Below are 55,296 nucleotides of genomic sequence, written 5' to 3'. Positions count from 1 at the left end.
CGGGCACCCCGCGCCTCCGGCGCGACCCACATCGAGATCAGCTCGGTGACGTCGGCCTCCAGTTCGTCGCGCACGGCACCGACCATCCCGGCGGGTTTCCCGTCGACGAAGGCCGCGAAGACCGTGACGGCCTCGATCCAGGAGCGCCACTCCTCGTCGGTGCGCGTGACCGTGCCCTCGTACGTCGACAGGAAGGCCGTCGGCGCGTCCTTGAGCGCGGTGAGCCGGAGCGTCCTGGCGACGTCGAGGTCGGCGGTGGTCAGACGGCGAACGGTGATCGGCATGCGGCAAAGCTAGTCCGCGGACCGCACGGCCGTCGCCATGATTTCGGCCAGCCCGCGCATGCGCTCGACCAGTTCGGGCGGCCCGAGGACGGTGAACGGGATCCCGAACATGGGCACGTGGAGGGCCAGTTCGTCGAGGTTGTTGGCACCCGCCCGCAGCAGACACGACTCCCCGTCGACGGCTTCGAGGGTCCCGACGGTCGGCGGGATTTCGGCGGTGGCGGTCGCGACGGGCACGTGCAGCAGGAACTCGCCGTGGTGGCGGTAGACGTCGGTGGAGATGCCGCGCGAGACGTGGAAGGCGGGGTCGTCGGGCAGGTCGCGCGGCGCGAACCTCGGGCCCGCCGGGATCACCGGGGTCATCCGGTCGACGCGGAAGTTGCGCCAGTCGTCACGGTCGAGGTCCCAGGCGAGCAGGTACCAGTGGCGGCCGGAGTGGACGAGCCGGTGGGGTTCGGTGCGCCGTCGGGCGGCCGCGCCGTCGCGGCCGGTGTAGTCGAAGCGTAGCTGCTCGTGGGCGTGCGCGGCAGCCGCGACGGTGGTGAGCACGTCGGGGTCGACGGCGGCGCTGCCGGGCATCGCGACGGTGACCGCGTTGAGCCCGGCGACGCGATGCCGCAGCCGCGACGGCAGCAGCTGCTCCAGTTTCCGCAACGCCCGCAAAGACGCCTCCTCGATGCCCGCGACGCCGCCACCGGCGGCGGTCCGCAGCCCGACGGTGACCGCGACGGCCTCCTCGTCGTCGAGGAGCAGCGGCGGCATCTTCACCCCGGCACCGAGCCGGTAACCGGGCAGGCCGGGCGTGGCGTGGACGGGATAGCCGAGGGCGCGCAGCTTGTCGATGTCGCGGCGGACGGTGCGCCCGTCGACGCCGAGCCGGTCGGCGAGTTCGGGGCCCGACCAGTCGCGCGGGGTCTGGAGGAGGGAGAGGAGGCGGAGGAGTCGTGCGGAGGTGTCCCACATGAGTTCCATTCTGCCCCTCACCTAGGACAAAATATGTCCTAGCAGGTCCTTAGGCTGGACACATGACGAACACCGAGATCCGCCCCTTCCGCGTCGACGTTCCCCAGGCCCGGCTCGACGAGCTGAACGCCAAGCTCGACGCCGCCACCTGGCCCGCGCCCCTCCCCGGCGACGACTGGGATACCGGCGTTCCGGTGGCGTGGCTGCGCGGCCTCGCCGAGTACCTTCGGCACTCCTACGACTGGCGCGCCGCCGAGGCCGAGCTCAACGCGCACCCGCAGTTCACCACCGAGATCGACGGGCAGAACATCCACTTCCTGCACGTCCGCTCGACCCGCGCCGACGCCACGCCGCTGCTGCTCACGCACGGCTGGCCCGGTTCGGTCGTCGAGTTCCTCGACGTCATCCCGCTGCTGCGCGACGACTTCCACCTCGTCATCCCGTCGCTGCCCGGGTTCGCGTTCTCCGGCCCGGTCGGCGAGGCGGGCTGGACCCCCGACCGCATCGCCCGCGCCTGGATCACGCTCATGGAGCGGCTCGGGTACGAGCGCTTCGGCGTGCAGGGCGGCGACATCGGCGGGGCGGTCTCGCCGGAGGTCGCGCGGATCGCGCCCGGCCGCGTCATCGGCGTCCACACCAACGGCGGACCCGGCCCGATGCCGCCCCTGCCGATGCCCGAGGACGAGCTCGCCTCCCTCACCGACGTCGAACGCGACCGCGTCGCGCGCATCGAGGCCTTCATGCAGGAGGAGTTCGGGTACATCGCGATCCAGTCGACGCGCCCGCAGGCGCTCGCCTACGGGCTGGTGGACTCGCCGATCGGGCTGCTGGCGTGGCTGATGGACAAGTTCCGGGAGTGGACGCACCCGCGCGCGACCGTGCCCGACGAGATCCTCGGCCGCGACCGGCTGCTGACGAACTGGATGCTGTACTGGGCGACCGGCACCGCCGGGTCGGCCGCCTTCGTCGGCTACGCGCAGAACGGGCCCTGGGGACCCCCGAAGATGAACTCCGGCGTCCCCACGGCGGCGCTCGTCCTCGCCCACGACGTCGCCATCCGGCGCTACGCCGAGACGGAGAACACGATCGTCCGCTGGACCGACGTCGACCGCGGCGGCCACTTCGCCGCCTTGGAGGAGCCGGAGCTGCTGGCGGGGGACGTGCGGGAGTTCTTCGCGGGGCTCAAGTAGGGGACTACCGCCCCTTCTGTCCCCCGACCCCCACCACACTCGCCCCGACGACCACCAGCAGCAAAGCCACCGCCGTCAGCGCGAACGACGTCCCCGCAGGCCCGAGGTCGAGGCCGAGCGCGGCGAGGATCCGGTGCGCGCTGTACACGGTCCCCACGGCGCTCCCCACCGCGAGCAGCAACAGCCCGGTACGCGAAGCCGCACGCGTCTCGCGCCCCCGCCGGCGGAGGCAGAGCCGCGCGACCTCGGCCAGGCACGACCCGAGCACCGCCGCATACGCGACCAGGTACGCGGCCACACCCGCCGTCCCGGCGTGGGGCGGCGCGAGCAGGTTCAGCCAGTCGGCGCCCGCGTCGACGGACCCCACCGCGACCGCCGCCGCGGCCCCCATGACCGCCAGCGCGACCCCGAGCAGGCCACCGTGCAGCACGACGGACCGCCTGGCGCGGGCCGGGGTCGCGGTGGCGTAGGCGGTGAACGCGGTCGCCGCCGTCGCCGCCGCCAGCGCGGCGGCGTGCTGCCCGACCCGCAGGGCGACGAGGCCGGCCCCGTCCCCGGCCACGGCGTTCATCAGCGGCGGCCAGCCGACGGTGAACGCCACGGCGATCGCGACGAGGGCCGCGGTGAGCCACCGCGACGACACCGTGGCCTTCCCACCGCGCAGGTGCCCGGCGACGCGGACCGCGACGGCGGCCCACGCCACGAAGGTAACGGCGAGCTGGACCAGGTCGGACGGTGACATGTGGGGTGGCTCCGATCTGCGGATCGGCCCAGTCTCCCCACCTCGCGCAAGCCCTTCCCCACGCCGTCACCCCTGTCAGTGCGGCGGCGTGCCGCCCGACCCGCAGGGCGACGAGGCCGGGGCAGCGGGTTCGAAACGCGGGCCCGGGCACGGCGGCGGTGTGGCGGGGCGTTGATCCCACACCACTGCGCGGCCGCCGCGCGGCGCCACGGTCGAGCGTAGGGAGGAGGCCGGGAGGCCACCGGCGGCGTTCATGTCTCCCGAAGGCCCGCCCCAAGCCCCACGCCCACCTCGCGCAAGCCCGCCCCTACGCCGTCACCCCCGCGTCCACCGCGATCGTCGCGCCCGTGATCATCCGCCCGCCTTCCCCTGCCAGGTGCGCGACGGTCGCCGCGATGTCCTCCGGTGAGCAGTACGCGCCGAGGGCGGTGAACGCACGTTCACCTTCGGCGTCGGGCCCGTCGGCGGGGTTCATCTCGGTGTCGGTCGAGCCGGGGGCGACGAGGTTGACGGTGATCCCGCGCGGCCCGAGGTCGCGCGCGAGGCCCTTGGTGAGCCCGACGAGCGCCGACTTGCTCATCGCGTACAGCGACCAGCCCGGGTAGGGCACGCGTTCGGCGAGGCTGCTCCCGATGAACACGATCCGCCCGCCGTCGGGCATGTGCGGCGCGGCGGCCTGCGCGAGCAGGAAGGATGCGCGGGCGTGGATCGCGAGGGTGCGGTCGACCTCGTCGAGGGTCACGTCGGCGAGCGGGCCGAACGGCGCGATGCCGGCGTTGCCGACGAGGACGTCGACGCGCGAACTCGGCGACCGTGCGGTCGACGACCGCGCGCAGGTCACCGGCGTCGGCGGCTTCGGCGCGCAGGGCGAGGGCGCGGGCGCCGCCGTCGCGGAGGGACGCGGCGAGGGCCTCGGCGCGGTCTTTCGCGGCGGCGTAGGTGATGACGACGTCGGCGCCGTCGTGGGCGAGTCGGCGGGCGATGGCGGCGCCGATGCCGCGGCTTCCACCGGTGATGAGGGCGACCATGGGACTCCAATCGGAACGGATTCCGCTTCAGCTTAAGCGGAACGCGTTCCGGAAACTAGCCCTCGGCGTATCCTGAGCGCGTGAACGCCGTCACTCAGCGAGAACAGCGGCCCGAACGCCCCGACGCCGCCCGCAACCGCGCCAAGATCCTCGCCGCCGCCGGGGAGATCGTCCGCGCCCGCGGTGTCGACGGCCTCGCCATGGCCGACGTCGCCGCCGCCGCCGGAGTCGGCGTCGGCACCCTCTACCGCCGCTTCGGCGACCGCTCCGGCCTCGCCTACGCCCTCATCGACGGCCGTGAACGCCACTTCCAGGCAGCCTTCCTCGAAGGCCCGCCGCCCCTGGGCCCCGGCGCCCCCGCCCGCGACCGCGTCCGCGCGTTCCTGCACGCCCTCGTCGACCGCACCGCCGAACAACTCGACCTGCTCCTCATGGCCGAGACGGCGACCCCCTCCGCGCGCTTCGGCGGCGCCTACGCCGCCTACCACGCCCACCTGTCCATGCTCATCACCGAAGCCGCACCGGGCGCCGACGCGGGTTTCCTCGCCGACGCCCTCCTCGCCCCGACGGCCGCGCCGCTCTTCGCGCACCGGACACGCGAAGGCGGCTGGACCACCGAGCGGGTCACATCCGGCTTCGACGAACTCCTCGACGGCCTGCGCTAGGAGTCCATCAACTCCCGCGCCTTCACGATCAGCCGCTCCAGCCGCTGCACGTCGGCGTCCTTCGTCGCCGCGAACATCGCCCCGGCCTCCTCCTCAAGCGACGGCAGCCACGCCCGGTCGCCGTCACCCCGCAGCACCCGCGCGAAGGCCCCCGCCAGGAGGGAAACCCGCAGCTTCGGCGCCGCCGCGAGCCACTCCCGGTCGAGATCGGCGACCGCGACGGTCCGCACCGCCTCCTCCGACCCGAGGTCGGCCGGCGCCAGCCACCGCACGTTCGCCGTCGCCACCGAACCCGACGCGCCCTCCTTCAGCACGACCTCGTACAGCGCCGTCACCGTGTGCCCCGGACCCATCTCACCGCCGTCGACGGAGTCGTCGCGGAAGTCCTCGTCGGCGATCTCCCGGTTCTCGAAACCGAGCAGCCGGTACGACACCACGTTCTCGGTATCGAAGCTGACCTGTACCTTCGCGTCGCGCGCCCGCACCGTCAACGTCGCCGGCAGCCGCGACACGAACAGCTCCTTCGCCTGCTCCTCCTTCGACACGTACACCGCGAACCCGTCACCGTTGTCGGCCAGTTGCTCCATCAGCGCGTCCCCGTACTCGGCGCCCACCCCAACGCACAACAACGCGATCCCCTCGGCGGCCTTCTCGGCGACACTGCCCAAAATCGCGTCCGCGGTCGTCGAACCGGTGTTGGCCAGCCCGTCCGACAGCAGGATCACCCGGTTCGTCGACCCCGCCCGGAAACCCTTGCCCGCGACCTCATAGCCGCTGACGAGGCCCTCCTCCAGATCCGTCGCGCTCTCCGTCGACAACGCGTCGACCGCGGCGTGCAGCGCCTCCCGGTCCGACACCGGCGTCATCTCCCGCAGCACCTCCGCCGTCTCCGAATAGGCCACGATCGCGACCGCGTCGGACTCCGCCAGTTGATCGATCAGGTGATGCAGCGCGGCCTTGACCAGGTCGAGTTTCCCCGGATCGGCCATCGAACCCGACACGTCGATCACGAAGGTCAGCGCCGCCGGCGGGCGCTCGCCCTCGGGCTCGGGCTTGGTGCTCAGCCCGATGCGCATGAGCCGCGCGCCGGCGGCGCCGTCGTACCAGACCGGCGGGCGCGTGCCGTCGGCGACGACGCCGATGCCGTCGCCGGGCGGTTCGGGATAGTCCTGCGTGAAGGCGTTGACAAACTCCTCGGGCCGGATCTGCTCGCCCGACGGGAGCGTGTTCGCCTCCAGCTGCCGGGCGGCGTAGTCGTAGGAGGCCGTGTCGATGTCGATGGCGAACGTGGACTCGTCGTCCTCACCGGTGGCCGTGTTCGGCGCGGAGTCGGACTGTTCGGAGCCGCCGCCGGAGCAGCCCGCGAGAAAGACGAGCGCGGCTCCGGCGGCGGCGATGAGCCTGATGACGGGGAGTCGGGACATGGCGGGCACCCTCCTTGGTCCACGATGGACTTCCCGGATGCGACCCGCCATCGGCCGAGCGGGTTCCGGCCGTTGCCGAGCTGAGTCGCAGCCGTGACCCGAGGTGGCCTCCCCGTTACACGGCCGCCATCACCGGCACGGGGTCGTGGTGCCGCAGCGAGCGCGACCACGCGACCGTCCCGATGCCGACGAGGGCGAGCGCGGCGGTCACCAGGGCTGGCGAGGCGAGGCCGTATCCGCCGTCGATGAGCAGCCCGGCGAGCCACGGGCCGAGGGTGATGCCGACGTTGAAGGCGGAGATGTTGGCGGCTCCGGCGAGGGTGGGGGCGTCGCCGGCGAGGGTGAAGACGCGGACGTTGACCGCGGGGTTCGTCATGAAGCCGAGGAGCCCGAGGGCAACCACGAGGATGACCGTGACCGCGGGGTTTCCCGCGGCGAGGAAGATGCCGACGGCGACGATGGCGACCCCGGTGAAGCCGAGGTTGAGGGTGGCGAAGGCGGCACGGTCGGCGTAGCGGCCACCGAGGCTGATGCCGGCGAGGGAGCCGAGCCCGAAGAGGAGCAGGACGACGGGGACCCAGGCCTCGCCGACGCCGGTGCGGTCGATGAGCATGGCGCCGAGGTAGGTGAACAGCGCGGTGACCGACCCGGCGGACATGGCGGTGGCAACGTAGGCGAGCCAGAGGCGGCGGTTGGCGAAGACCCGCAGTTCGGCCCGCAGGCTCGGGGTTTCCCGGGTGCCGACGTGGGCGGGGATGGTCGCGACGATGAGGATCGCCGAGAGTGCCGAGAGCCCGGCGACCGCCCAGAACGCCGCCCGCCAGCCGACCTGTTGCCCGATGAGGGTGCCGGCGGGGACCCCGATGATGGTGGCGATGGTCAGGCCGCCGGTCACGACGGCCATGGCCTTGCCCTTGGCGTCGCCGGGGACGAGCCGCAGTGTCGTCACGGCCGCCACGCCCCAGAAACCGGCGTAGGCGACGGCGCCGAGGACGCGCAGGCCGAGCAGGACGCCGTAGTCGGGCGCGAGGGCCGACAGGACGTGGGTCAGCGCGAACACGCCGAGGAAACCGAGCATGGTCGCCCGCCTGGGCAGGCGCAGTGTCGCCACGGCCAGGATGGGCGCACCGACGAGCATGCCGAGGGCGAAGCCGGAGGTGAGCAGGCCCGCGTCGGGGATGGACACGCCGAGGTCGTCGGCGACGGCGGGGAGCAGTCCGGACAGCATCAGCTCGGAGGTGCCCTGGGCGAAGATCGCCAGCCCGAGGACGTACACCGACAGGGGGATCTTTCTGCTGGTCGTCATGGGTTTCCTCAAGATTTTAGATTGATCGGTACAAAACTTGGGCAGGCCGGGGAACACCACGCGGGGGGAGCTGACCTACAAGGCGGCCTTGGCGACGTCGGCGATGCCCTGGAGCACCGGGCCGGCGGCGCCCGAGCGGGCCGAGATCCGGATCCCGCCGATCACCGACATCAGGTAGTTGGCCACGGCGAGCGGATCCGCGCCGGGAAACTCCCCGTCGCGCTGCCCTTCGCGGACCAGGTCGCCGAGGACGTCGATCCGCCGGTCCCGCTCCCGGTTGAGCATCGCGTCGACCGCCTCGTCGCGCGGGCCGAGCTCGACGGTGCAGTTGACCGCGAAGCAGCCGTCGCGGCCCTGCCCGGCGGCCTCCTCGACGGTGATGTCGAGCAGCCGCCGCAACCGCGCCGACGCCGAGCCCCCGCTCGCGACGATCTCGTCGAGGGTCGCCGAGGTGATCGCGAAGTAGTGCTCCAGCGAGCGCGTGAACAGGTCGTGTTTGCTGCGGAAGGTGTTGTAGATGGAGGAGCGGCCCAGGCCAGTGGCCGCGCACAGGTCCTGCGTCGAGGTCGCCTCGTAACCCTGCGACCAGAAGACGCGCATGGCGGCGTCGACCGCCCGCTCCTCACTGAACTGCCGTGGCCTGCCCATGCCGCGGACGCTACCAGGTTTTGAATCGCGCGGTCCAATACGCTCCGGGTGGGGCGCGACACGCCCAAGGTGTGCCAACGTCGCCGACTTTCTTCATCCACAACCGGTGGACGAAGAAAGCGCAGCTCAACCGCCTGAAATGGACCGTCCACAGTGTTTGTCCACAACTTGTCCACAGGTCTGTGCACAACATCCACGCGGTTATCCACAGGATGGTCCACAGCTTCGTCCACTGTCCGATTTGAGGGCGCGGACCATGGCTCGTACAGTGCAATGTCCTGCCCGGAAACTTGTCGTACGAGCGGCGTACACCGGGTGACAGGGGCGGAACACAGACGGGAGGCGTCGACGTGGCACTGACCGACGAACGGTCCGTCGAAGGCGCACCGCCCGACGAGTACGGCGGGTACGAGCGCACACCACCGCAGGACATCGCGGCCGAGCAGTGCGTCCTCGGCGGGATGCTCCTGTCGAAGGACGCCATCGCCGACGTCGTCGAGATCATCACGACCAACGACTTCTACCGGCCTGCCCACGCCCTCATCTACGACGTCATCTGCGACATGTACGGCCGCGGCGAACCCGCCGACCCCGTCACCGTCGCCGCCGCCCTCACCGACTCCGGCGAGATCGGCAAGATCGGCGGCGCGCCCTACCTGCACACGCTCATCTCCTCGGTGCCGACGGCCGCCAACGCCGCCTACTACGCGCGCATCGTCAATGAGCGCGCCACCCTGCGCCGCCTCATCGAGGCCGGCACGCGCATCGTGCAGCTCGGCTACGGCTCCGCCAACGGCCAGGGCCGCGACATCGACGACCTCGTCGACCTCGCCCAGCAGGCCGTCTACGACGTCACCGAGCGACGCGTCAACGAGGACTACTCCGTCCTCGCCGAGCTGCTCCAGCCCACGCTCGACGAGATCGAGGCGATCGGCTCGCGCGGCACCATGGCGGGCGTGCCGACGGGCTTCACCGACCTCGACCGCCTCATCAACGGCCTCCACCCCGGCCAGCTCGTCATCGTCGCCGGGCGCCCCGGTGCCGGCAAGTCGACGGCCGCCATGGACTTCATGCGCTCGGCCTCGCTGCACCACAACCTGGCCTCGGCCATCTTCAGCCTGGAGATGAGCAAGGTCGAGATCGTCATGCGACTGCTGTCGGCCGAAACGCGCGTGCCCCTGCACGTCCTGCGCTCCGGCGACCTCTCCGACGACGACTGGACCAAACTCGCCCGCCGCATGGGCGAGATCAGCGAGGCGCCCCTGTTCGTCGACGACAGCCCGTCGATGAACCTGATGGAGATCCGCGCGAAGGCCCGAAGGCTCAAACAGCGTCAGGACCTCAAACTGATCATCGTCGACTACCTTCAGCTCATGAGCTCACCGAAGCGCGTGGAGAGCAGGCAGCAGGAGGTCTCCGAGCTGTCGCGTGGCCTCAAGCTCCTCGCCAAGGAGCTCGAATGCCCGGTGATCGCCGTCGCGCAGCTGAACCGTGGACCCGAGCAGCGGACGGACAAGCGGCCGCAGCTGTCGGACCTTCGCGAAAGTGGATCTTTGGAGCAGGATGCGGACGTCGTGATCTTGTTGCACCGCGAGGACTACTACGACAAGGAATCCCCCCGCGCGGGCGAGGCCGACTTCATCGTCGCCAAGCACCGTAACGGCCCCACCGACACCATCACCGTCGCCGCGCAGCTGCACCTGTCGCGTTTCGTGGACATGGCGATCGGCTGATGATGCGCAGCGTCGTGGACCTCAGCCACCCGATCACCGACGGCATGGTCACCGTCCCCGGCCTGCCCGGCCCGAAGATCGGCCAGTTCCGCTCGCACGCCGAATCGGCGCCGAACTACGCGCCCGGGACGTCGTTCCAGTTCGGGCACTTCGACATGATCAGCCAGACCGGTACCTACCTCGACAGCCCGTTCCACCGCTACCCCGACGGCGTCGACCTGTCCGGCCTGCCGCTGGCGTCCACTGTGGACCTGCCGATCGAGCTGATCACCGCCGGGGGCCCCGTCGACGCCTCGACGCTGGAAGGCCGCGACGTCGAAGGCAAGGCCGTGCTGTTCCAGACCGGCTGGGACCGGCACTGGGGGACCGCCGCCTACGCCGTCGGCCACCCGCACATCACGCGCGACGGTGCCCACTACCTCGCCGACAACGGCGCCGTCCTCGTCGGCTTCGACGCGTCCAATGTGGACGACACGACCGACCCGGAACGGCCCGCGCACACCGTCCTGCTCGGCCGGGGCGTGGTCGTCGTCGAACACCTGCGGGGACTCGACCGCCTCCCGCACGACCTGCGCCACTGGCGTTTCCACGCCGCCCCACTCGCCGTCGCGGGCATGGGGACCAGCCCGGTGCGCGCCTACGCCGTGCTCGTGAGCTCGCCGACGTCGGAGTCGGTGCCCAGCTCGTAACCGGTGACGACCTCGGCGCGGATGCCGAGCAGCGCGATGTCCTCGGCGTCGGCCCAGTCCGGAATCCGCGAGCGCAGGGCATCGAGGTCGACGCGGTTCTCGACCTCCTCCTCGTTGATGAACCTCACCGGGCCCGTGACCACAACGCACCAACCGGTGTGCAGGTGCCCGTTGAAGATGTCCACCTCATACGCGATCACGTACTCCCCGATCGTCGAACCGCGCAGCCCCCGGCAGAGAGCGGAATCGCGGTGCGCGAGGACGACGATGAGCTCCCCGTCGACGAGATGGGTCGTCGGCCACACGGCCGGCAGAGCTCGCGCGAAGTACACCAGCCGGCCAAGCGAAACGCTCGCGACTCTGCGCAGCGCCTCCTCCGTTGGCAGATCGTGCAACTTTCGAGGTTGCAGCAGCATGTTGTTCCCTTTCCTGTGACACACCCACACCCTGCGGCACTCGCTCACCCAAGTCCGCCCCCTGTCGCGCTGTCGGCCGCCCTCGGGGACTCAAGCGTGTGTCCTGTTCAGCACCGTGCCAAGAGTCGATCGGCCCTAGCGGATCGGCACTTTCGTCTCATAGGACATCATCGACACCAGGAGGTTTTGACGACGATGTCGACGACGACGCACGAAGTTCTCAACCAGCCACCGCCGTACACCGATCGCAACGTTTTCAACGACAACGCGCCCCTCCGCGACGCGCTGGGATGGTCGGGAGCGGGCTGGATCGCCGGTCACGCCGGGAAACTCGGATCCACGGTGGGCAGTGCCGAGTGGGCGCGCAAGGCCGAGGACGCCGAGCGCCATCCGCCCGTCCTGCGCACCCACGACCGCTACGGAAACCGCGCCGACGTGGTCGACTTCCACCCGGCCTGGCACGACTGGATGGGCCTCTCGGTGCGCAACGGCCTGCATTCCCTGCCCTGGCAGGGATCCGCCCGTGGCGCCCATGCCGCCCGGGCCGCGCTGTTCATGCTCACCTCGCAGGTCGAGCCCGGCCACGGCTGCCCGATCTCGATGACCTACGCCTCGATCCCGACCCTGCGGGCGAACCCGGCACTCGCCGAGCAGTGGGAACCGCGGATCACGTCCACCGAGTACGACTTCGGGCTGCGGGCTCCGCAGGACAAGCGCGGCCTGATCCTCGGCATGGCGATGACCGAGAAGCAGGGCGGCTCCGACGTCCGCGCCAACACCACCCGGGCCGTCCCGGCCGGTGACATGTACGCGATCACCGGGCACAAGTGGTTCTGTTCGGCGCCGATGAGTGACGCGTTCCTGGTGCTGGCGCAGACCGCGGGCCCGGCGGGCAAGGACGCCCTGTCGTGTTTCCTGCTGCCCCGGGTGCTGCCCGACGGGACGCTCAACGCGATCCGCTTCCAGCGGCTGAAGGACAAGCTGGGCAACCATTCGAACGCCTCCTCCGAGGTCGAGTACGACGGTGCCCTCGCCCACCTGGTCGGTGAGGAGGGCCGTGGCGTGCGGACCATCATCGAGATGGTCGGGCACACCCGCGTCGACTGCGTCCTCGGCACGACGGCCGGCATGCGTCAGTCCACTGTGGAGGCGCTCTGGCACGCGTCGCACCGGTCGGCCTTCGGCGCCGAACTCGTCGACCAGCCCCTGATGGCCAACGTCCTGGCCGATCTGTGCGTCGAGTACGAGGCGGCGGTCGTCACCGGCATGCGCCTCGCGGCCGCCTACGACGACCCCGCCGACGCCCTGTTCCGGCGCCTCGCCGGGGCCGTGGCGAAGTACTGGGTGTGCAAGCGCGGTCCCGCGCACGCCGCCGAGGCGCTGGAATGCCTGGGCGGCAACGGATACGTCGAAGAGGCTCCGCTGGCCCGCCGCTACCGCGAGCAGCCGCTGCTGTCGATCTGGGAGGGCTCGGGCAACGTGATCGCGCTCGACGTGCTGCGCGCCCTGTCGACCTCGCCGGAGTCGGCCGAGGCCTACTTCGCCGAGGTCGACCGCGCCGCCGGGTCGCACCCCGTCCTCGACGCCCACGTCGCGCGCACCAAGAAGACCCTCGCCGACGGCGTCGACGCCTCGCGCGCCCGCCGCCTGACCGAGGACCTCGCCCTGGCACTACAGGGATCCCTGCTGGCGAGGCACTCCCCGGCGGCGGTCTTCGAGGCCTTCGTCGCGTCCCGGCTGGACGGTGACCGCGGCCTGAACTACGGCGATCTGCCCACCGGTACCGACACCGCCGCGATCATCGCCCGGCACGCCCCGCCGGTGTGAACGTACGGGTGACGCCGGCCGGTTCCGTGGATCGCGACCCGCCCGCCGGAACCGAAACCACCGTGTTCACCGCCCGGCACTCCCCGCCGCCGTGAACACGTGAGCAACGCCGGTCAGCTCCGCAGACCGCGCCCACAGGGACTCCTGTGCGGCGCGGTCGTTCGCTTTCCGGGAGGCGGTCACGATCCCGGGGTATCCGGCGATCTCGAACAGTCCGGTCGGGCCGTAGTACTCGCCGCCGCGAGCGGCGGGATCGGTCGCCGCGCGCAAGGTCGGGAGGGCACCCATCTCCGGCGTGCGGCCGAATGCCCTGGCCACGCATAGATTGACGGCCCTGACGAGCGGGTTGCCGTGCCGGAAGACGGCCGTGGCCGCGCCGCCGGGGTGGGCGGCGAGCGCGGTCGTGGTGGCGTCGGCGGCGGTGAGGCGTCGACTGAGGGCGCCGGTGAACTGGAGGTTGGCGAGTTTGGCGCGGGCGTAGGCGCCGCGGTCGCCGGTGAGGTCGGTGGTGTCGCCGAAGCGGTGGGCGATGCTGGCGACGGTGACGACACGGGACGCCTCGGTCGCCAGCAGGAGGGGAAGGAGCAGGCCGGTGAGGGCGAAGTGGCCGAGGTGGTTGACGGCGAGCTGGATCTCGTGGCCTTGTGCCGTGCGGCCTTTGAGGCCGGTGACGCCGGCGTTGTTGACGAGCAGGTCGAGACGCGGGTGACGGCCGGCGAGCTCACCGGCCGCCGCGCGGATCGACGCGGGGTCGGCGAGGTCGAGCCGGAGCGTCTCGACGGTGGAAACGCCGATGGCGTGTGCGGCCCGTTCGGCTTTGGCGGTGTCGCGGCAGGCGAGGACGACTCGGGCGCCTCGTCGAGCGAGTGCGCGGGCGGTCTCGTAGCCGATGCCGGAGTTGGCACCGGTGACGAGTGCGACGCGTCCGTGCTGGTCGGGGATGTCGGCGGCGGTCCAGTGGGGCATGGTCGACTCCTAACATGAACGTCGGTTCATCATCTATAGTGAACCACGGTTCATTTTTTGTCGAGAGGAGCCCACCAGTGCGCGCCGACGCCCTGCGCAACCGGACCGCGATCCTGAACGCGGCCCGCCTGCTCGTCACCACCGACGGGCCGGAGACCGGGATGGACGAGATCGCCGCCGCCGCCGGCGTCGCCGTGGGGACGCTGTACCGGCACTTCCCGACGAAGACGGCACTCGTGGGCGCGGTGATGGCCGAGACCTCGGCGCAGATCGTGGCGCGGCTGGAGGCCGCCGTCACGCGCGTCGAGACGGGCGAGAGCCACGCGGTCGCGGAGGTCGCGGGACTGTTCGCCTACGTGGGCGTCGACGGCGCCCACGACCGCACACTGCGACAGGTCGCGGCGGGACTCGGCGCCTACCGTCCCGTGGCGCTGGAGATTCCCGCACGGCGGCTGCTGTCGACGCTCGTCGACGCCGCCCACGACGAAGGCGGCCTCCGCCGGGACGTGAGCGTCGACGACCTCGGGCTGCTCATGGCGACGATGCCGGGTCCGGAAGTCGACGCGCCCGCACGCGAACGCTGGGTCGCCCTCGTCTGGCGCGGCCTGGTCAGCTGACGTCGACGTCGACGGTGTCGCCGACGGCCACCTCACCGCCACTCTCGACCACGGCGTAGACACCCGCCGTCGGGAACGTCCCGAAGTCCGGGATCGTGACCCGGTGATGCTCGGCCAGGACCCGCAGGGCGTCGCGGTCGCCGGGCAGCCCACCATGCGCGAGCGTCGGGATGGCACAACGAGGACTGGGCAGCAGAACCCGCAGCCGCGCCCGCCCGCCGAGCACGACCGTCCGCCCCACCCACGCGTCCTCGGCGAACCCGGACCCGTTTCCTGTGTCGATCACAAGATTAGGTCGATACCGCTCGACCTCGACCATCCCCCGCGACGAACGCCCACCGATCGCCGCCAGGGTCCCCGTCGTGATCAGGTGAATCGGCGCGAAGTCGAAGAACGTGCCGGGCAGGATCGCGCCGAGGGTGCTGACCGTGGCGTCGACCTCGGCCTCCACCCCGAGTTCCAGGACCTCCTCGGGCACCGAACGATGCAAGGACGCCCCCTCCGGCACCACATCGGTCAGGCGCACATTCCGCCCGGTCAGCTCCGAAAGCGCCGCGTCCAACCCCGCCGAGGGCCCCACCACGACACGCCCGTCGGAGAACGAGACGCGCACACGGTCACCACCGACCACGACCGCCGACGCCGACAACAACTCCCGCCACAACCGCGGCTGCTTCGCACTGGCGACGAGACCGGTCTCCCCGTCGACCAGGGCGAACCGTCGATCACCGGCCACCCCACCCTCACCGAGCACGGCGGCGGAAAGGGACTCGCCGAGAAGCGACTTGACGGGGTAACGACGCAGAGCGGCGAGTTTCACGGGGCAATGGTGCCAGGAACCCGCGCTAACCTGACCCCGTCGGCGACGGTCAGGGGGACAGCGTGGAATTCTTTGTTTTAGGTCCCCTGGAGGTCCGCCTCGGCGAGCGGGTCGTGCCCGTCCCGGACGGCGCCCTGACGCGACTGCTGGCGACGCTCCTCCTTGAGGCGGGCCGGATCTGCCCGGTCCCGCGGCTCGTCGACGCGCTCTGGGACGGCGCTCCGCCCACCACGGCCGAGCGGCAGGTCCGCAACGCCGTACCGCGCCTCCGGGAACGGCTCGGCGACACCGAGCGGACCCTGATCGAGACCGTCGCCGGCGGATACCGGCTGCGTCCCGAGGCGGCCCGGATCGACTGCCGCGATTTCCAGGACGCCGTCGCCCGCGCCCGCGACCTGCGGGCCACCGGGAGACCCGACGCGGCCGAGACCGCGCTGGCCGAAGCGCTCGCGCTCTGGCGCGGCGAGGTGCTCGGCGGGCCGGCCGGGCAGGTGCTCCGATCCCTTGCGGCGCCTCTGGAGGAGGCGCGGACAGCCGCCTACGAGGACCACGCGGAACTGCGCCTGGAACTCGACCGGCCGCTGGACCCGGTCGTGGACGAGTTGTCACGGCTTCTCGGAGATCACCCCCTCAGGCAGCGGTTGACGGAGCTGCTCATGCGCTGCCTGCACCGCCAGGGCCGCAGGGCCGAGGCGATCGACGCCTACGAGCGCCTCCGCGAACGACTCGCCGAAGAGTTCGGCATCGACCCTTCCGAACGGCTGCGCGCCCTCCTGCGCGACGAATCGGCACCCCCGCCGGCCGCGAGACCCGCCTCGTCCGGTGCCCGGCCCGCACAACTGCCCGCGGCCCCCGCCGGTTTCTGCGGACGGGCCGCCGAGCTGCGCGAACTCGACGCGACGCTCGCGCCGGTCGCGGTCGTCTCGGCGGTGTCGGGCACGGCCGGGGTCGGCAAGACGGCGCTGGCAGTGCACTGGGCGCACACGGCCGCCGAACGCTTTCCCGACGGCCAGCTGTACGTCGACCTGCGCGGGTTCGGTCCCGAACCGGGCACCGTCGACGCCGTCGACGCGCTCGGCGCCTTCCTCGCCGCACTGGGGATGCCACTGGACAAGCAGCCTTCCGCCGTGGACGCGCGGGCCGCGCTGTACCGGTCGATGCTGGCCGGCCGACGGATGTTCGTCCTCCTCGACAACGCCCGCGACGCCGACCAGGTCCGCCCGCTGCTGCCCGCCGCTCCCGGCTGCCTGACGCTGGTCACCAGCCGCCGCCGGTTGCCCGAGCTCGCCGACGCGCACCGGCTCGACCTCGACCTGTTCACCACCGGCGAGGCACACGAGTTCCTCCGCCGCCGTCTCGGCGACGACCGCGTCGCGGCCGAACCCGAGGCCGCCGAGGCGCTCGTCGAGTCCTGCGCCCGGCTGCCGCTCGCGCTGGCGATCGCCGCCGCCCGCGCCGCCCTCCAACCGGAATACCCCCTGTCGGTGCTCGCCGCCGAACTCGAAAGGACGCGCGGCGACCTGACCGCCTTCGGCGACGACGATCCGGCAACCGACGTCCGCGCGGTCTTCTCCTGGTCCTACCGGGCCGTCAGTCCCCCGGCCGCCCGCCTGTTCCGCCTCCTCTCCCTGCACCCGGGCCCCGAGATCGGGACCGCCGTCGCCGCGAGCATCGCGGCGATTCCCCCGGAGGAGGCGAAAAGGCGGCTCGACGAGCTGGTCGGCGTGCACCTGCTCACCGAACGCGCGCCCGGCCGCCACGTCTTCCACGACCTGCTCCGCGTCTACGCCGCCGAGCGGAACCACGCCGAGGACCCGGCCGAGGAGCGGACCGCGGCGACCCGCCGGGTCGCCGACCACTACCTGCACACGGGAGCCCGCGCGCGGGAACTGCTGGTGCCGGGAGCACCGAGGCTTCCACTGCCCGACGCCGGGCCCGAGATCGCCGCCGAGTCCCCGGCGACGATGGACGAGGCGCTGGAGTGGTTCGACCGGGAGCGCACGAACCTGCGGGCCGCCTTCGGCCGGTGCCGAAGCGACGGCTTCGACCTCCACACGCGGCGGCTCGCCTGGATCCAGTCGGAGTACCAGGGACTGCGCGGCCACCTCGACGAGCTGATCTCGATGCAGCACACGGCGCTCGAATCGGCTCGGCGAGACGCCGATCCCGAGGCCGAGATCTACGCCCACCGCGCCCTCACTATCGCCAACGCCAGGCGAGACGACTACGACGCGGCCGAAGAGCACATCGCCGCCGCCCTGTCGCTCTGCGGCGACAAGGACCCCGTGACCACCGGAACCCTGCACCGCAACTACACCGTCATCCTGGACCGGCTGGGTCGTCCGAGTGAGGCGCTTCGGCACTGCCGAGCCTCGCTGGAGGCCTTCGAGCGAACCGACGTGACCCGGGGCAGGGCACTGGCGCTGGCCGGGATCGGGTGGTTCTCGGTACTCGAAGGGGACCTGGAGACGGGGATCGACCACGCTGTGCGGGCACTCACGCTCTTCGAGGAGATCGGCGCCGACGACCTCACGGGCGGGGCCCTCGACACACTCGGCCTCGCCCATCACCGGCTGGGCGAACCGGACACCGCGATCTCGTACTACGAGCGGGCGCTCGCCGGCTGCCGCAGGCGCGGCGACCGTGGGAACACCGCCGGCGTCCTCGACCATCTCGGCGACGTCCACGCCGACGCCGGGCGCGCCGACGCCGCCCGCCGGTCCTGGGCCGAGGCACTGGCGATCTTCGAGGAACTGCGTGAAGCGCGGGCCGCCGACGTCCGCGAGAAGCTGCGGACGACCGCCCACTGAGGAAATCCACGTGACCCCCGTCCCCCGCTCCCGCTAACCTCCCGGGGAACCGCACCGAAGGAGGCAACCCGCCGTGTCCGCCGAACGAACGACCCCAGCCTGAGCCCACGCGACCCCGCGGGGCTCTGACCGTCGATTTCGTCGGAGGGCCTTCGTGCTCCGTTTCCTCACAGACCCCATCAACCCGTTCACCTCCCGTGTCGCCGCACTCCCGCGGACGGCGTGGTCCTTCCTGCTGCGCGAGTTCCGTCCGCTGCGCCTCGTCGTGGCCGCGAGTCTGGTGTCAACCGTCATCGGCGCCTCCGTCGAGGTCTGGCTGATCGGCTACTCCGGGCGCCTCGTCGACTCGCTGACCGCGACCGCCCCGCCGGACGTCTGGCGCGTGCACGGGCCCGAGCTGCTCGCCGTCGCGGGGCTGCTGCTCGTCGTCCGGCCGCTGCTGCACTTCTTCAGCGAGGCGCTCGACGACCTCGCCTTCCGCTCCAACGCCGAGGCGCTGGCGCTGTGGCGCACCCACCGGCACGTCTCCCGCCAGTCGGCGGGATGGTTCCGCCGCAACCTCTCCGGCCGCGTCGCCTCCCTCGTCGAAGGCGGCGGCCAGTCCGCCTCGGTGGCCGCGTACGTCGTGATCCACACCCTCGCCTACGTCGGCGTCTACATCATCGGCTCGGTGTGGGTGATGTCCTCGGTCGACGCCCGGATGGCGCTGCCGATGGCGCTGTGGATCCTGCTGTACGCCGGGCTCGCCGCGCACGTGATCCCGCGTTACCGGCGCACCTCCGAGCACCGCCAGGAGGCCGAGTCGGAGCTCACCGGACTGCTCGTCGACTCCTACGGCAACGCCGACACCCTCGCGCTGTTCGCCGACCGGGCGGCCGAGGACGACCTCGCCCGCCGCGTCATGGACCGCACCCGGCGGTCACGTCAGGACGTCGGGCGCGTCGAGGTCACCGTCAACACCGGCATGATGCTGCTCAACGGCGTCCTCATGACCGCCCTGATCGGGTACGGCATCGTGCTGTGGTCGCAGGAGGCCGCGCCGATCGGGCTCATCGCCTCGGCGCTGGCCTTGAGTTTCCGCATCGGCTCGATGGCCGAGTGGCTGCTGGACGGCGTCTCGTCGCTGTTCAGTTCCCTCGGCTCGCTGCGGAAGTCGCTCGACACCGCCGCCGAGCCGCTCGCCGTGCCCGACGACGGCACCGACGTCCTCCAGGTGACCGAGGGCCGCATCCGGCTGTCGGGCGTCCACCACCACTACGGGCGCGGCGCCGGTGGGCTCGACGGCGTCGACCTGGAGATCCGGCCCGGCGAGCGCGTCGGCCTGGTCGGCCGTTCCGGGGCGGGTAAGTCGACGCTGGTGAACCTGATCCTGCGCTTCTTCGACGCCGAGGACGGTCGTGTCGAGATCGACGGGCGCGACGTCACGTCGGTGACGCAGGAGAGCCTGCGGCGGGCCATCGCGATGGTCCCGCAGGAGGCGACGCTGCTGGCCCGCACGGTCCGCGCCAACATCGCCCACGACGGGACCGACGTGGAGGAGGCCGCGAAGAAGGCCTCCGCGCACGGTTTCATCACCGCGCTCCCCGACGGTTACGACACCCTCGTCGGCGAGCGCGGCGCGGTGTTGTCGGGTGGTCAGCGGCAGCGCATCGCGCTGGCGCGGGCGATCCGGAAGGACGCGCCGATCCTGGTGCTGGACGAGGCGACGTCGGCGCTGGACTCCGAGGTCGAGGCCGCCATCCAGGACACCCTCGACGAGGTGATGGAGGGCCGGACGGTCATCGCGATCGCGCACCGGCTGTCCACGATCGCGCGGATGGACCGGATCGTCGTGCTGAACGCCGGCCGGGTCGCCGAGGAGGGCTCGCACGATGAGTTGCTGGTGCGGGGTGGGTTGTACGCGTCGTTGTGGGCGCGGCAGTCAGGCGGGTTCCTGGGGGAGTGATCGCCCGTTTCACGTGAAACATCCGCTCTGGCGTGCGTAGAACCGGCCGGTCGACTCACCCGACCGGCCGGTTTCCGTTCGAGTACCCGTTCCGCCGCGATTCCTCACCCGCGATGCTTCAGCTGTGCGAACCCACGAGGGGGAGGGAGCCCACTGCACACCGTTTCACGTGAAACATCCGTTCGAGCCCGCGCCGGGACCGGCGTTCGACTCCGGCCGACCGCCACGTGCGCCCGGCAGCCCGCTCCCGAACCCGCTCACCTCACCCTGCACCGTTTCACGTGAAACGCCCCCTCGGCCTACAGAGACCACAAGCCAGAGCCAGAGCAGGCCGTGACGAGAGAACGCCCCCACCCAAAGACGGCACACACGAAAACGGCCGGTCGAAAACCCGACCGGCCGTTCCCACACGCGTCCGCGCCCTACGACAGGTACCCCTCCACCTCGCCCGCCGGGCGTGCCTTCGCCGTCGCCGGGTCTTCTCCGACTTCGGTCAGCGCGCGGCGCTGCCGCAGCAGGTCCCAGCAGCGGTCGAGTTCGACTTCCAGCTCGTGCAGCTCGGCGCGGGCGCCGTCGCCGTCCGGGCCGGCGGCGATCTGGGCGCGCAGGCGCTTCTCGGTCGCGACCATGTCGCTGATGCGGTGCAGGATCCGCTTCTCGGCGGCGGCTTCGCTCTCGGCATTCATCGTCGGCACCTCCTCGCCCTCGAACCTAACGGTCAGGCGGCGAGCGCGGCGAAGAACGCGCGGACGTCGCCGACCAGCAGGCCGGGCACCTCCATGGCGGCGAAGTGCCCGCCACGATCGAACTCGGTCCAGCGCACGATGTTGTTCCCGCCTTCGGCGTAGCGGCGGACGGCGACGTCCTGCGCGAACACGGCGACACCGGTCGGCGCGACGCCGGGCTTGAAGTCCCACGACTCGGTGTGCATGCCCTCGTAATACATGCGCGCCGAGGACGCGGCGGTGTTGGTCAGCCAGTACAGCATCACGTTGGTGAGCATGCGGTCGCGCGCCACGGCGTCCTCGGGCAGGCCTTCGCCGCCGCGCGGGCCGGTCCACTCGCGGAACTTGTCGACGATCCAGCCGAGGAGACCGACGGGCGAGTCGGTCAGCCCGAAAGCGACCGTCTGCGGGCGGGTGGCCATGATCTGGAAGTAGCCGTTGCCCTCGGCGTGGTAGTGGGCGAGGCGGTCGAGGGAGGCGCGCTCGAAGTCGGTCAGGTTCGCCCGCTCCTCATCGCCCACCTCGCCGAAGGGGATGAACCCGTAGGTGGCGGCGTTGACGTGCACGCCGATGACGCGGTCGGACGCGATCTTGCCCATCTCGACGACGACGAAGGCGCCCCAGTCACCACCCTGCACGCCGTAGCGCTCGTAGCCGAGGCGGCCCATCAACTCGACGAAGGCCGCGGCGACCCTGTCGCTGTTCCAGCCGGCCTCACGCGTCGGCCCGGACAGTCCGAAGCCGGGCAGCGAGGGGATGACGACGTGGAACGCGGGTTCACCTTCGTCTTCGGGCTCGGTGAGCGGTCCGACGGTGTCGAAGAACTCGACGATCGAGCCCGGCCAGCCGTGCGCCAGGAGCAGCGGGGTGGCGTCGGCGCGGGGCGAGCGGACGTGCAGGAAGTGGATGTTCTGCCCGTCGATCTCGGTCACATACTGCGGGTATGTGTTCAGTTCGGCCTCGGCGGCGCGCCAGTCGTAGGAGGTGCGCCAGTACTCCGCGAGCTCGCGGAGGTAGCCGTTGGTGGTGCCGTACCTCCAGTCGTCACCGGGGGCGGCCTCGGGCCAGCGGGTGTTCGCGAGCCGCGCGTGCAGGTCGTCGATCTGGGCCTGCGGGACGTCGAGGTGGAAGCGGCGGATCTCGGTGTTCGTCATGTGAGTAAGGTTAAGGACGCTTGCGGACAGGTCCTGTCCTCAAGGGAAGGCAGATTCCAGGTATGTTGCAGACATCGGCACGACTCCTCAAACTCCTGTCCCTGCTAGAGATGCGACGCGACTGGGCGGGCGACGAACTCGCCGGGCGCCTGGAGGTCACGACCCGCACGGTCCGCCGCGACGTCGACAAGCTGCGCGAGCTGGGCTACCCGGTGCACGCGACGACCGGGACGGCCGGCGGCTACCGCCTCGGCGCGGGCGCGTCGATGCCGCCGCTGCTCCTCGACGACGAGGAGGCCGTGGCGATCGCGGTCGGGCTCGGCGCGGTCGTCTCGGCCGGTGTCGGCGGCATGGAGGAGACCTCCGTGCGGGCGCTGGCCAAGCTGGAGCAGATCCTCCCGCCGAAACTGCGCAAGCGGGTCGGGGCGTTCCGCTCGCACACCGTCGGGATCAACTTCGGCGGCGAGACGGTCGACGCGTCGGTGCTGACGCTGCTGGCCAACGCCTGCCGCGACCATGACCGGCTGCGCTTCGAGTACCGCGCCCACGGCGGCTCGGAGTCGTACCGGATCACCGAGCCGCACCGGCTGGCGCGGGCCGGGCGGCGCTGGTACCTGCTCGCATGGGACATCGACAAGGCCGACTGGCGAATCTTCCGCGTCGACCGGATCACGCCAGTGACGCCGACCGGGCCGCGCTTCACGCCGCGCGAGCTGCCCGACCCCGACGTCTCGGCCTACATCGGCCGCAAGGTCACCATCGGTGCCTACCAGACGAAGGTGCGGGCGACGCTGCACTGCCCGGCGGAGCTCGCACGGCAACGGATCCCGGAGCGGTACGGGACGGTCACGCCGATCGACGACGAGACCTGCGAGCTGGAGTCGCGAGCGGACAATGTGGACGGTTCGGCGTACTACCTGGCGAGCTTCGGCTGGGACTTCGAGGTGCACGAACCGCAGGAGCTCAAGGACCGGCTAGCGGAGTTGGCGACCCGGCTGACGAAGGCGGCGGGCGCCTGACCCGCGTCCGTTGAGAAGGCCGGGCTCGCGAATCAACTTTCCAGCACCGTGCGGGCGTTAGTCCGAAGAGGACGGACGACCGTCTTCACGGACAGCACGGGAAAGGCCGATTCGTGAACGGATCAATGACGACCAGGCTCACCGCCGCGGCGGTGAGCCTCCTCGTCGGAGGCACCGTCCTGACGACGGGCACGGCCTCCGCCGAACCGCCGCAACCGTCCGCACCACCCGTCACCGCCACCGACGGCCGACCCCACCAGGTCCGCCTCGTCACCGGCGACAGCGTGCTCGTCGGCGCCGACGGCGCCCTGTCCTTCCTGCCGGGGAAGGGCCGCGAGCACATCGGGTTCGACACCGTCGCACTCGACGGCGACACCCACGTCGTCCCCACCGACGCCATGGGCATGTTCGCCGACGGAACGCTCGACCGGCAGCTGCTCAACGTCTCCCTGCTGGTCAGGGACGGATACGCCGACACCGACACGCTTCCGCTCATCGTCCGCACCCCGGGCGACGGCCTCGGAATCGCCGCCGCCGGCGAGCGCGTCGCGGCCCTCGACGCCGAAGCCGTCGAGGTCGGACCGGCCGAGACCGCGGCACTGTGGGAATCGGTGGCCGAGGACGCCCCCGGCGACAGAAGGACCGGGGACACCCGCATCTGGCTCGACGCCCGGACCAGGCTGCTGCTCGACCAGTCGGTCCCGCAGGTCGGCGCGCCCCAGGCCTGGGCCGCCGGATACACCGGTGAGGGCGTCACGGTCGCCGTCCTCGACGGCGGTTACGACGCCGCCCACCCCGACCTGCAGGGCCGGGTCACCGCCGCGCAGGACTTCACCGAAACCGCGATCGCCGACGGCTACGGGCATGGCACGCACGTGGCGTCCACAGTGGCCGGTACCGGTGCCGCCTCCGACGGCAGGTACAAGGGTGTGGCACCCGGCGCCGATCTGCTCATCGGCAAGGTCTGCGATGACGACGGCTGGTGCCGCTACAGCGATGTCATCGAGGGAATGCAGTGGGCCGCCGACAACGGGGCCGCCGCCGCTAACCTCTCCCTCGGTAGCGGCCAGAGCGACGGCACCGACCCCATGTCCCTGGCGCTCAACGAGATCAGCGCCGCCAGTGGAACCCTGTTCGTCGTCTCCTCCGGCAACGACTACTGCGGCATGTGCGTCAGCAGTCCTGCCGCCGCCGACGCCGCCCTGGCCGTCGGCAGCGTCACCAAGGCCGACGAGATGAGCGAGTTCACCAGCCGCGGCCCACGCTACGGCGACCTCGCGATCAAGCCCGACATCTCGGCACCGGGGAGCTCCATCGTCGCCGCCCGCGCGTCGGGAACGGAGATGGGCGAACCCGTCGACGCCTTCTACACCTCGGCCGACGGCACCTCCATGGCCGCACCGCACGTCACCGGAGCCGTCGCGCTCCTCAAGCAGGCGCACCCGGATTGGCAGGCGCCGCAGCTGAAGGCGTCGCTGATGGGCGCGAGTCACGGCCTCGACGGCCTGAGCGTCTACGACCAGGGCGCCGGACGGCTCGACGCCGGGCGGGCGGTCGCCCAGCCGATCACGGCGGACGTCGGCAGTCTCAGCTTCGGGCGGTTCCTGTACCCGCAGGACGGCGTGCCGGTCACCAAGACCGTCACCTACACCAACACCTCCACCACAGACGTGCCCCTCGATCTGGCGCTGAGCGCGACGAACCTCGACGACGTCCCCGCACCCACCGGACTGTTCACAGTGGACACACCGCGGGTCGTCGTGCCCGCGGGCGGATCCGCCGACGTGACCGTCACCGTCGACCCGGCCGTCAACACCGTCACCGGAACCTTCGGCGGCGTACTCACCGCGACCGGCGGCGACACCGCCGTCCGCACGCCGGTCGGCGCGTTCGTCGAGAGCCCGATGTACGACGTCACGTTCGACATCACCCCGCGCGGGGACGCCGAGAGCGGCTTCCTCTCGGTCGCCCTCTTCAACCTCGACACCGGCGAGACCGACTGGCGCTACTCCCGCGAGAACGACCCGACCTTCCGGCTACCTCCGGGCCGCTGGCAGTTCCTCTCCGAACTCAGCGAACAGGTCGGCGAGGAGGAGTCGCCGACCTGGACGGCGATCTTCACCCACGAGACCACCGTCGGCGCAGGATCGACCTCGCTCACCCTCGACGCGGCCGACGCCACCCCGCTGGACATCGACATCGACCGAGACGAGGCGGTCCTCGACCAGATCAGCGTCAGCATGACCTCCTGGTCCGGCGAGGAGCGGGCCGAGGCCGGTTTCGTCTACGGGCGCGGCAACACCGTCTACATCGGACCGAGCGCGCCGCTCAGCACGCAGTTCCACCTCATCGTCAACGCCGACCTGGTCAGCCCGGACGGCGCCGCCGCCCCCTACCTCTACATGTTGTCGTTCCACGAGACCGGCACGCTGCCGGCCGATCCGGCCTACGTCGTCGGCCCGGCCGATCTCAGCGTCGAGCCCGCCCGCTACCACTCGCAGGGGCCGGCCGGAAGCGAGATCGGACACTCCGAGTTCGCCGCCTGGGAAGGCGCCCGGCCGCTCGCCCGGGCGGGGTCCGGCGGCTGGATCGGCGCTCCCACCCCGTTCTCCCGCACCGAGTACTACTCCAAGGCCCCGGGGCTGTCGTGGGACGGGGACGGCTACATCATGTCGGCCGACCACTTCAACGTCCTGGAGTACATCCAGCGCCTCGACACCGCACGCGGCTCGAAGTCCACGGTCCACTGGAACGGCGCGCCGCTCACCGTAGGCCTGACCGGCCATTTCCGCGACGACGGCAGCGACGAGGACGAACTCCGTGGCGTACAGCGTGACGGGGACCGCCTCAGCGTCGAAGTCGCGCTGCGGACCGGACCGAACCCCGACATCGTCAACACCCTCAACCGCCGGGCCGGAACCGACCGGACCGAGCTCCTCACCGACGGCGTGGTGATCGCCTCGGCGAACTATCCCTGCGGTGGCATCCATCCCGAGCTGGTCCCCGAGGTGAAGACCTACACACTGCGGTGCACGTCGGCCCGCGATCAAGCGTGGACCGACCTCGCCACCCGCACGTCCGTCGAGTTCACGTTCACCTCGGGCCGCACCGAGGAGCCGACGTGGCTGCCGCTCAACGCCGTCCGGCTCTCCTCGCCGACGGTCGTGGACGGCACGGCACCGGCCGGTCAGTGGCAGGCGGTCCACCTCAACGCCTACCGCCAGCCGGGATCGGAGGACAGCGGCACCAGGCGGCTGACCTTCGAAGTGTCCTATGACGACGGCGTGACCTGGAAGAAGGTCACCGTGAACCGTTTCGGGGACGACGCGATCGCGCTGCTGAAGCCGCCCGCCGACGCGGACTACGTGTCGGTGCGGCTCACCGCGGCCGATAACGCGGGCAACAGCGTCAAGACCACGACCATCAGGTCCTATGGTCTGAGCTGAGGCGCCGACCATTCACCGCGACGGCCGGGAGGTTCGCCCCCGGCCGTCGTGGTGTCCCTGCGAGGACGGGTAAGTCTAAGCTCCACCGTCCTCTGTGGACAAATCGAGGTCGCCGTAACCTCCGCCACCCGGTGTTTCCAGCACGAACACGTCGCCGGGGCCGACCGTCGCGCGGTCGCAGCCGCCGAACTCGGCTCGCGTGCCGTCGGCGCGCTCGATCCATTGGCGTCCCGGCGATCCGTCCTGGCCGCCGGCCATGCCGTACGGGCCGCGCAGGCGTCGGCCGCTGAGCAGGCCGACGGTCGCGTCCGCCTCGAAGCGCAGGCGCCGGACGGCGCCGCTGCCGCCGGGCCAGCGGCCCGCACCGCCGCTACCGTGGCGGATCGCGAAGGACTCCACCAGAACCGGGCAGCCTTGGCGGTCGGAGTGCCACTCCAGCACCTCGGTGTCGGTCAACCGCGAATTCGTCATGTGCACCTGGACCACGTCGGTGCCGGCGAAGCCCGGTCCCGCACCCGATCCGCCGGCGACGGTCTCGTAGTAGGAGAAGTTCTCGTCGCCGAAGGTCACGTTGTTCATCGTCCCCGAGCCTTCGGCCATGACCCCCAGCGCGGCGTACAGGGCGCCGGTGATCGCCTGCGAGGTCTCGACATTGCCCGCCACGACCGCCGAGGGGAACACCGGTGACAGCAGGCATCCCGGCGGAATGGTCACGGTGATCGGGGCCAGGCACCCCGCGTTCAGCGGGATCTCGGCATCGATGAGGGTCCGGAACACGTAGAGGACGGCGGCCATCGCCACCGACGAGGGCGCGTTGAAGTTGCCCGGCACCGCCGCCGACGTACCGGTGAAGTCGACGTGCGCGCAACGGTTCTCGCGGTCGACGGTCACGGCGACCTCGATGACCGCGCCGTTGTCCATCTCGTAGGTGTGGGAACCGTCGTGCAGTACCGAGATCACCTCGCGCACGGCCTCTTCGGCGTTGGCACGGACGTGGTCCATGTAGGCACGCACGACGTCGAGCCCGAAGTGCTCGACGAGGGCGCGCAACTCCTCGATGCCCTTGGCGTTGGCGGCGATCTGCGCGCGCAGGTCGGCGATGTTGTTGTCCGGCCCGCGCGACGGGTACCGCGCGCCGGTCAGGACCCGCACGACCTCGGCTTCGCGCAGGTCGCCGTCCCGGACGAGCAGCAGGTTGTCGATGAGGACGCCCTCCTCGTCGATGTGCGCGGAGTCGGGCGGCATCGAACCCGGTGTCGTGCCGCCGATCTCGGCGTGATGCCCGCGCGAGGCGACGTAGAACAACGGTCCACTGTGGCCGAACACCGGGGAGACCACGGTGATGTCGGGCAGGTGCGTCCCGCCCCGGTAGGGATTGTTGAGGACGTACACGTCTCCGTCGCGCATGTCGGGGTTGGCCGCGATGACGGCCTTGATGCTCTCGCCCATCGAGCCCAGATGCACCGGGATGTGGGGCGCGTTGGCGATCAGGTTCCCCTCGGCGTCGAAGAGCGCGCACGAGAAGTCGAGCCGTTCCTTGATGTTCACCGAGTTCGCCGTCGCCTGGAGGCGCACGCCCATCTGTTCGGCGACCGACATGAACAGGTTGTTGAAGACCTCCAGCAGCACCGGATCGGCCTCCGTGCCGACCGACACGCGCTCCCGCCCACCGACCCGGGTGAGGAGGAGATCGCCGGTCTCGGTGAGCTCGCCCGACCAGCCGGGTTCGATCACCGTCGTCGCGTTGGCCTCGGCGATGACCGCCGGGCCCTTGACGCGGTGTCCCGGCCGCAGCCGGTCGCGGACGTGCAACGGCACCCGCCTCCATTCGCCACCCGTGAACATCGCGATCTGCTCGGCGGCAACGGTTTCGCCGCCGCCGGCCGCCGGGGCGGGGGCCTCGCCGGAGGGCGCGCGGGCCTCGACCTCGGCGGCTTCGACGAGCAGTCCTCGGCCGGGCATCAGGAAGGAGAAGCGCCGCCGGTACAGCTCGGCGAAGGCGGCTTCGATGCGGGCGACGTCGGTGTCGTGGTCGACGGTGACGATCGTGTCGGTTCCCTCGTAGCGCAGGCGGAGCCGGCGCGCGACGACGACCGTGTCACCGGAGACTCCCTCGTCGCGCAACTCACCGCGGGCCTCCGCCTCAAGCTCGCCGAGCACGGCCTCCACCGTGGACATCGTCGCCGCCGTCAAGGGCAGTTCGACCGAGCGTTCCCGCAGCGCGGTCGTGTCGGCCAAACCCATGCCGTAGGCCGAGAGCACACCCGCGTAGGGGTGGATCAGCACCGCGCGCATGCCGAGCGCGTCGGCGACCCGGCACGCGTGCTGGCCGCCCGCTCCGCCGAAGGTGACCAGCGCGTACTCGGTGACGTCGTGCCCGCGCCGGACCGAGATCCGTTTGACGGCGGCGGCCATGTTCCCGACCGCGACCTCCAGGAAGCCTTCGGCGACCTGCTCGGGCGTGCGTCCGTCGCCGATCTTCGCGGCCAGCTCGGCGAACGCGGCCCGTACCGCGTCGACGTCGAGCGCCTCGGTGCCCGATTCGCCGAAGACACGCGGAAAGTGGCCGGGCTGGACACGGCCGAGCAGGACGTTGGCATCGGTGACGGTGAGGGGACCGCCGCGCCCGTAGGCGGCCGGGCCGGGGTCGGCGCCGGCCGAGTCGGGTCCGACGCGGTAACGCCCGCTCTCGAAGCGCAGTACCGATCCGCCGCCCGCGGCGATCGTGTGGATCGCCAGCATCGGTGCCCGCACCCGGATCCCGCCGATCTCGGTGTCCGAGACGCGCTCAAGCCGTCCACTGTGGTGGGAGATGTCGGTGGACGTGCCGCCCATGTCGAAGCCGATGACGCGCTCGAAGCCCGCCGCCTTCGCCGTCGCGGCCATCGCCACGATCCCGCCCGCCGGACCCGACAGCATCGCGTCCTTGCCGCCGAAGTGGGCGGCGTCGGTCAGGCCGCCGTGCGAGCGCATGAACATCAGCCGCACGCCGGCAGTTCCGTCGCCAGGCGGTCGATGTGGCGTCGCAGCACCGGTGAGAGGTAGGCGTCGGCGACGGTGGTGTCGGCCCGGCCGACCAGCTTCATCAACGGGCTCACCTCGTGCGAGACCGACACCTGCGCGAAGCCCTTGGCGCGGGCCAGTTCCGCGGCGGCGGCCTCCTGCGCGGGATGACGGTCGGCGTGCGCGAAGACGATCGCGACGGCGTTGAACCCTTTGGCACGCAGGGCGTCCAGGTCCGCCGACAGCTTCCCGGCGTCTAGTGGGCGGATCACCCGGCCGTCGGGGCCGGTCCGTTCGTCGGCCTCGATGACCGCCGAGTGCGGCGGCTCCGGCAGCACGATCTCGCGCGCGAAGATGTCGGGCCGGTTCTGGTAGGCGATCCTCGGCGCGTCGGCGAACCCGCGCGTGATGACCAGCGCGGTCGGTTCGCCCGTGCGGGTCAGCAGCGCGTTCGTCGCCACGGTCGTGCCCATCTTCACCGCCGCGATGTCCCCGGCGGGGACGGGCTCGCTGTGCGCGATCCCCATCAGCGCGCGGATTCCGGCGACCACGGCGTCGTCGTAGCGGGCCGGGTCGGCCGACAGCAGCTTGTGCGTCACGACCGTCCCGTCGGGCCGTCTGGCGACGATGTCGGTGAAGGTACCGCCGCGGTCGATCCAGAACTCCCAGCTCATGTGCCCATCCTGCCGCAGATCGACGACGGCAAGTGCTTTCCCTTGGGGAGGCACTTGCCGACAGGGAAAGTACTTGCTAGTGTTGCCGCATGACTTCCCCCACCCCCGAAGAGGCGCGCGAAGCCCTCGCCGCCGTCACCCGCCAGAAGCACACCGCCGTCGACGCCGCCTACTCCACGCCCGCCTGGTACTTCGCCATGATCGGCGGCTTCACCCTGTTCTCCGGATCGCTCTACCTCACCAAGGACTGGGTCGAGCGCGCGTGGGGCGAGCCCGCCTCCTTCGCGATCCTGATCGGCGGCGTCCTCATCAGCACCACCCTTCTCGCGGCCGTGTCCGCCCGCTTCGTCCAGCGCCGCGACGCCGTCCCGCCCGGCGGCGACTTCACCAACAACCGGCGCGGCCTGCTCATCACCCTGCTCGTCGCGGCCGTCGGCGCCCTCGTCCTCTACTTCGCCGCCTACGCCGCGATCGGCGACTGGGACTACGCCCTCGGCGTCATGCTCGTCGCCGTGGCACTGACGGTCGGGGCCGCGGGCAAGCCGATCCAGAACCTCATGCGCAGGCGGGCGCACCGCCGCGTCGACACGGTGCCCGCGCGATGACCACCCCGAGCGACGGCTTCGACGCCCTCATCCACGCACCGACGCGGCTGGCGATCGTGTCGCTGCTTGCACCGCTGGAATGGGCCGAGTTCAAGTTCGTCCGCGACCAGGTCGGGTTGTCGGACTCGGCGCTGTCGAAGCAGATCACGACCCTCGAAGAAGCCGGGTACGTATCAGTACGCAAGGACTTCGTCGGGAAGAAGCCGCGCACGTCGATGCAGCTCACCGCCGACGGGAAGACCGCGCTGGAGCGGCACGTCGCGGCGTTGCGGGCCATCGTCGGGGACCTGCTCTAGTGGCCGTCGCCGTAGCGCTCGCCGCCGCCGTGGTCCTGGCGACGATGGTGATGGGGGCGATCACCGACGTGCTGCACCGCCGTTTCGCGCGGCTGTGGGCGCGCGGCGCCGGGGCGATGCTCGCCGTCGGCGGCGTCGCCTACGGTGCCGGACTCGCGCAGGGGACGGGCGCGTGTTCGCGGCGGTGGCTGCCGTTGGGTGCCGAGGCATGCGACGGCGGCGAGCTCGTGGAGGCGTGGGTGAACCCCGTCGTGGGCGGGTGCCTGGTCGCGGGCGTGGCCCTGGGGATCGTGGCGGTGCGGCGGCGGGGCGGTCAGTCGGAGATGTCGGCGAGCGAGGCGCCGTAACCGGCGACGAGCTCGTCGATGTCCACGAAGGCGCTGAACCCGTGCGCACCGGCGCCCATGGCGACGCGGGCGCCGGTGAGGCTCGCGTCGACGTAGAGCGGCCAGGCGCGTGAGGCGCCGATCGGGGTGATGGTGCCGCGCTCGTACCCGGTGGCCGCCAGCGCATCATCGGCATTTGGCAGCGACAGGCGTTTGACACCGACCGCCGCCCGCAACTTCGGCCACGCGATCGCCCGGTCACCCGGCACGACGGCGAAGAGGTAGTCGCCGTCGCCGCGCCGGACGACGAGCGTCTTGGCGATGTCGGCCGGCGTGACGCCGAGGATCGCGGCGGCCTCGGGCAGCGAGTTCGCGACGGGCCGGGGACGCACCTCGACGGCGACACCGTGCGCTTCGGCGTCGGCGAGCATGGCGGCGATGGCGGGCGGGTGCTCGGTTGTCATGGGGCATGTATACCGCATGGGGGTATTAGCCGCCAGGGGAACGGGTCACCACGGTCGGAGGACCCCTGCTCCGCCGATGCCGACGCGATCAGCTTCGTCTGGTGCGCAAGCGCGGCGACCGCCTGAGGTGTCGCCCGTTCTACCTCGGGCGTGACCGCCTCGTCCGTCGCTCACAGCAGGACGCCTTCGTAGCAGTCGGGCAGCGCGGCCAAGCACAGCTGCGTCGCGCCGGGCTCCCACGCCTCCTCGAACCACGCCCGGTACCGCTCGCGCATCTCGTCGGCCCCGGCCGCGACGGCCTCACCTCGCCGGAGCGCCGAGTCGATCCGCTGCAGAACGTCGGCGAGGAACGCCGTCGCCACGGGATCCTCGATCGGCCATGTGAGCGCTGGGCGCCAAGGGAACTCGGGCGACGAGGGCCCGCCGAGCCCGTTAGCCTCCGCCTGTGGACAAACCCCTCCGCCTCGGCGACCCGGTCGGCCACGTCGGCCTCCATCTCGTGCGCGTCGTTCCCGCGCGTGATCCGGACCACCCGTATGCGCCGTGGCGGTATGTACTCCGAGCCGAGGGGCCGCAGGGGACCTTCGAGGCCTCCGCCGGGTTCTGGACACCCGACAGCCCGGGCCGCTTCCTCGGGTCGCTCGCCCTGGACTTCCGCGGCTGGCCGGGTGAACGCACTTGGCGCTCACCGGACACCGCCCTGCACGTCACCGCGACCCACGACGGGCTCGGGCACGTCCACCTGCGCTGGACGGTGACCGACGGGCGGCTCGATCCGGGCTGGGAGCTCACCGTCACCACCATCGTCGACGCGGGCGAGGACATGCGGCGGCTGGCGGCCGACGTTCGCGCGGTGGAGCGGGCCGACTGACGGCCACCGCCGTCAGAACCCCCGCCCCGCCGAGGCCAGCTCGATCAGCTCCCGCTGGTACCCCAGCGCCTCGACCGCCTGTGGAGTCGACCGCTCGACCTCCGGCGTGATCGGCTCGTCCGTCGCCCGGAGCAGCACGCCTTCATAGCAGTCGAGCAGTGCCTCCATGACGGTCGCCGCCGACAGTTCCAGCCGGGCGGCGAAGCAGAGCAGGGCCGCCGAGCACAGCTGTGCCACACCGGGCTCCCACGCCTCGTCGAACCACGACCAGTACCGCTCGCTCATCTCGTCGGCGCCGGCGGCGACGGTCGCGCCGCTTCGCACCGCCGACTCGATCCGGTCCAGGGCCTCGGCGATGAACGACGCGGCCTCGGAGTCCTCGATCGGCGCGTCCGGGTTCCGTACCGCCCACGCGACCGCGCGGTACGCCGTCCTCGGGCGGATCCCGGGTTCCAGCGCCGCCACGCGCGGCTCCACCCCGGCCATCTCGACGCTCCAGTGGCTCACGTCCGCATCCTCTCGCGGCGGAGCGATGCGTAACCCCCACCCCTCCCGGGTACCCAACCCGAACCCCGCCCCCGGGAGGACCCATGCGATCCCTGCGCATGGCGGCCGCCACCCTCGCCGCCGCCGCGACCCTGTCCGCCTGCGCCGTCACCGGCGACCGCACGCCCGTCCCCGACCCGGAGGGCGCGGGCGGCGGCGAACCGGCGCCCATGGCCGCCGCCTTCCTCCTCGACCTCGCCGCCGTCGACGCCTCACTGGCGGCCGACGAGGACGCGATCCCCGCTGCCCAGGAGCTGTGCCTGCGCATCGCCGACGGCGCCGACGAGGACGCCCAACTCGACGACGTCGAGGAACTGTTCACCGACATCGAGCCCGCCGACCGTGAGCTGATCCTGGCGTCGGCGAAGGAGAACATCTGCTGACCGCGGACGACTCAATCCCCGTCGTCGGGCTCGAAAAGCGACAGCGCCGTCCAATCCAGCGGCGCCACGATGGCGGCCAGCCGGGTGAAGGCGTCGTCGCCGGGTGACTGGAACCAGAGGACCGACAGCACGGCCCGGCCGAGCCCGGGTGAGTCGGGGCGGGTCTCGAAACGGGTGAGGCGCGCCTCGGCGCGCATCCGCGGCAGCCAGGTCTCGGTTCGCGCCTCAACGTCGGCGCGGATCGCGTCCAGGCCGTCGATGTGGAGACCCTGGTTCGCGGCCCGCCGGGGTTCGAGTTGCATGAGCCGCATCTTGCGATGCAGCAGCGGCGTTCCTTCGAGCATTCCCTCACGGTCGTCGGAGAGCCGCAGCTCCCGAAGTGTCGCCTTGACCCCGCCCACATCGAAGACGCACAGCTCGTCCATGACCGGCAAGCGTAGGACACGAAAAGGGCCGCCCCCAAGGACGGCCCCTCACATTCCGAAACCTCTACCCGAACAACCCCGGCAGCGTCCCCTCCGACGCCTCCGCCAGCTCGCCCGTCGAGATCGCGAAGTGGTCGACGACCTCGATGCCGCCCGCGGACGAGTCCACGATCCCCAGCGGCGTCCACGGCACGTCGTGCTCCTCGCACAGTGCCCCGAAGGCCTTCTCGTGCCCGCGCGGGATGCACACCAGCGCCCGCGCGGTCGACTCGGCGAACAGCCACACGAAGGGGTCGGCGTGGTCGGGCAGCTTGATGCGCGCGCCGACCTTGTGCCGCAGCACCGACTCGACGAGGGCCTGCGCGAGGCCGCCGTCGGACAGGTCGTGCGCCGCCGAGACGTGCTCGACCTCGGCCGCTCGCTTCATGACCGCGGCCAGCGCCTGCTCGCCCGCGAGGTCGACCGCCGGCGGGATCCCGCCGAGGTGACCGTGCTGCGACCACGCCCACTCCGAACCGGACAGCTCGGCGTAGGTCTCCCCGAGCAGCACGATGACGTCGCCGTCGTTCGTGAAGCCCATCGGCACGCGCCGGCGCACGTCGTCCATGACCCCCAGGACGGCCACGATCGGCGTCGGGTGGATCGCGGTCATGCCCGTCTGGTTGTAGAAGGACACGTTCCCGCCGGTGATGGGGATGTTCAGCTGCGCGCAGCCCTCGGCGAGGCCCTCGACGGCCTGCGCGAACTGCCACATCACGTGCGGGTCCTCGGGGCTGCCGAAGTTCAGGCAGTCGGAGGCCGCGATCGGCGTGGCGCCGGTGACGGCGACGTTCCGGTACGCCTCGGCCAGCGCCAGCTGCGCGCCCGTGTACGGGTCGAGGCGCGCGAAACGCCCGTTCCCGTCGGTCGACAGGGCGATGCCGATCGGCCCGGACCCGACGGTCCCGGAGTTGTCGAGCCGCAGCACGCCCGCGTCGTCGGGCATGGACAGCGCGGTGTTGCCGCCGACCATGTTGTCGTACTGCTCGGTGATCCACGTCTTGTCGGCGAGGTTCGGCGACCCGGCCATGCGCAGGACGGTCGCGCGCAGCTCGTCGTCGGTCGACGGGCGCGGCAGCGTCTCGGCGCGGTCGGCGGCGATGAGGGCCCGGTCGTTCGGTTCCTTCATCGGCCGGTTGTAGACCGGGCCGTCGTCGGCGAGGCTGCCGGGAGGGCAGTCGACGACGGTCTGGCCGTGCCAGTTGATGATCAGGCGCCCGGTGTCGGTGACCTGCCCGATCGCGGTGGCGAGAACGCCCCACTTCGCGGCGACGGCGAGCACGTCGTCGACCTTCTCCGGCGAGACGATCAGCAGCATGCGCTCCTGCGACTCGCTGGCGAGGACCTCGTGCGCCTCCATCGACGCCTCGCGCAACGGCACGCGGTCGAGGTCGACGTACATGCCCATGCCCGCCGCGGCGGCGGTCTCCGACAGCGCGCAGGTCAGTCCGGCGCCGCCGAGGTCCTGGATGCCGACGACGAGTTCGGCGTCGTACATCTCCAGGCAGGACTCGATGAGCAGCTTCTCCACGAAGGGGTCGCCGACCTGGACGCTGGGCCGGTTGTCGGTGTCGCCGTCCTCGAAGGTCGCCGACGCCAGCACCGACACGCCGCCGATGCCGTCCTTGCCGGTTTTCTGACCGAGCAGGACGACGACGTTGCCGAGGCCGGAGGCGTTCTTGTTCTGCAGGCGGGAAACCGGCAGGACGCCCACGCTCAACGCGTTGACCAGGGGGTTTCCCTGGTACGACGGGTCGAAGACGACCTCGCCGCCGATGTTGGGCAGCCCGAGGCAGTTGCCGTAGAAGGAGATGCCGGAGACGACACCGGGCAGCACGCGCTTGGTGTCGGGGTGCTCGGCGTCGCCGAAGCGCAGGGCGTCCATCACCGCGACGGGCCGGGCGCCCATGGCGAGGATGTCGCGGACGATGCCGCCGACGCCCGTCGCCGCGCCCTGGTGCGGCTCGACGTAGCTGGGGTGGTTGTGGCTCTCCACCTTGAACGTCACGGCCAGGTCGTCGGTGATCTGGACGACGCCGGCGTTCTCGCCGATCCCGGCGAGCATCCGGTCGGTGCGCGGGTTCTTCTCGCTGAATTTCTTCAGGTGTACCTTGCTCGACTTGTACGAGCAGTGTTCCGACCACATGATCGAGTACATCGCCAGTTCGGAGCCGGTGGGCCGGCGTCCGAGGATGTCGCGGATCTTGGCGTACTCGTCGTCGCGGAGTCCGAGTTCGGCGTAGGGCTGGGGCTCGTCCGGCGTCTTTGAGGCGACGTCGACGGTGTCCAGCTCGTCGAAGGTGTTCTCCGTGCGATCGGCTTCGTGTGTGCCGGTCATGTTTGTGAGCTCCCCGCTCCTACCGCGGTCCGTCCGAGGTGGGCGATCACTGAGGTGAACAGCCCGAGGCCGTCGACCGACGGGCCGGTCAGCGCCTCGACGGCGTGTTCGGGGTGCGGCATCATGCCGACGACGTTGCCGGCCGCGTTGCTGATCCCCGCGATGTCGCGCATGGCCCCGGACGGGTTGCCGTCCACGTAGCGGACCACGACGCGCCCTTCTCCTTCGAGTTCGTCGAGGGTGCGCTCGTCGGCGACGAAGCGGCCCTCCCCGTTCTTGACGGGGATGACGATCTCCTGGCCGGCGTCGAAGTGGCCGGTGAACGCCGACGTCGTGTTCTCCACGCGCAGGCGCTGCGAGCGGCGGCGGAAGTGGAGGTGCGCGTTGCGGGTCAGTGCCCCGGGCAGCAGGTGCGACTCGCAGAGGATCTGGAAGCCGTTGCAGATGCCGAGGACGGGCAGCCCGCCTTTCGCCGCGTCGACGAGCGTCTCCATGACGGGCGCGAAGCGGGCGATGGCGCCGCCGCGCAGGTAATCGCCATAGGAGAAGCCGCCGGGCAGGATCACCGCGTCGACGCCGCGCAGGGCGGTCTCGCCGTGCCACAGCGCGACCGGCTGCGCCCCCGCGAGCCTGATCGCGCGCTGGGCGTCGCGGTCGTCGAGGGAGCCGGGGAACGTCACGACTCCGATGCGGGCGGTCACGCCGCGTTCTCCTCGCCGGTCTCCGCGGCCTCCGCGGTGTCGGCGGCGACAACCTCTTCGAGGTGAATGGTGAAGGTCTCGATGACCGGGTTGGCCAGCAGCGCGTCGGCGACGGCGCGCGCCTGGTCGAGGTCCGGTTCCCCCTCGAATTCGAGTTCGATGCGCTTGCCGATGCGCACCGAGGTGATGCCGTTGACTCCCAGGCGCGGCAGCGCGTTCGCCACCGCCTCACCCTGCGGGTCGAGGATCTCCGGCTTGAGCATGACGTCGACGAGGACGCGCGCCACGGAAGTGCTCCTGTCGGTAAGAGTTGTAGGCCCCGCACAAGAGAATATGCGGCCCTTGTTGATCGTCCACGTCCAGACCCCCGTCCGTGGAAGCGCCTTCAGGGAATGTCGCCTGCGACATACTCAGAGGTACGTGGCTTGCGGGGGTCGTCCCCGCCTGAGCGACTTGTCGTGTTGGGGTCGAGGGGGCGGTATGTCACTGAGTCTTCAGGGTCCGGTCGTCGTCGGCTTCGACGGATCGGAGTGCTCGCTGCTCGCGGTGGACTTCGCCGCGAAGGAGGCGGCGTGGCACGAGCGCGAGCTGCGGATCGTGCACGCCTTCATCTGGCCCATCATGCGGGTCCCGGGAGGCACGGCGGGACTGCGGCAGCAGGCCGAGGGCTGGCTGCGGGACGCCGCCGAGGCGGCACTGGCGGCGGCCCCCGGAGTGATCGTCACCACAGGTCTCATCACGGGCGCGGCGGGCGCGGTCCTGCTCGACGCCGGGCGCACCGCCGGGCTGCTCGTGGTCGGCTCGCGCGGACTGGGCGGGTTCGGGCGGCTGCTGCTCGGGTCGGTCGGGGCGCAGGCCGCGTCCTACGCCCCCTGCCCGGTGGTGATCGTGCGGGAGGCCCCGGCGCCCGACGGGCCGGTCGTCGTCGGTGTCGACGGGTCGGCCGCCTCGGAGGCCGCCGTCGGTTTCGCCTTCGCCGAGGCCGCCGCGCGCGACGTGCCGCTGGTGGCGGTGCACGGCGCCGACGGCGAGGTCGGCGACTACGAGAGGCATCTGCTCGCCGAGTCCCTCGGCGGTTTCGCGGCGAGGTTTCCCGAGGTCGCGCTGGACATCCGCTACAGCGAGCGGAAGGCGCCCGACGCGCTGCTCGAAGCCTCGGCGGGCGCGTGCCTCCTCGCCGTCGGCTCGCGTGGGCGCGGCGGCTTCAAGGGCCTCCTGCTCGGCTCGGTGAGCCAGGCGGCGGTGCAGTACGCGTCGTGTCCGGTGGCCGTGATCAGGCCCGAGGAGGGCTAGGCAGGACGGCCTCGCCCTAAAAGGTCCATCGCGGTTCGCAGCGCCATGTCCAGGGCCTCCATGCTCGCCCGGCACACCTGACCGTCGTACGCGCCGAGCCGTTCGGCGGCCAGCCAGTTGACGCGCCACGCGAGGATCGCCCCCGGCACCGGGTCGTCCTCACCGAGCCGAACGGCGAGCATTCCCCGAATCCCCGCCGGTGGTTCGGCGTCGATCTCGGCGACGATGACGGTCCCGTGCTCGTTGAGCGGATCGGTCGACACCACGACGAACCGGCGATCGAACGCGGCGTGCCGGTAGACGCCGCCGCGCTTGACCGTCACGCCGAGTACCCGAAGCGCTCGGACTCCCAGGCGGCCTCGGCGTCGGCGTCGCGGCGCGCACGCCGCGCCTCGTAGTCAGCGACGGCAACGGCCTCCTCGCGCAGTAGCTCCTTACGCGCCACATCGGCGAGCCACCCTGACACGTTGCCGTCCGCGGCGGCACGGATCTGCGCGGCGAGCTCATCCGGTACCGCGAGTGTCAATCTCGTCATACGATCGATCATACCCAAGCGCATATCGATCGTCACAACAACTCGCACACCTCCGCCGCACGCGGCCTGCCTAACCTTGAGGAGACCCCTCGTGAAAGCAGTCGTCATCGGCGCCGGCATCACCGGCCTCGCCGTCACCGCGCGTCTCCGCGACCTCGGCTGGGAGGTGGTCCTCGTCGAGAAGGCACCCGGACCGCGCCCCCAGGGCTACATGATCGACTTCTTCGGGCCCGGCTACACCGCCGCCCGCGAGACCGGCCTCGAACCGCGCCTGTGGGAACTCGCGGGGCAGGTTGACGAAGTCGCCTACTTCGACCGCGACGGCGAACGCCGCGCCGGGCTCGGCTACGCCGCCTTCCAGCAGGGCATCGACGGGGACCTGCTCAGCATCATGCGTCCCGATCTGGAACTGGCGCTGCGGGAGACCCTCGACGAGCAGCCGCGCTACGGCGTCGGCATCGCCGGGATCGACAACCGGCCCGACGGGGTCACCGCGACCCTCACCGACGGCTCGCGCGTCGAGGCCGACCTGCTCGTCGGCGCCGACGGTGTCCACTCCCGCACCCGCGCGCTGGTCTTCGGGCCACCGGAGGGTTTCCTGCGCCCACTCGGCCTGCACACCGCGGCCTGGATCTTCGACGACCCGAAGGTGCGTGAGACCGTCGGGCAGCGGTTCGCGCTCACCGACAGCGTCGACCGCATGATGGGCCTCTACGGCCTGCGCGACGGGCGCGTCGCCGTGTTCAGCGTCCACCGCGAGACCTCGACGGAACTCCCCGGCGACCCGCGCCCGATCCTGCGGGAAACCTACGGTGACCTGGGCTGGGTCGTCCCGAACGCGCTCGCCGGGCTGCCGGAACCGGCCGGGATCTACTACGACCTCGTCGCCCAGGTGGAGATGGGGACATGGCACCGCGACCGCGTCGTGCTCCTCGGCGACGCCGCCTACGCCGTGTCCCTGCTCGCCGGGCAGGGCGCGTCACTCGGGATCGCGGGCGCGTACGTGCTCGCCGGGCTACTGCGCACCGAACCGATCGGCGAGGCGCTCACCGCCTTCGAGCGCCGGTGGATGCCGGTCACGAGCGAACGGCAGCGCAAAGGGCGGCAGGGCATCGACTGGTTCCTGCCCCACAGCCGGGGACGGCTGTTCGCGCGGCGGATGGCGATGCGCGCGATGGTCGTGCCGGGCGTGAACAGGCTGTTCAGCACCGCGCTCGTCGGGAAGTCCCACGAGCCGGTCCTGAGCGCGGGCGGCTGACACCGCTCAAGATCGAGTAAAGGTTCTCGCGGCCTCCACCCCGCATACTCTCTCCGACGCCCGGCTCTTCGTTACCGCGGGCGCCGCCGTCGAAGGAGCGAGCATGTCCCACCCCCTGCCGCCGCAGCAGCCCGGCCACCACGTCCCGCCGCCGGGACACGGTCCGGGACCGGCGGGTTTCCCGCCCGGCATGGTCGGCCCTCCGGGAATGCCGCCCCCACCCGGCATGGGCCCGCGCCCGATCCCGCCGAAGAAGAAGCACACCGGCCTGATCGTCGGGATCGTCGCGGGAGTCCTCGCCGTCTGCTGCCTCGGCGGATTCGGGGGCTGGTACGCCTTCCTCGGCGGCGACGAGGTCGTCGACGAGATGACGGCCGGAGAACCGGGTTACCCCCAGGCCTACGCGGCGCAGGTGCCGCCCGCGGCCCCGGCCAACGCCACCTACGGCGCCGGGACGATCGGCGGCGGCGGACTCTGCCAGCACGCCGACACCCTGCGCATCGGGTACGTCCTCTCGGTCGAGCGGACGGACGACACCACCAGCGACTACGGCGACTCCGACGGGTTCGAGTGCCGCGTGACGCTGTCGAACACCGACGAGTACTACGACAAGGGCACGACCGGGGAGTTCAGCCTCCGGGTCCAGATCTTCGACGAGGCGAGCCGCGCCGCCCAGGACTTCGAGACGAACTCCGGCCTGTTCTCCACGACCCTTCCCAGCGACGGCCTCGAACTGCCCGCCCTGGTCTTCGACGCCACCGACGACCAGGCGAGCAGGCGGACCCTCGTTCAGGTCCTCGACGGGAACATGCTCATGACCGCCGAGTTCGAGGTCCAGACCGCGGCGGTCCCCGTCGAGGTGCTCCGGGGCGTCTCCGTCGACACGATCAACGAGGTGTTCCCGCTGCTCACGCCCTAGCCCTGGTTGAACCGCAGCAAATTCCCCGCCGGGTCCCGGAACGCGCAGTCGCGTACCCCGAAAGGCTGATCCATCGGCTCCTGGATCACCTCCGCGCCCGAAGCCGAGACCCGCTCGAACAGCCCGTCGAGGTCGCCCGTGGTGAAGATGGCACCGCGCATCATGCCCTTCGCGAGCAGCTCCTCCAGAGCCTTCACGTCCTCCGGCGAGGCGTTCGGGTCGGCCGAGGGCGGTTCCAGCACGATCTCCAGATCGGGCTGCTCGGGCGACACCACCGACACCCAGCGCATGCCCTCGAAGGAAACGTCGTTGCGCACTTCGAGGCCGAGGGCGTCGCGGTAGAACGCGATCGCCTTGTCGTGGTCGTCGACGGCTATGAAGCAGTGCGAAAGCCTGATGTCCATGCCGTCGACACTACGGCCGGGAAACCGCTCGCGCTTCTCCGTTCGTGACCGGACTAGAGGATCGCGCCCGGGCGGTAGGCCGCGGCATCCGGGTGCTCGGCGACGACCTTCGCGACCCGCGCGGCGACCGACGCGACCTGCGCCCCCGCCGCGCCCGTGAACTCCAGTGGCGCGGCGATGAGCGCGTCGAGGTCCTCCCGCGACAGACCCAGACGACCGTCGGCGGCGACGCGGTCGAGCATGTCGTTGCCCGCCGACCCCTGTTCACGCATGGCCAGGGCGGCCGCGACCGCGCTGTCCTTGATGATCTCGTGCGCCTGCTCGCGGCCGACGCCCCTGCGGACCGCCGCGAGGAGGATCTTCGTCGTCGCCAGGAACGGGAAGTACCGCTCGATCTCCCGATCGATGACCGCGGGGAAGGCCCCGAACTCGTTCAGCACCGTCAGGAAGGTCCCGAACAGACCGTCGGCGGCGAAGAACGCGTCGGGCAGCGCGACCCTGCGCACCACCGAGCACGACACGTCGCCCTCGTTCCACTGGTCCCCGGCGAGCTCGCCGACCATCGACGCGTAACCCCGCAGAATCACCGCGAGGCCGTTGACGCGCTCGGTGGAACGCGTGTTCATCTTGTGCGGCATCGCCGAGGACCCGACCTGCCCGGGCTTGAAGCCCTCGGTGGCCAGCTCGGCGCCGGCCATCAGCCGGATCGTCAGCGACAGCGACGAGGGCGCGGCCACGGCCTGCACGAGCGAGGAGACCACGTCGAAGTCGAGGGAGCGCGGGTAGACCTGCCCGACGCTGTCGAACACGCGCGTGAAACCGAGGTGCGCGGCGACGCGCTCCTCAAGGCTCGCGAGCCGGTCGGCGTCACCGTCGAGGAGGTCGAGCTGGTCGGCGCTGGTGCCGACCGGGCCCTTGATGCCGCGCAGCGGGTAGCGCGCGAGGAGGTCGGTGACGCGCTCGTAGGCGATCAGCAGCTCCTCGGCGGCCGACGCGAAACGCTTCCCGAGGGTCGTGGCCTGCGCAGGGACGTTGTGCGACCGCCCGACCATGGCCAGGTCGGTGTACTCCACAGCCCGCGCGGCCAGCCGCGCCAGGGTCGCCACGATCCGGTCGCGGACCAGGGCCAGCGAGTCGCGGACCTGGAGCTGCTCGACGTTCTCGGTCAGGTCGCGACTGGTCATGCCCTTGTGGATGTGCTCGTGCCCGGCGAGCGCGCTGAACTCCTCGATGCGCGCCTTCACGTCGTGGCGCGTGACGCGCTCGCGCGCGGCGATCGAGTCGAGGTCGACGTCGTCGAGGACGGCCTCGTAGGCGCCCACGACGCCTTCGGGCACGTCGACGCCCAGGTCGGCCTGCGCTTTGAGGACGGCCAGCCACAGGCGCCGTTCGGCGCGGATCTTGGCGGACGGGTCCCACAGCGAGGTCATCTCGGCGGAGGCGTAGCGAGCGGCGAGCACGTTCGGGATCACGCGCCCATCCTCGCATCCCACCGGGGCGGTGCTGGTGGGGCCGGGTCGGGACGTGACCCGTAACCTCATCGGCGTGCGTACTCTCCTGATCGGCACCGGGGGCCGGGAGCACGCCCTCGCGCTCGCCCTCGCCGCCGACCCGTCCGTGACCGAACTGATCTGCGCGCCGGGAAACCCCGGGATGGCCGAGGTGGCGCGCTGCGTGCCGGTCGACATCACCGACAACGACGCGATCGCCGCGCTGGCCGTCGAGTCGGGCGCCGACCTGGTGGTGATCGGGCCGGAGGCGCCGCTGGTGGCGGGTGCCGCCGACGCCGTGCGCGCCAAGGGCATCGCGGTCTTCGGGCCGTCGCGGGCCGCGGCCGCGCTGGAAGGCTCGAAGGAGTTCGCCAAGCGGGTCATGTCGGACGCGGGTGTGCCGACCGCGCGCGCCCACGCCTGTTCGACGCCGGAGGAGGCCGCGGCGGCGCTCGACGAGTTCGGCCCGCCCTACGTCGTCAAGGACGACGGTCTCGCCGCCGGCAAGGGCGTCGTGGTGACCTCGTCGCGTGAGGAGGCGCTGGCGCACGCGGCCGCGTGCGAGCGGGTCGTCATCGAGGAGTTCCTCGACGGCCCCGAAGTCTCCCTCTTCGTGGTCACCGACGGCACCACGGCCGTCCCGCTGTTGCCCGCGCAGGACTTCAAGCGCGTCGGCGACGACGACGAAGGCCCCAACACCGGTGGGATGGGCGCCTACACACCTCTGCCGTGGGCCGGCGACGACCTCGTCGGCACGATCATGCGGACGGTCGCCGAACCGACCCTCGCCGAGATGGCCGCTCGGGGAAACCCCTTCGTCGGGGTCCTCTACTGCGGTCTGGCGCTGACGGCCGACGGCCCGCGCGTCATCGAGTTCAACTGCCGTTTCGGCGACCCGGAGATCCAGGCGGTGCTGTCGCTGCTGGAGACGCCGCTGGGCTCGCTGCTGTGGGCGGCCGCGCGCGGTGAGCTGGCCGCGGTCCCGGCGCTGAAGTGGCGCGAGGGCAACGCGGTCACCGTCGTCATCGCCTCGGAGAACTACCCCGGCACGCCCGTGACCGGCCGCGTCATCACCGGCGCCGACGGCGTTCCGGGTGTCCTGCACGCGGGCACCGCGCGCGACGAGTCGGGCGCCCTGGTCTCGGCGGGCGGGCGGGTGCTGTGCTGCACGGCCGCCGGAGCCGACCTGGCCGCGGCCCGGTCGGCGGCCTACGGGCTCGTCGGCGGTGTCGGCCTCGAAGGCTCGCGGTACCGGACCGACATCGCGCTCAAGGCCTCGCTGGGCTAGGAGTCACCGTCGCCTCCCGCGCGGGAGGCGACGGTTTCCCGCCTAGGTGTTGCTCGGACCCCACAGCCACCAGGTCTGCAGACCCACGCCGTTATGGCGCACGTCGTAGTCGACCTGGCCGTCGGCGGAGTACCCGGACTTCGCTCCGTAGTCGTACCAGGGACTGATGCAGGAGACCTCGCCGCTGGCCTCGGTGTTGACCAGCTCGGTCGCGTTGACCTCGCACAAGGTGAGGACGGTGTCGACGTCGGGCTGACCGGGCGGGGTGGTGCCCATGTCCTTCTCGGTGTTGACCTGGAGACGGACGTGGTGGAAGCGTGGTTCATCGGTCAGCGGGTTGCTCCAGCGCAGCCAGCCCTTGCCGCGGATCTCGTCGCCGTGGACGTCGCGGCAGACCTGGGATTCGAGGCGGACGACCTCGGTCTCGCCCGGGATCACCACGTCGATGGACGTCGCCTCCCGGCAGTCGACCTCGATGGCCGCCGCCGGTCCCGCCGTCGTGATGGGCACGACGGCGGAGAGGACCGCGGTCGCGATCAGCGCTCCCGCCCGTTTGCTGAGTTGCATGCCTTCCCCCTTGACATACGTACCAATGGATCGAAGCCAGTGGATCACCGAGAGGCCATCGGCGAAGCCGTTTCCGCCGAAGTCTTCAGTAGACGGAAGCCGACGGCGATCGCGGCGACCGTGACGAACACGGCGGCGAGGGCGGGGTCGTAGCGGTCGCCGAAGTTCGGGAAGGCGAACTCGGCGACGTTGACCATCGTGTGGAAGCCGACGGCGGCGAGGACGCTGCCGGTGCCGACGTGAATCCACATCATGATCACCCGAAGGCCGACGGCGAGCACGCATTTGGCGACCGTCCAGCCCACCGGCTGCCCGGCGAGCACGAGCCAGCCGACGACGTGCCACGCCGCCCAGAACACGCCGAGGAGCAGGGCGGCCGGCAGCGCGCCCCAGCGCTCGCGGGCCGGGTCGGTGAAGTAGCCCGTCCAGCCGGTCTCCTCGCCGAGCGCGCCGAGGAAGAAGACGACGAGGAAGATCGCGATCGCGCCGAGCGGGATGACCGGTTCGGGGAGCGGGCGGCCGAGGAGACGCATGGCGGCGTAGGTCGCGACGGACACGGCGGGCATGAACAGTACGACCGGCACCAGCCAGCGTCCCGGGAAACCCGCGAAGGCGGAGGCGAGCAGCCTTCGGACCGCACCGGGGCCTTCACGGCGGACGAGGATCGCCGCGGCCAGCAGCGGGCAGAAGGCCTGGAGCGAGCTCATCGGGAGATTGATGGGCAGGTACTCGCGAGTGTCGACGAGTGCGCCGAGCAGCCACAGCGGCAGCGACATGGCCGTGACGAGGAGGAGGAAACCCACGGGGGAGCGGTCGGCGGTGAGCCTCCGCAACGGTTGCGAAACTTGGGATACCATGTCTCAAACTTAAGCAGCGGAACGGCGAAGCGCATCCGGGAAACCCCCGAGGTCGAGCACCCCGGAGGTCTGGACGCCACGAGGGCCGACGCGACACGAACGGCACGACGAGTGATCATCCGATGTGGACGAACCCGGACGAAGGAGGTCACTTTCAGTGATCAACAACTACGTCGAGTCACCCTCGTCCCGCCTCGTTCACGCTGGGAGAATCGCTCGATACCCGCAGTTTCCCCCGCAAAGGCCCTTGACCCGGACCAGTAGGGTGCATTCGCCCCACACGACCGATCAAGGAAACAAATGAAACTCCTCGCAAAACGCACCATGCTGTCCGTCGCCGCCGCCGGTCTGTTCGCCTTCGGGCTCGCGGGCTGCGGCGGGAGCGCCGACAACGCCGGGAACGACAACACGTCGGGCAGCGGGTCCTCCCCCGCGGAAGAGAAGAAGCCGGGCGTCCTCACGTGCAAGGACCTGGAGAAGCAGACCGACAAGACCGGTCTCACCGAAGGCCTGACCTTCGACGATCTTCCCCAGGACAAGCTCGACACCATGTACGCGTGGATGGCCGAGCACGGCGCCGAGTTCAAGGACGTCGCGCTGGGCGAGTCCGTCACGGCCGTCGGCGAGAACGGCCCTGACTACGACGCGGTCCAGAACCCGCCGCAGGACGTCTTCGACGCCTACGTCGAGGGTTCCACCGCGATCGACACGGCCTGCCCGGGCATCGGCTTCGGATTCGAGGAGTAGGGCCTGAGACAACGGGGACGGACCGCCCGGGCATCACGCCCGGGCGGTCTTCGCGCCTAGTCCCTGCGGCCGGTGACCGCGACGGTCACACCGAGCCCGATCATCGCCAGGCCCCCGGTCCCGCCGATCATCGCCATCCGGCGCTCCGAGCGCCCGAACCACTGCCGCGCCGCGGCCGCGGCCAGCCCCCACGCACCGTCCATGACGCACGCCAGCACGCAGAACAGCGACCCCAGTACTACCATCTGCACCGGCACGCCACCGGCCTCACGCTGCACGAACTGCGGCAGCACGGCGGCGAAGAACACCGCCGCCTTCGGGTTGGTCACGCCCACGACGAAACCGTCACGCGCCGTCCGCAACGCCGACCTCGCCTCCCCGGCCGCCTCGTACACGGCGTGCAGATCACGCCGCCGCCGCCAGGCGACCACGCCCAGATAGACCAGGTAGGCCGCACCGGCGAGCTTCAGGACGGTGAACACCACCGTCGATTTCGCCACGATCGCGCCCACCCCGAACGCCACCGCCGTGACCTGGACGAAGGCCCCCACGGTGTTGCCCGCGACGGTCAGCAACGCCGTACGCCGGCCGTGCGCCAGGGCACGGCCGATCACGAACAGCACACTCGGACCGGGCACGGCGATGAGGACGAAGGCCATCGCGGCGAAACCCGCGAGGTGACTGAGCGAAGGCATGAGGGGACCTTTCGGGAAACGAGGGTTCATTGTGACTCCGGCCTCGCCTCACCGGGACACGCGTTCCCAGCAGACAAGATGGGGACGTGCCCATGATCGCCGACCGCGCGCTCAACCGGACCAGGCTCGCCCGCTCCCTGCTCCTCGAACGCCACCGCCTCAACCTGCCCGACGCCCTCGAACGCCTCACCGCCCTGCCCGCCGCCACCCCGCACGAGCTCCACCTCGGCCTGTGGTCACGACTCACCGCCTACCGGCCCACCGAGACCTCCCGCCTCCTCGCCGACGGCGCCGTCGTCCGCATCGGCCTCACCGACGCCCACGAGCAGATCCTCAGCGCCGCCGACTGCGCCTGGCTGCGCCACACCGTCGCCCCCGGACGCGAACGCCGCATGCGCGCGGCCATGCCCCGCGACATCGCCGGCCTCGACCCGCGTGAACTCGCCGCGACCGCTCGCGCCCTCCTCGACCGCGACGGCCCCCTCACCCCCACCGCCCTCGGCGAGGCGCTCGCCGCGCACGGCGCCCAGGTCGGCTGGGGCGAGCGCGCGCCCGAACGTCTCGCGCGGGCCGCGGGCTGCCTGACCGGGCTGGTCGCGGTGCCGCCGCGTGAGCCGTGGTCGGTCGTGGCCGATCCGGTGTACATGACGATGGAGACGTGGCTCGGGCGGCGCGCGGGTGCCGCCGAGCCGGAGCGGCTGGTCCGGCGCAGGCTCGCCGCGGCGGGACCGTCGACGATCGGGGAGCTGCAGATGTGGTCGGGGCTGACGCGGCTGGCGGAGGTCGTCGACCGGATGGGCCTGACCGTGTACACCGATGTCGCCGGGGAGACCCTGTTCGATCTGCCGGGCGCCGAGATCGCCGACCCGGAGACCCCGGCCCCGGTGCGTTTCCTGCCGCACACCGTCCTGGTCGACGGTTTCCCGACCGCGACCTGGGCTTTCCGTGAGACGCCCGAGTCGGCGACGATGACCGTCGAGGCGAGCCGGAAGCTGACCGCCGAGGAGTCGCGGGCGGTCGCCGCTGAGGCCGCGGGCGTGCTGACGCTGTTCGCGCCAGGCAGGGCGCACGTGGTGGAGAGCCCATGACGAAGGCGCGGCCCCGAGGGTTTCCCTCGGGGCCGCGCCTGAAGTGCTCGCGACTACTTGGCCGCGTTGACGTCCAGCTTGAAGCCGGCCGTGACCTCCGGGTGGAGGCGGACGGCGACCTGGTACTGGCCGAGCGCCTTGATCGGGCTGGTGAGCTCGATGCGGCGGCGGTCGAGCGCGGGACCGCCGGCGGCCTTGACCGCGTCGACGATCTCGGCCGGGGTGACCGAACCGAAGAGGCGTCCGCCCGAGCCGGCGCGCGCGGTCAGGCGAACCTGAACGGCGGCGAGCTGGGTCTTGACCTCGTTGGCGTGGTCGAGGCTGCGGATCTCGCGGGCCGACTGGGCGCGCTTGATCGTGGCGACCTGCTTCTCGGCACCCTTGGTCCACGAGATCGCGAAGCCCTGCGGGAGCAGGTAGTTGCGGCCGTAGCCGGGCTTCACGTCCACGATGTCGCCGGCGGAGCCGAGGTTGGAAATCTCCTGAGTGAGGATGATCTTCATGTTCGCCTCCTTAGCGGGTCGTCGCGGTGTACGGCAGGAGCGCCATCTCGCGAGCGTTCTTGATCGCGCGGGCGATCTGACGCTGCTGCTGGGCGCTCACACCGGTGACGCGGCGGGCACGGATCTTGCCGCGGTCGGAGATGAACTTCCGCAGCAGGGCCGTGTCCTTGTAGTCCACGTAGGTGATGCCCTCTTTGTCGAGAGGGTTCGCCTTCTTCTTGGGCTTGCGAATCGGCGGAGCCTTCGCCATGGTTCTGGTGCCTTTCTTACGTTCTTGAGGAGCGCGGGTCTAGAACGGGGGCTCGTCGTTGAACGAGCCTGCCGACGCACCGGCCGGAGTCGCGGTCGCCCAGGGGTCGTCCATCGGGGCGCCACCGCCGCCGGAGGAACGGCCACCGCCGCCACCGCCGCCGCCTTCGCGTCCCATGCGCTGAATCTTCGCGGACGCGAACTTCAGCGACGGACCGATCTCCTCGACTTCCAGCTCCATCACGGTGCGCTTCTCACCCTCGCGGGTTTCGTACGAGCGCTGCTTCAACCGGCCCTGCACGATGACGCGCGTGCCCCTGGTGAGGGACTCCGCGACGTTCTCCGCGGCCTGACGCCACACGTTGCAGCTCAGGAACAGCGGTTCGCCGTCGGTCCACGCGTTCTTCTCCTTGTCGAAGAAGCGCGGCGTGGAGGCCACCCGGAATTTCGCCACGGCGGCACCGGACGGGGTGAATCGAAGCTCGGGGTCGTCGGTCAGGTTCCCGACGACCGTGATGACGGTTTCTCCTGCCATGACCACTCCTTGATATGGGTCGCGTTACGGCGTGAGATTAGGTCTATCAGTGGGGTGTGTCAGTGCATCTCGGGACGAAGAACCTTCGTCCGCATGATCGACTCGTTGAGTCGCATCTGACGGTTGAGCTCGGCGACCGCCTCCGGCGTGGCGTGCAGGTCGATGACGGCGTAGGTGCCTTCGCTCTTCTTGTTGATCTCGAACGCGAGACGACGACGTCCCCAGATATCGAGCTTCTCGATGGTCCCGCCGGACGTCCGGATCACGTTCAGGTACGTGTCCAGAGTCGGAGTGACCTTCTGCTCCTCAAGATCGGGATCCACGATCACCATGACCTCGTAATGACGCAAGACTTCTCCACCTCCTGTGGTCTCGTCGGCCACGGACTGTCCGTGGCAGGAGGGTCTGCGTTGTCGCGCGCACGGGAGGAACCCACGGCGCAACTCAACAAAGGTACACGAGCCGTTCGCGGGGTGTTACGGCAGGTCAGCAAGGATCCGCGCGGCCTCGTCGGTGACCTTGGCGGTGAGGCCGGCGACGTCGCCGTAGTAGATCGCGTAGACGCGCTGGGCGTAGCCCTCGCCGCTGATCCAGGTGTCGGCGCCGTCGGTGAGCCGCACGCGCGCCTTGCACGACATGGTCGCCGACTTCCCGGCCGCGACCTTCTTGAGCTGGGAGCACTTGCCCTCGTTGCCCTCTTCGACCCAGGCCCTGGCCTCGAAGCCGACCATGAAGGCGAAGCGCACGCCCTTCTCCTCGGGCGCGACCTCCAGTGTCACCTTCACCTTCAGCGTGCAGGTGCCGCGGTGATCGCAGGACAGGTCGACGGTGTCCTGGTCGACGTCGCTGAAGATGTTGTCGAACCAGCGGACCTCGCCGACGCGCCCGACCGCGCCCAGCACGTCGTCGCGCATCCGCTCGACGCCGGTGCGGTCCATGGGTGCGACGTCCCCGGTGAAGTCGACGCCCGAACCGTCGATCCCGGCCACCTCGACGTCCTCGACGCCGAGGATCGAGCCGTCCTCGCCGATCCGCACCGTCCCTTCGCCGACCTCGACGACATGGGCACGGACCCCGTCGACGTCCACGGGGAGGGGGAGCGGCCGGTCGAAGACCCCGTTGATCTCCATGGCCTCACCGAGCGCGGCGGCGTAGGCGGCGGGCGTGAAGAAACGCGCGGGGTCGATCACGCCCTGGTCGTAGACGCGCGCCCAGGCGTCGCCGATGCCCTTGGAGCCGAGCTCGCTCGACGGTTCCCGCGCCCAGTACTTCTCCGGGGCGTGCAGGAAGACCATGCCGTCGACCGACATCACCCCGATGTCGAAGCCGTCCCCGGCGGCCCGACCGTAGGCGGTCGCGCCCGAGGTGACCTGCCAGGAGACGGTCCAGTCCTTCCCCGCACCGGAGAAGCTGTTCTGGACGCCCTCGTAGGACAGCGCGGGCAGCGCGCCGAAGGCCTCGATGCCGGCGTGGACGGCGGCGGCCTCGTCGTCGGACATCGGCTGCGGCGAGACGAGGTCGGCCTGCGGCGTGCACGCGCCGAGGACGAGGACCGCGGACAGCGCGAGGAGGGATGTGCGCATGATCTCCTACTACGTCGAGCCTTTGACCGATCGCCAGACGCGGTCGGGAAGGTGCCGGGCGGCCTCGTCGAGGTCGAAGCCGGGTGCCCCGGCGAGCCACCGCTGCGCGGCCAGGCGCGGCGGGCCGAGGACGAGGGTCTCCAGCAGGAACGGGGGCAGCGGGTCGAGCGCGCCGGAGGCGATGTGCGGGGCGAACCACTTGCCGATGACGCCGACCTTGGGGGCGTTGGCGCCCGTGGCGCGTTCGGCGTCGCCGGGGGCGCTGCCCGGGTAGGCGGCGGCGTGCAGGACCAGGGCCTTGGTGGGGACGTCGGCGGTCCACCGCAGATAGACGGTGACCATGGCGCGGACGCCGTCCTCGGCGGTGCGGCAGCCGTCGAGACCGTCGATGAGGTGGGTCATCAGGTCGTCCATGCAGCGGTCGTAGAGGGCGGTGCCGAGCCCATCGAGGCTGCCGAAGTGGTGATAGAGGCTGCCGACGCTGACCCCGCTGGCGTCGAGGACGGCCTGGAGGGTGAATCCGTCGCGCCCGCGTTGGGAGTACACGGCGAGGGCCGCGTCGAGCAGCCTCGCGACGGTGCCCTGTCCGCGTTTGACCGGCACTGGCATCACCTTCTCATCGACAGGTCTAGAGAATATCTCTAGAAGCGGGCTCTAGTCCAGGTCTAGGCCACGGTAGGGGGTGCACGGCCCCCGCACGCGCGATCCGGCGATGTTTCACGTGAAACATGGCCGCCGTGACCCCCGCCACTTCGGTTTGCGTTCGAGCGCGCTCAAAGCCATAGCGTCGCCGGCATGACGAACAACGCGAAGACCTGGCTCATCACCGGCGCCTCCCGCGGCTTCGGCCGCGCGCTCGCCGAGTCGGCGCTCCGGTCCGGCGACCGCGTCGTCGCGGCCGTGCGCAGGCCTGAGAGCGTCGCCGACCTGACCGCCGCCCACACCGGCTTCCTCGCCGTCCCCTTCGACGTCCTCGACGCGAGCGCCGCACCCGGCCTCGTCGCGACCGTCCTCGACCGCTTCGGAAGCATCGACGTCCTCGTCAACAACGCCGGCCGTGCCGTCGTCGGCGCCGTCGAGGAGGTCGGCGACGCGCCCCTGCGCGAGCTGATGGACCTGCACCTGTTCGGTCCGGCCGCCCTCGTCCGGGCCGCGCTGCCCACGATGCGCGCGCAGGGCGGCGGCACGATCGTGCAGATGAGCAGCCAGGGCGGACGCATGTCCTTCCCCGGCGTCGCGGCCTACTCGGCGTCGAAGTTCGCGCTCGAAGGCTGGTCGGAGGCCCTCGCGGGCGAGGTCGCGCCGTTCGGGATCCGCGTGATGATCGTCGAGCCGAGCCGTTTCCGCACCGACTTCAACGCCGCCGACGTCCTGGAGTTCACCGAGCCCTCCGACGCCTACCGCGACGCGCTCGCCGCAGTCCGCGCCGACATGGCCGGAGCCGACGGCGGCCAGGAAGGCGACCCGGAGCGCGCGGCCGACATCATCGTCTCCTTCGCGCACGCCGACGAGGTCCCGCTGCGCCTTCCCCTCGGACGTGAGGCCGTCGACCGCATCGCGGGCTCCTACCGGCGCGGCCTCGCCGAGGTCGAGCGGTGGGCCGAGACGGCCCGCTCCGCCGACTTCGACGACGTCGCCGCCTCGGTCCGGCCGATCTAGGCTGGCCCCATGGCCACCGACGATCTGATGACCAGGGCGCTCGACACCCTCGGGGACGACGGCCTCCCGTCGGTCGAGGCCATCCACCGCCTCACCGATCCCGCCGCCGTCTCCGAGCCCATGACGATCGCCGAGGTCGCCGACCTCCTCGACACGTCGCCGCACACCCTGCGGTACTACGAACGCGCCGGGCTCGTCGACGTCCCCCGCGACTCCCAGGGGCACCGCCTCTACGACACCGAGGCCGTCCGCAGGCTGGTGTTCCTCACGCGTATGCGTCTGTCGGGCATGCCGATGCGCGACCTCCAGCACTACGTCGCGCTCGTCGACGCGGGCCCGTCGACCGAGCCGGAGCGGCTGGCGATGCTGGTCGAGCACCGTGCCTTCATCCGCCGCCGCATCCGCGAGCTGAACCTCTCGCTCACCGCGACCGAGTACAAGATCGCGACCTACGGCGGTGCGACCGGACCCGACGTGGCCTAGCGCCTCACACGGCGTCCTTGAGCTTCATCCGGTGCGCACGCACGCGCGCCTTCACTCCACAGCGCCCGCTCGGGCACCAGCGGCGGCGGCCGGTCGGGTCGAGGAAGATGCCGCCGCACACCGGTTCGGCGCACATCCGCAGGCGCGACGCCTCTTCGCCGACGAGTGACACCATCGCCTGACGGATCACCCAGGTCATCGCCTGGTCGACCGACTGCGGCGGGGTGTGGCGCAGGCGGCCGTCCTCGACGTAGACGGTGGCGGCGCGGTAGGCGGAGAGCGCGCGGTTGGCGGCGGCGACGGCCTCGGGGTCCGGCGGGACGCCTTCGAGGGTGCTGACGGCGAGGGAGCGCAGGACCGCGCGGACGCGGTGGGCGCGGGCGAGGTCGGCCTCGGTCACGTCGAGAGCCGGGTCGCTGCCTAGTTCGTGGTGGAGCCACTCGGCGAGGCGGGCCGTGTCGGAGAGGCGTTCGGCGGGGTCGGGGCCGAGGCGGTCGGCGACGGTCGCGACCAGGTTCAGCCACGGCGAGCCGGCGACGTAGCAGAGCTGATGGCGGCTGTCGTTACTCATGCCACAACGGTAACGCCTTGTGCCGTTACTTCCGTGGCACTAGCGTCGAGATCACTGATGTAACGGATGCTGCCGTTACCGACGCACGGAGGTCCGTATGACACCGGCACGACGCAAGGCACTGCTCGTCCCGCTGCTGTCGGGCGTCTTCGTCGTGCTGTGGACCAGCGGCTTCATCGCCGGACCGATCGGCGTCGACGCCGCCCCGCCCCTCGCCCTGACCTTCTGGCGCTTCGCGCTCGCCGCCACCATCCTCACCGCCGTCGCGCTCGCGACGAAGGCACCGTGGCCCCGGGGACGCGCGGCCTGGACGCAACTCGTTCTCACCGGCCTGCTCATGCAGGCGATGATGTTCGGCTTCGCCTACCTCGCGCTCGACGCGGGCGTGTCGGCCGGACTCGCCGCGCTGATCAGCGGCGCCAGCCCGGTCATGATCGCCCTCGGCGGCACGCTGGCACTGAAAGAGAAACTGTCACCGCTCCAATGGGTCGGTACGCTCCTCGGCTTCGTCGGCATCGCCGTCGCGGTCACCGGCGAACTCGACGGCACCGGCCTCGGTCTCGGCGTGCTCTTCGCGCTGATCGGCACCGCCGGATTCGCGGCCGGAACGCTCGTCCAGCGACGCTTCGGCGTCACGATGGATCTGCGCACCGGACCGGCCGTGCAACTGGCCGCCGCCGCGCTCGCGGTCGCGCCGGTCGCCGCCGTCAAGGACGGACTGGCCATTCCGTTGACCATGCCGTCCCTGGGCGCGCTGGCCTGGCTGGCACTGGGGAACTCGGTGCTCGCCTTCGGCGTGATGTTCTTCCTGCTGCGGCACCGCACCGCCGCCGACACCGCCCGGATGATGCTGCTCGTGCCGCCGCTCACGGCGGTCGTGGCGTGGCCACTGCTGGGGCAGCCGACCGACGTCTACATCTGGGCCGGCCTCGTCATCACCGGCGCCGGCGTCGCCATCGCCTCCCGCCGCGTACGGCGACGCGAGACGGTGGGAGTCGCGGTGGCCGAGCCCGAACCGGAACCCGCACTCAGCCCGCTTCGCTGAGTGTGGCGGTGGCGGTGGCGGACCACGTCGGCCGCCTGACGGGCCCGACGTTCCGGGGAGGGCACCGACCGCACCCGACACCGGCGGTGGCTGAACCTGAACCCACGTTCACCATCCTCCGGCGAACACCGCGGGTGCGGCGAACGCGCCGCACATGCGAGCGCGGCCCGCGGACCGCTCGCTCGGCTCCGTCAGCCCGAAAAGGCGCCCGGCAAGCAGGCACCGTCGGCGAAGCGAAGCTGAACCCACGTTCACCATCCTTCGGCGGCCGCCGCAAGTACGGCGAGCATGGTTCGGCCACGTCAGCGAGGCGAGCGCACTCGCACCCGCGACCGCGCATGCGAGCGCGGCCCGCGGACCGCTCGCTCGGCTCCGTCAGCCCGAAAAGGCGCCCGGCAAGCAGGCACCGTCGGCGAAGCGAAGCTGAACCCACGTTCAC

58 protein-coding genes and 1 pseudogene (1 of these 59 only partly in view) are annotated in these 55,296 nt (G+C 71.2%); 24 read left to right on the top strand and 35 right to left on the bottom strand.

Going from position 1 to position 55,296, the window contains the following annotated elements; translation table 11 throughout:
• Positions 1-284, bottom strand: the 5' portion of a protein-coding gene (locus HNR73_RS38430) for a GNAT family N-acetyltransferase (protein WP_184793013.1). It extends 184 nt beyond the left edge of the window; 284 of the gene's 468 nt are visible here — the first part of the coding sequence; the start codon lies at positions 282-284; its stop codon lies beyond the left edge, outside the window.
• 9 nt (positions 285-293) lie between these two features.
• Positions 294-1,247: a helix-turn-helix transcriptional regulator gene (locus HNR73_RS38425; protein WP_184793012.1), complete on the bottom strand. Its 954-nt coding sequence runs from the start codon at positions 1,245-1,247 to the stop codon at positions 294-296.
• A gap of 62 nt (positions 1,248-1,309) precedes the next feature.
• Between HNR73_RS38425 and HNR73_RS38420 the strand changes: the two genes are divergently transcribed.
• Positions 1,310-2,437 carry an epoxide hydrolase family protein gene (locus tag HNR73_RS38420; RefSeq protein WP_184793011.1) on the top strand — a complete coding sequence of 376 codons (1,128 nt, stop codon included), beginning with the start codon at positions 1,310-1,312 and terminating at the stop codon, positions 2,435-2,437.
• 4 nt (positions 2,438-2,441) lie between these two features.
• Here the strand turns inward: HNR73_RS38420 and HNR73_RS38415 are convergent, their stop codons facing one another.
• Together HNR73_RS38415 and HNR73_RS38410 are read right to left on the bottom strand one after the other, a co-directional pair.
• Positions 2,442-3,179, bottom strand: a complete 738-nt coding sequence (locus HNR73_RS38415) for a hypothetical protein (protein ID WP_184793010.1) — start codon at positions 3,177-3,179, stop codon at positions 2,442-2,444.
• A gap of 307 nt (positions 3,180-3,486) precedes the next feature.
• A pseudogene (locus HNR73_RS38410) lies at positions 3,487-4,207 on the bottom strand (SDR family NAD(P)-dependent oxidoreductase).
• A gap of 80 nt (positions 4,208-4,287) precedes the next feature.
• On the opposite strand from HNR73_RS38410, the gene HNR73_RS38405 reads away from it, so the two are divergent.
• Positions 4,288-4,872: a TetR family transcriptional regulator gene (locus HNR73_RS38405; protein ID WP_184793009.1), complete on the top strand. Its 585-nt coding sequence runs from the start codon at positions 4,288-4,290 to the stop codon at positions 4,870-4,872.
• Here HNR73_RS38405 and HNR73_RS38400 read toward each other — a convergent pair.
• The 3 genes from HNR73_RS38400 to HNR73_RS38390 form a co-directional block, all read right to left on the bottom strand.
• Entirely contained in the window at positions 4,869-6,296 is a 1,428-nt protein-coding gene (locus tag HNR73_RS38400; RefSeq protein WP_184793008.1) for a vWA domain-containing protein, read from the bottom strand. The two genes, HNR73_RS38405 and HNR73_RS38400, sit on opposite strands and share 4 nt — an antisense overlap.
• 115 nt (positions 6,297-6,411) lie before the next feature.
• On the bottom strand, positions 6,412-7,602 hold the full coding sequence (locus tag HNR73_RS38395; RefSeq protein WP_203686953.1) for a Cmx/CmrA family chloramphenicol efflux MFS transporter: 1,191 nt from the start codon (positions 7,600-7,602) through the stop codon (positions 6,412-6,414).
• Between the two features lie 75 nt (positions 7,603-7,677).
• The gene (locus tag HNR73_RS38390; protein ID WP_184793007.1) at positions 7,678-8,250 is read right to left on the bottom strand and encodes a TetR/AcrR family transcriptional regulator; all 573 of its coding nucleotides are present in this window, start codon (positions 8,248-8,250) and stop codon (positions 7,678-7,680) included.
• Between the two features lie 350 nt (positions 8,251-8,600).
• Here HNR73_RS38390 and dnaB point away from each other — a divergent pair, with 350 nt between their 5' ends.
• Both dnaB and HNR73_RS38380 read left to right on the top strand, forming a co-directional pair.
• Entirely contained in the window at positions 8,601-9,983 is a 1,383-nt protein-coding gene (gene dnaB, locus HNR73_RS38385; protein ID WP_184793006.1) for a replicative DNA helicase, read from the top strand.
• Positions 9,983-10,672 (top strand): cyclase family protein, encoded by a 690-nt coding sequence (locus HNR73_RS38380; RefSeq protein ID WP_239122386.1) that lies wholly within the window; start codon positions 9,983-9,985, stop codon positions 10,670-10,672. The genes dnaB and HNR73_RS38380 overlap by 1 nt, the downstream gene beginning before the upstream one ends.
• On the opposite strand, the gene HNR73_RS38375 is transcribed toward HNR73_RS38380, so the two are convergent.
• Positions 10,621-11,067, bottom strand: coding sequence for a pyridoxamine 5'-phosphate oxidase family protein (locus HNR73_RS38375; protein ID WP_184793005.1), 447 nt, complete (start codon positions 11,065-11,067; stop codon positions 10,621-10,623). The genes HNR73_RS38380 and HNR73_RS38375 overlap by 52 nt on opposite strands.
• Before the next feature lie 216 nt (positions 11,068-11,283).
• On the opposite strand from HNR73_RS38375, the gene HNR73_RS38370 reads away from it, so the two are divergent.
• Entirely contained in the window at positions 11,284-12,915 is a 1,632-nt protein-coding gene (locus tag HNR73_RS38370) for an acyl-CoA dehydrogenase family protein (protein ID WP_184793004.1), read from the top strand.
• A gap of 66 nt (positions 12,916-12,981) precedes the next feature.
• Here HNR73_RS38370 and HNR73_RS38365 read toward each other — a convergent pair whose 3' ends face one another.
• Positions 12,982-13,881, bottom strand: coding sequence for an oxidoreductase (locus tag HNR73_RS38365; RefSeq protein ID WP_184793003.1), 900 nt, complete (start codon positions 13,879-13,881; stop codon positions 12,982-12,984).
• 77 nt (positions 13,882-13,958) lie between these two features.
• Here HNR73_RS38365 and HNR73_RS38360 point away from each other — a divergent pair, with 77 nt between their 5' ends.
• Positions 13,959-14,498 (top strand): TetR/AcrR family transcriptional regulator, encoded by a 540-nt coding sequence (locus HNR73_RS38360; RefSeq protein WP_184793002.1) that lies wholly within the window; start codon positions 13,959-13,961, stop codon positions 14,496-14,498.
• Here the strand turns inward: HNR73_RS38360 and HNR73_RS38355 are convergent.
• On the bottom strand, positions 14,491-15,318 hold the full coding sequence (locus HNR73_RS38355) for an MOSC domain-containing protein (RefSeq protein WP_203686955.1): 828 nt from the start codon (positions 15,316-15,318) through the stop codon (positions 14,491-14,493). The two genes, HNR73_RS38360 and HNR73_RS38355, sit on opposite strands and share 8 nt — an antisense overlap.
• Before the next feature lie 62 nt (positions 15,319-15,380).
• Between HNR73_RS38355 and HNR73_RS38350 the strand changes: the two genes are divergently transcribed.
• Entirely contained in the window at positions 15,381-18,128 is a 2,748-nt protein-coding gene (locus HNR73_RS38350; protein ID WP_184793001.1) for an AfsR/SARP family transcriptional regulator, read from the top strand.
• Positions 18,129-18,282: 154 nt separating this feature from the next.
• Positions 18,283-20,073 (top strand): ABC transporter ATP-binding protein, encoded by a 1,791-nt coding sequence (locus HNR73_RS38345; RefSeq protein WP_184793000.1) that lies wholly within the window; start codon positions 18,283-18,285, stop codon positions 20,071-20,073.
• A gap of 422 nt (positions 20,074-20,495) precedes the next feature.
• Here the strand turns inward: HNR73_RS38345 and HNR73_RS38340 are convergent, their stop codons facing one another.
• Positions 20,496-20,759 carry a DUF2630 family protein gene (locus HNR73_RS38340; RefSeq protein WP_184792999.1) on the bottom strand — a complete coding sequence of 88 codons (264 nt, stop codon included), beginning with the start codon at positions 20,757-20,759 and terminating at the stop codon, positions 20,496-20,498.
• A gap of 32 nt (positions 20,760-20,791) precedes the next feature.
• A complete protein-coding gene (locus HNR73_RS38335) occupies positions 20,792-21,952 on the bottom strand; it encodes an epoxide hydrolase family protein (RefSeq protein WP_184792998.1) in 1,161 nt (386 codons plus the stop codon).
• 62 nt (positions 21,953-22,014) lie between these two features.
• On the opposite strand from HNR73_RS38335, the gene HNR73_RS38330 reads away from it, so the two are divergent.
• Positions 22,015-22,971 carry a helix-turn-helix transcriptional regulator gene (locus tag HNR73_RS38330; protein ID WP_184792997.1) on the top strand — a complete coding sequence of 319 codons (957 nt, stop codon included), beginning with the start codon at positions 22,015-22,017 and terminating at the stop codon, positions 22,969-22,971.
• Positions 22,972-23,096: 125 nt separating this feature from the next.
• Positions 23,097-26,417, top strand: a complete 3,321-nt coding sequence (locus HNR73_RS38325) for a S8 family peptidase (RefSeq protein WP_184792996.1) — start codon at positions 23,097-23,099, stop codon at positions 26,415-26,417.
• 75 nt (positions 26,418-26,492) lie between these two features.
• On the opposite strand, the gene HNR73_RS38320 is transcribed toward HNR73_RS38325, so the two are convergent.
• Together HNR73_RS38320 and HNR73_RS39305 are read right to left on the bottom strand one after the other, a co-directional pair.
• The gene (locus HNR73_RS38320) at positions 26,493-29,396 is read right to left on the bottom strand and encodes a hydantoinase B/oxoprolinase family protein (protein WP_239122388.1); all 2,904 of its coding nucleotides are present in this window, start codon (positions 29,394-29,396) and stop codon (positions 26,493-26,495) included.
• Positions 29,396-30,094, bottom strand: a complete 699-nt coding sequence (locus HNR73_RS39305; protein ID WP_203686959.1) for a hydantoinase/oxoprolinase N-terminal domain-containing protein — start codon at positions 30,092-30,094, stop codon at positions 29,396-29,398. The genes HNR73_RS38320 and HNR73_RS39305 overlap by 1 nt, the downstream gene beginning before the upstream one ends.
• Positions 30,095-30,183: 89 nt before the next feature.
• Here HNR73_RS39305 and HNR73_RS38315 point away from each other — a divergent pair, with 89 nt between their 5' ends.
• Genes HNR73_RS38315 through HNR73_RS38305 form a run of 3 tightly spaced genes read left to right on the top strand, consistent with a single transcriptional unit; the run spans position 30,184 to position 31,342 of the window.
• Positions 30,184-30,699, top strand: a complete 516-nt coding sequence (locus HNR73_RS38315; RefSeq protein ID WP_184792995.1) for a hypothetical protein — start codon at positions 30,184-30,186, stop codon at positions 30,697-30,699.
• Positions 30,696-30,995, top strand: coding sequence for a winged helix-turn-helix domain-containing protein (locus HNR73_RS38310; protein ID WP_184792994.1), 300 nt, complete (start codon positions 30,696-30,698; stop codon positions 30,993-30,995). Before HNR73_RS38315 ends, HNR73_RS38310 begins: the two co-directional genes overlap by 4 nt.
• Positions 30,995-31,342 carry a hypothetical protein gene (locus HNR73_RS38305; protein ID WP_184792993.1) on the top strand — a complete coding sequence of 116 codons (348 nt, stop codon included), beginning with the start codon at positions 30,995-30,997 and terminating at the stop codon, positions 31,340-31,342. The genes HNR73_RS38310 and HNR73_RS38305 overlap by 1 nt, the downstream gene beginning before the upstream one ends.
• Here the strand turns inward: HNR73_RS38305 and HNR73_RS38300 are convergent.
• Together HNR73_RS38300 and HNR73_RS38295 are read right to left on the bottom strand one after the other, a co-directional pair.
• Complete coding sequence (locus HNR73_RS38300) at positions 31,309-31,785, bottom strand: aminoacyl-tRNA deacylase (protein ID WP_203686961.1); 477 nt, start codon at positions 31,783-31,785, stop codon at positions 31,309-31,311. The two genes, HNR73_RS38305 and HNR73_RS38300, sit on opposite strands and share 34 nt — an antisense overlap.
• A gap of 170 nt (positions 31,786-31,955) precedes the next feature.
• A complete protein-coding gene (locus tag HNR73_RS38295; protein WP_184792992.1) occupies positions 31,956-32,147 on the bottom strand; it encodes a hypothetical protein in 192 nt (63 codons plus the stop codon).
• 83 nt (positions 32,148-32,230) lie between these two features.
• Between HNR73_RS38295 and HNR73_RS38290 the strand changes: the two genes are divergently transcribed.
• On the top strand, positions 32,231-32,656 hold the full coding sequence (locus HNR73_RS38290) for a DUF6228 family protein (protein ID WP_184792991.1): 426 nt from the start codon (positions 32,231-32,233) through the stop codon (positions 32,654-32,656).
• A 12-nt stretch (positions 32,657-32,668) separates the two neighbouring features.
• Here the strand turns inward: HNR73_RS38290 and HNR73_RS38285 are convergent, their stop codons facing one another.
• Entirely contained in the window at positions 32,669-33,163 is a 495-nt protein-coding gene (locus tag HNR73_RS38285) for a hypothetical protein (RefSeq protein ID WP_184792990.1), read from the bottom strand.
• Between the two features lie 83 nt (positions 33,164-33,246).
• On the opposite strand from HNR73_RS38285, the gene HNR73_RS38280 reads away from it, so the two are divergent.
• Positions 33,247-33,585, top strand: coding sequence for a hypothetical protein (locus tag HNR73_RS38280; RefSeq protein WP_184792989.1), 339 nt, complete (start codon positions 33,247-33,249; stop codon positions 33,583-33,585).
• Between the two features lie 11 nt (positions 33,586-33,596).
• Here the strand turns inward: HNR73_RS38280 and HNR73_RS38275 are convergent, their stop codons facing one another.
• From HNR73_RS38275 to purS, 4 genes are all read right to left on the bottom strand, one after another.
• The gene (locus tag HNR73_RS38275) at positions 33,597-34,010 is read right to left on the bottom strand and encodes a hypothetical protein (RefSeq protein WP_184792988.1); all 414 of its coding nucleotides are present in this window, start codon (positions 34,008-34,010) and stop codon (positions 33,597-33,599) included.
• 64 nt (positions 34,011-34,074) lie between these two features.
• Entirely contained in the window at positions 34,075-36,387 is a 2,313-nt protein-coding gene (gene purL / locus HNR73_RS38270; protein WP_184792987.1) for a phosphoribosylformylglycinamidine synthase subunit PurL, read from the bottom strand.
• Positions 36,384-37,088: a phosphoribosylformylglycinamidine synthase subunit PurQ gene (gene purQ / locus HNR73_RS38265; protein ID WP_184792986.1), complete on the bottom strand. Its 705-nt coding sequence runs from the start codon at positions 37,086-37,088 to the stop codon at positions 36,384-36,386. The genes purL and purQ overlap by 4 nt, the downstream gene beginning before the upstream one ends.
• Entirely contained in the window at positions 37,085-37,375 is a 291-nt protein-coding gene (gene purS, locus HNR73_RS38260; RefSeq protein WP_184792985.1) for a phosphoribosylformylglycinamidine synthase subunit PurS, read from the bottom strand. The genes purQ and purS overlap by 4 nt, the downstream gene beginning before the upstream one ends.
• Positions 37,376-37,568: 193 nt before the next feature.
• Here purS and HNR73_RS38255 point away from each other — a divergent pair, with 193 nt between their 5' ends.
• Positions 37,569-38,381: a universal stress protein gene (locus tag HNR73_RS38255; protein WP_184792984.1), complete on the top strand. Its 813-nt coding sequence runs from the start codon at positions 37,569-37,571 to the stop codon at positions 38,379-38,381.
• Here HNR73_RS38255 and HNR73_RS38250 read toward each other — a convergent pair.
• Together HNR73_RS38250 and HNR73_RS38245 are read right to left on the bottom strand one after the other, a co-directional pair.
• Complete coding sequence (locus HNR73_RS38250) at positions 38,378-38,704, bottom strand: type II toxin-antitoxin system PemK/MazF family toxin (protein ID WP_184792983.1); 327 nt, start codon at positions 38,702-38,704, stop codon at positions 38,378-38,380. The two genes, HNR73_RS38255 and HNR73_RS38250, sit on opposite strands and share 4 nt — an antisense overlap.
• Entirely contained in the window at positions 38,701-38,916 is a 216-nt protein-coding gene (locus HNR73_RS38245) for a hypothetical protein (RefSeq protein WP_184792982.1), read from the bottom strand. The genes HNR73_RS38250 and HNR73_RS38245 overlap by 4 nt, the downstream gene beginning before the upstream one ends.
• 91 nt (positions 38,917-39,007) lie before the next feature.
• Between HNR73_RS38245 and HNR73_RS38240 the strand changes: the two genes are divergently transcribed.
• Together HNR73_RS38240 and HNR73_RS38235 are read left to right on the top strand one after the other, a co-directional pair.
• Entirely contained in the window at positions 39,008-40,174 is a 1,167-nt protein-coding gene (locus HNR73_RS38240) for an FAD-dependent monooxygenase (RefSeq protein ID WP_184792981.1), read from the top strand.
• Between the two features lie 103 nt (positions 40,175-40,277).
• Positions 40,278-41,093 (top strand): hypothetical protein, encoded by an 816-nt coding sequence (locus HNR73_RS38235; RefSeq protein ID WP_184792980.1) that lies wholly within the window; start codon positions 40,278-40,280, stop codon positions 41,091-41,093.
• Here HNR73_RS38235 and HNR73_RS38230 read toward each other — a convergent pair.
• Together HNR73_RS38230 and purB are read right to left on the bottom strand one after the other, a co-directional pair.
• Positions 41,090-41,497, bottom strand: a complete 408-nt coding sequence (locus tag HNR73_RS38230) for a VOC family protein (protein ID WP_184792979.1) — start codon at positions 41,495-41,497, stop codon at positions 41,090-41,092. The two genes, HNR73_RS38235 and HNR73_RS38230, sit on opposite strands and share 4 nt — an antisense overlap.
• A gap of 53 nt (positions 41,498-41,550) precedes the next feature.
• Complete coding sequence (gene purB, locus HNR73_RS38225; RefSeq protein ID WP_184792978.1) at positions 41,551-43,038, bottom strand: adenylosuccinate lyase; 1,488 nt, start codon at positions 43,036-43,038, stop codon at positions 41,551-41,553.
• 4 nt (positions 43,039-43,042) lie between these two features.
• Between purB and purD the strand changes: the two genes are divergently transcribed.
• The gene (gene purD, locus HNR73_RS38220; protein WP_184792977.1) at positions 43,043-44,275 is read left to right on the top strand and encodes a phosphoribosylamine--glycine ligase; all 1,233 of its coding nucleotides are present in this window, start codon (positions 43,043-43,045) and stop codon (positions 44,273-44,275) included.
• Positions 44,276-44,317: 42 nt separating this feature from the next.
• On the opposite strand, the gene HNR73_RS38215 is transcribed toward purD, so the two are convergent.
• Together HNR73_RS38215 and HNR73_RS38210 are read right to left on the bottom strand one after the other, a co-directional pair.
• Positions 44,318-44,842 carry a hypothetical protein gene (locus HNR73_RS38215; RefSeq protein ID WP_184792976.1) on the bottom strand — a complete coding sequence of 175 codons (525 nt, stop codon included), beginning with the start codon at positions 44,840-44,842 and terminating at the stop codon, positions 44,318-44,320.
• 44 nt (positions 44,843-44,886) lie between these two features.
• On the bottom strand, positions 44,887-45,699 hold the full coding sequence (locus tag HNR73_RS38210) for a CPBP family intramembrane glutamic endopeptidase (RefSeq protein ID WP_184792975.1): 813 nt from the start codon (positions 45,697-45,699) through the stop codon (positions 44,887-44,889).
• A 300-nt stretch (positions 45,700-45,999) separates the two neighbouring features.
• On the opposite strand from HNR73_RS38210, the gene HNR73_RS38205 reads away from it, so the two are divergent.
• Positions 46,000-46,446 (top strand): hypothetical protein, encoded by a 447-nt coding sequence (locus HNR73_RS38205; protein ID WP_184792974.1) that lies wholly within the window; start codon positions 46,000-46,002, stop codon positions 46,444-46,446.
• Between the two features lie 56 nt (positions 46,447-46,502).
• Here the strand turns inward: HNR73_RS38205 and HNR73_RS38200 are convergent, their stop codons facing one another.
• Positions 46,503-47,141: a LysE family translocator gene (locus tag HNR73_RS38200; protein WP_184792973.1), complete on the bottom strand. Its 639-nt coding sequence runs from the start codon at positions 47,139-47,141 to the stop codon at positions 46,503-46,505.
• Positions 47,142-47,233: 92 nt separating this feature from the next.
• On the opposite strand from HNR73_RS38200, the gene HNR73_RS38195 reads away from it, so the two are divergent.
• Positions 47,234-48,229, top strand: a complete 996-nt coding sequence (locus HNR73_RS38195; RefSeq protein WP_239122390.1) for a winged helix DNA-binding domain-containing protein — start codon at positions 47,234-47,236, stop codon at positions 48,227-48,229.
• Positions 48,230-48,282: 53 nt separating this feature from the next.
• On the opposite strand, the gene rplI is transcribed toward HNR73_RS38195, so the two are convergent.
• From rplI to HNR73_RS38165, 6 genes are all read right to left on the bottom strand, one after another.
• Positions 48,283-48,732, bottom strand: a complete 450-nt coding sequence (rplI, locus tag HNR73_RS38190) for a 50S ribosomal protein L9 (protein ID WP_184792971.1) — start codon at positions 48,730-48,732, stop codon at positions 48,283-48,285.
• Positions 48,733-48,742: 10 nt separating this feature from the next.
• A complete protein-coding gene (gene rpsR, locus HNR73_RS38185; RefSeq protein ID WP_184792970.1) occupies positions 48,743-48,982 on the bottom strand; it encodes a 30S ribosomal protein S18 in 240 nt (79 codons plus the stop codon).
• 39 nt (positions 48,983-49,021) lie between these two features.
• The gene (locus tag HNR73_RS38180; RefSeq protein WP_184792969.1) at positions 49,022-49,516 is read right to left on the bottom strand and encodes a single-stranded DNA-binding protein; all 495 of its coding nucleotides are present in this window, start codon (positions 49,514-49,516) and stop codon (positions 49,022-49,024) included.
• Positions 49,517-49,575: 59 nt separating this feature from the next.
• Complete coding sequence (gene rpsF / locus HNR73_RS38175) at positions 49,576-49,866, bottom strand: 30S ribosomal protein S6 (protein ID WP_184793032.1); 291 nt, start codon at positions 49,864-49,866, stop codon at positions 49,576-49,578.
• A gap of 126 nt (positions 49,867-49,992) precedes the next feature.
• On the bottom strand, positions 49,993-51,099 hold the full coding sequence (locus HNR73_RS38170) for a hypothetical protein (RefSeq protein WP_184792968.1): 1,107 nt from the start codon (positions 51,097-51,099) through the stop codon (positions 49,993-49,995).
• 9 nt (positions 51,100-51,108) lie between these two features.
• Complete coding sequence (locus HNR73_RS38165; protein ID WP_184792967.1) at positions 51,109-51,702, bottom strand: TetR/AcrR family transcriptional regulator; 594 nt, start codon at positions 51,700-51,702, stop codon at positions 51,109-51,111.
• 192 nt (positions 51,703-51,894) lie between these two features.
• Between HNR73_RS38165 and HNR73_RS38160 the strand changes: the two genes are divergently transcribed.
• The gene (locus HNR73_RS38160; protein ID WP_184792966.1) at positions 51,895-52,758 is read left to right on the top strand and encodes an SDR family NAD(P)-dependent oxidoreductase; all 864 of its coding nucleotides are present in this window, start codon (positions 51,895-51,897) and stop codon (positions 52,756-52,758) included.
• Between the two features lie 9 nt (positions 52,759-52,767).
• Entirely contained in the window at positions 52,768-53,241 is a 474-nt protein-coding gene (locus HNR73_RS38155) for a MerR family transcriptional regulator (RefSeq protein ID WP_184792965.1), read from the top strand.
• A gap of 4 nt (positions 53,242-53,245) precedes the next feature.
• On the opposite strand, the gene HNR73_RS38150 is transcribed toward HNR73_RS38155, so the two are convergent.
• Positions 53,246-53,812 (bottom strand): CGNR zinc finger domain-containing protein, encoded by a 567-nt coding sequence (locus tag HNR73_RS38150; protein ID WP_184792964.1) that lies wholly within the window; start codon positions 53,810-53,812, stop codon positions 53,246-53,248.
• A 97-nt stretch (positions 53,813-53,909) separates the two neighbouring features.
• Here HNR73_RS38150 and HNR73_RS38145 point away from each other — a divergent pair, with 97 nt between their 5' ends.
• On the top strand, positions 53,910-54,857 hold the full coding sequence (locus tag HNR73_RS38145; protein WP_184792963.1) for a DMT family transporter: 948 nt from the start codon (positions 53,910-53,912) through the stop codon (positions 54,855-54,857).
• The last annotated feature ends 439 nt before the right edge of the window (positions 54,858-55,296 follow it).

The sequence above is a fragment of the Phytomonospora endophytica genome (assembly GCF_014202425.1).
Taxonomy (GTDB): Bacteria; Actinomycetota; Actinomycetes; order Mycobacteriales; family Micromonosporaceae; genus Phytomonospora; species Phytomonospora endophytica.
This window is presented reverse-complemented; position numbering and strand designations above follow the sequence as displayed.

Coding starts and splice junctions, on each gene's coding strand:
- HNR73_RS38425 (WP_184793012.1), bottom strand. CDS start 1,247: ATGTGGGACACCTCCGCACGACTCCTCCGCCTCCTCTCCCTCCTCCAG.
- HNR73_RS38420 (WP_184793011.1), top strand. CDS start 1,310: ATGACGAACACCGAGATCCGCCCCTTCCGCGTCGACGTTCCCCAGGCC.
- HNR73_RS38415 (WP_184793010.1), bottom strand. CDS start 3,179: ATGTCACCGTCCGACCTGGTCCAGCTCGCCGTTACCTTCGTGGCGTGG.
- HNR73_RS38400 (WP_184793008.1), bottom strand. CDS start 6,296: ATGTCCCGACTCCCCGTCATCAGGCTCATCGCCGCCGCCGGAGCCGCG.
- HNR73_RS38395 (WP_203686953.1), bottom strand. CDS start 7,602: ATGACGACCAGCAGAAAGATCCCCCTGTCGGTGTACGTCCTCGGGCTG.
- HNR73_RS38390 (WP_184793007.1), bottom strand. CDS start 8,250: ATGGGCAGGCCACGGCAGTTCAGTGAGGAGCGGGCGGTCGACGCCGCC.
- HNR73_RS38380 (WP_239122386.1), top strand. CDS start 9,983: ATGATGCGCAGCGTCGTGGACCTCAGCCACCCGATCACCGACGGCATG.
- HNR73_RS38370 (WP_184793004.1), top strand. CDS start 11,284: ATGTCGACGACGACGCACGAAGTTCTCAACCAGCCACCGCCGTACACC.
- HNR73_RS38365 (WP_184793003.1), bottom strand. CDS start 13,881: ATGCCCCACTGGACCGCCGCCGACATCCCCGACCAGCACGGACGCGTC.
- HNR73_RS38340 (WP_184792999.1), bottom strand. CDS start 20,759: ATGAATGCCGAGAGCGAAGCCGCCGCCGAGAAGCGGATCCTGCACCGC.
- HNR73_RS38335 (WP_184792998.1), bottom strand. CDS start 21,952: ATGACGAACACCGAGATCCGCCGCTTCCACCTCGACGTCCCGCAGGCC.
- HNR73_RS38330 (WP_184792997.1), top strand. CDS start 22,015: ATGTTGCAGACATCGGCACGACTCCTCAAACTCCTGTCCCTGCTAGAG.
- HNR73_RS38325 (WP_184792996.1), top strand. CDS start 23,097: ATGACGACCAGGCTCACCGCCGCGGCGGTGAGCCTCCTCGTCGGAGGC.
- HNR73_RS38320 (WP_239122388.1), bottom strand. CDS start 29,396: ATGTTCATGCGCTCGCACGGCGGCCTGACCGACGCCGCCCACTTCGGC.
- HNR73_RS39305 (WP_203686959.1), bottom strand. CDS start 30,094: ATGAGCTGGGAGTTCTGGATCGACCGCGGCGGTACCTTCACCGACATC.
- HNR73_RS38315 (WP_184792995.1), top strand. CDS start 30,184: ATGACTTCCCCCACCCCCGAAGAGGCGCGCGAAGCCCTCGCCGCCGTC.
- HNR73_RS38310 (WP_184792994.1), top strand. CDS start 30,696: ATGACCACCCCGAGCGACGGCTTCGACGCCCTCATCCACGCACCGACG.
- HNR73_RS38300 (WP_203686961.1), bottom strand. CDS start 31,785: ATGACAACCGAGCACCCGCCCGCCATCGCCGCCATGCTCGCCGACGCC.
- HNR73_RS38280 (WP_184792989.1), top strand. CDS start 33,247: ATGCGATCCCTGCGCATGGCGGCCGCCACCCTCGCCGCCGCCGCGACC.
- HNR73_RS38275 (WP_184792988.1), bottom strand. CDS start 34,010: ATGGACGAGCTGTGCGTCTTCGATGTGGGCGGGGTCAAGGCGACACTT.
- purL (WP_184792987.1), bottom strand. CDS start 36,387: ATGACCGGCACACACGAAGCCGATCGCACGGAGAACACCTTCGACGAG.
- HNR73_RS38255 (WP_184792984.1), top strand. CDS start 37,569: ATGTCACTGAGTCTTCAGGGTCCGGTCGTCGTCGGCTTCGACGGATCG.
- HNR73_RS38245 (WP_184792982.1), bottom strand. CDS start 38,916: ATGACGAGATTGACACTCGCGGTACCGGATGAGCTCGCCGCGCAGATC.
- HNR73_RS38235 (WP_184792980.1), top strand. CDS start 40,278: ATGTCCCACCCCCTGCCGCCGCAGCAGCCCGGCCACCACGTCCCGCCG.
- HNR73_RS38230 (WP_184792979.1), bottom strand. CDS start 41,497: ATGGACATCAGGCTTTCGCACTGCTTCATAGCCGTCGACGACCACGAC.
- purB (WP_184792978.1), bottom strand. CDS start 43,038: ATGAGGTTACGGGTCACGTCCCGACCCGGCCCCACCAGCACCGCCCCG.
- HNR73_RS38215 (WP_184792976.1), bottom strand. CDS start 44,842: ATGCAACTCAGCAAACGGGCGGGAGCGCTGATCGCGACCGCGGTCCTC.
- HNR73_RS38210 (WP_184792975.1), bottom strand. CDS start 45,699: ATGGTATCCCAAGTTTCGCAACCGTTGCGGAGGCTCACCGCCGACCGC.
- HNR73_RS38205 (WP_184792974.1), top strand. CDS start 46,000: ATGAAACTCCTCGCAAAACGCACCATGCTGTCCGTCGCCGCCGCCGGT.
- HNR73_RS38200 (WP_184792973.1), bottom strand. CDS start 47,141: ATGCCTTCGCTCAGTCACCTCGCGGGTTTCGCCGCGATGGCCTTCGTC.
- HNR73_RS38195 (WP_239122390.1), top strand. CDS start 47,234: ATGATCGCCGACCGCGCGCTCAACCGGACCAGGCTCGCCCGCTCCCTG.
- rplI (WP_184792971.1), bottom strand. CDS start 48,732: ATGAAGATCATCCTCACTCAGGAGATTTCCAACCTCGGCTCCGCCGGC.
- rpsR (WP_184792970.1), bottom strand. CDS start 48,982: ATGGCGAAGGCTCCGCCGATTCGCAAGCCCAAGAAGAAGGCGAACCCT.
- HNR73_RS38180 (WP_184792969.1), bottom strand. CDS start 49,516: ATGGCAGGAGAAACCGTCATCACGGTCGTCGGGAACCTGACCGACGAC.
- HNR73_RS38170 (WP_184792968.1), bottom strand. CDS start 51,099: ATGCGCACATCCCTCCTCGCGCTGTCCGCGGTCCTCGTCCTCGGCGCG.
- HNR73_RS38160 (WP_184792966.1), top strand. CDS start 51,895: ATGACGAACAACGCGAAGACCTGGCTCATCACCGGCGCCTCCCGCGGC.
- HNR73_RS38155 (WP_184792965.1), top strand. CDS start 52,768: ATGGCCACCGACGATCTGATGACCAGGGCGCTCGACACCCTCGGGGAC.
- HNR73_RS38150 (WP_184792964.1), bottom strand. CDS start 53,812: ATGAGTAACGACAGCCGCCATCAGCTCTGCTACGTCGCCGGCTCGCCG.
- HNR73_RS38145 (WP_184792963.1), top strand. CDS start 53,910: ATGACACCGGCACGACGCAAGGCACTGCTCGTCCCGCTGCTGTCGGGC.